Source organism: Skermanella aerolata KACC 11604 (assembly GCF_000936425.1).
Classification (GTDB): Bacteria; Pseudomonadota; Alphaproteobacteria; order Azospirillales; family Azospirillaceae; genus Skermanella; species Skermanella aerolata.
Genome location: NZ_AVFK01000002.1, coordinates 54,691 through 112,361, shown reverse-complemented (window position 1 = coordinate 112,361; position 57,671 = coordinate 54,691). Strand labels below are relative to the sequence as shown.

The following is a 57,671-nucleotide window of genomic DNA, read 5'->3' as shown; positions in this document are numbered from 1 at the left end:
TACCGCCTTCCATCTGTGCCCGTATGACGTCCGGGTTGATGGCGCGTCCGCAATCGACTGCGCAGACCACCCTGTCCACCTTGACCGATCCGTCCGGCTGCATCGTGATCTCGGCCACCTGCGCTACGAAGGTCGAGAAGGATTCATGCACCGCGACGCCGCGCGCCTTGCCCTCCGGAAGCTTGGTTCCCCATCCCGCTTTTTCGGCGGCCAACTCCAGTACGGCCTTGTGACGCGGATGATGGGACAGCAGGGCGCGTCGGAACTCCACCGGGTCCTTGCCGGCCGCATGGGCCACTTCGTCGATGAAGACTTCGGTGGAATAGGCGGTATGGGTGCTGCCGACCGCCCTCCACCACAGCACCGGCACGCCGACCTTGGTGGTGTGGAGGTCTACCGCAAGGTTCGGAATGTCGTAGGGCAGGTTCGCGGCGCCTTCGACCGATGTCCCGTCTACCCCGTCCTTGACCATGACGGACTCGAACGGTGTTCCGCCGATGATGGATTGTCCGACGATGCGGTGCTGCCACGCCACCGGCCTGCCTTGCACATCCAGACCGGCGGTGAGGGTGTGATAGTACATCGGCCGGTAACGGCCACCCCGGATATCGTCTTCCCGCGTCCAGACCAGCTTGACCGGCGTCCCCCGGTCGAGCGCCTTCGCGACGTGGATCGCCTCCACGATATAGTCCGACACGGTATTGGCGCGACGGCCGAAGCTGCCGCCTGCCATCAGCGTGTGGATCCGCACCTGGTCCGGCTTCAAGCCCGACGCGGCGGCGGCATTGCCCTGATCGATGGTCTGGAACTGGTCGCCCGCCCAGATCTCGCAGCGGTCGCCGTCAAGCCGGACGACGCAGTCTAGCGGTTCCATCGGAGCATGGGCCAGATAGGGAAATTCGAAGGCAGCGGTGATGGTCTTCGCGGCCCCGGCCAGCGCTTTCGCCGTATCGCCCTGGCTGCGGACGGGCATGCCCGGCTTTTCCGCCAGCGCCTTGTATTCCGACATGATCTCGGCCGTGCCGCGGGTTTCCGCCCCGGCATCGTCCCACTGAACGTTCAGCGCTTCGCGCCCCTTGGCGGCGGCCCAGAAGTTCGTCGCGACCACCGCGACGCCGGACGGCACCTGCACGACCTCGACCACGCCCTTGACCGCCTTGGCTGGGGCAGCATCCACCGACTTGACCCTGGCGCCGAACACCGGCGGCCGGGCGACAACCGCCGTCAGCATCCCTGGCAGGCGAACGTCCAGGGCGAACTGCGCGGTGCCGTCGGTCTTGGACTTGGCATCGACGCGCGGAACCGACGTTCCGATCAGCGTGAACCGCCCCGGGTCCTTCAAGGTGACGTCCACCGGCACCGGCAGGCCGGCGGCCTTGCCCGCCAAATCCCCGAACGTGGCGCTCCGCCCGGAAGTTGCGTGGGAGACGACGCCTTTCTCGACCGTGATCCCGGCGCGGTCGACGACCCAGTCCTTCGCCGCCGCCTCGACCAGCATAGCCCTCGCCGTGGCCCCGGCCTTCCGAAGCTGATCGTAGGAATTCGCGATGGACGAACTTCCGCCGGTTCCCTGCACGGGGCCGAATTGCAGGTTGTTGTAGAGCGACGCATCGGCCGGGGCGCTTTCGACGCGGATCTGCGCCCAGTCGGCATCCAGTTCCTCGGCGACTATGGTCGCCAATCCGGTGTAGACGCCCTGCCCCATTTCCAGGTGCTTCGACAGCACGGTCACCGTGTTGTCCGTCCCAATCCGCACGAACGCATTGGCGGCAAGGGTACCGTCGGCGGCATAAGCGGCGGAAGCGAATTTGGGCATCCCGCCGTTCCAGCGGAAACCGACCGTCAGGCCGGCCGCCGCCGCCGCACTTCCCTGTAGGAACCGGCGCCGGCTCGGTCTGGGATCCTTGGCGAAGTTCTTCAGCATGGCTCAGCCCTCCATCGTGGTGGCGGCGGCATGGATGGCGGACCGGATGCGGACATAGGTCGCGCACCGGCAGATGTTTCCGCTCATGGCGGAGTTGATGTCGTCGTCAGTCGGCTTTGGCGTCTGCTCCAGCAAGGCCACCGCCGACATGATCTGCCCGGACTGACAATAACCGCACTGCGGAACTTCAATCCGCTGCCAGGCGGCCTGGACCGCGGCAGCCGCCTTGCCGGAAATTCCTTCGATGGTCGTGACCGACTGGCCCTCGACGCTGCTGACCGGCGTCGAGCACGAACGCACCGGTTGTCCTTCGAGATGCACGGTACAAGCGCCGCATTGAGCAGCGCCGCAGCCGAACTTCGTTCCGGTCAAGCCGGCGAATTCCCGAACCGCCCACAGCAGCGGCATTTCCGGGTCCACGTCCAGGCTGACCGGCTCCCCGTTCAAAACGAATGAAACCGCCATTGCTCTCTCCCTGCCTCGATTTGCAATCGTCGTGTACGAAAGCTTTCGATCGCTGGCAGTGCGCACCGTCACTGCCCGGTCCAGTCAGGGGTGATAATGGATTGCCGCTGTCGTGCCTGAATAGTCTGTTTCAACGGTCAAATTCAGGAGTTGAAAAGTTCGACCGGCGGTCGGCAAGTGTTGGGCCACGGCCCAACCTACGAAGCAGGAGTCTGTAGGTTGGGCCGTGGCCCAACAGACATTGTCCACACAGGTCAATGTCTTCGGCCCCTGGTATTATTCGGGCTGGAGCACTTATGGGGTCAGAGCAGCTTGACCATCGTCCCGACGACTCCGACCGCTATGGCGAGCATCGCGCCCAGCTTGATCGTCATACGCTGTTCAAGAAGCGTGATTTCCGATCGGACGGCTGCGAATTCGAACTTCGATTCGGCCTTCATCCCACTCAGTTCGAGGCGAAGATCGACAAACTCGGCACGCGTCGCGGCGCGAAATTCGGCAAGCTCCGACTTCCCTTCCAGACGTGACTGATTGATCTTGGCGGTCAGTTCATCTCTCACCGCACTTATCTCAGCCTTGACCGCACCGACATCGGCCTTGGTTGCCGCCTGATCGTCCAGATATTCCGCCAACGCATCCACCTGCTCATGGGTAAACCCAGCTCGTTCAAGCTTGAGAATTGCCGCCGCACCCATGATGAATTCCCGTCAACAGCAGTGTCGCAGCCTAAGCCGCGCAGCGCTCATAACACATTTTCGCTAACTGCAATCCACTGCACTCATCCGCAACCGGCCAGCCTCCTGTGGCCCCTCGTCACTCCCCGGCACGCCTCCGGCCGAAGTGGACGAAGTCGGATGCTTCGTGGGGCGGGCACAGCAGGTCCTTGATCGGGATGCACAGGAGATCGCGTTCCGCTTCGTCGGCCGCTTCCAGCAGCTTGGCGCAGCGCTCCTGCCAAGGGGCTTCCAGGGCGACCAAGCCCCGCACGGTGCCGCGCAGCCCGATGCCCAGACCCTTCAGCAGGTCGTACAACGTCGACGAACTGAGATCGCGGGTCGCGACCCAGGCGCCCTGACTGGTACGGGCGACCCAGTGGCTTCCTCTCATCTGCTCCAGCATGCCGTCGATGATGGCTCCGCCGACGGGAACGCGGCCGATCAGGGTATGCCGCCTCATTCCGACGCCGAGATGGCTGGCGCGGAGCAGTTCAGCCAGGATCGCCAAAGCGACCGCCACCCGCTGGGCCGGCAGCAGCCCTTCCGGCCCGATCCGCGAGATCTTCCCGGCCCGCCATTCCGGCAAGGCCGCCGCAACCTCGGCTCCGATCAGCACCGTGGACCATGCGATATATAGCCACAGCAGGAATATCGGGATACTCGACAGCGCGCCGTAGATGGTCCGGTAGGCCGGAAACTGGGTGATGTACCAGCCGAACCCGTACTTCGAGAACTCCAGCAGCACGCATGCGGTCAGTGCGCCGATTACGGCGTCCTGCCAGCGCACCGCGCGGTTCGGGATCAGCAGGTAGATCAGGGTGAAGGCGATCCACTCGAACACGCCGGGCAGCATCAGCCGCCATGCGCGGAACGTGTCGGCTTCCGGGTTGAGCTGGAAGACGGCCAGCAGATAGCTGGAAAACGACAGGCTGGCGCCGAACAGCAGAGGCGTCAGGGTCAGGATCGCCCAGAAGGCCAGCAGGCGCGTAACGAGCGGACGCGGCTCGGAAACGCGCCAGATCGCGCTGAACGAGCCTTCGATCGTCCAGAACAGCATGACGGACGTGATCGCCAGACCGACGATGCCGAAGGCGGTGAGCTGGCCGGCGTTTCCGGCGAACTGGATGATCGTGTCCTGGATGGCGTCGCCGACTTCCGGCACCAGGTTGCGCAGGATCAGCGTCTGGGCCTGTTGCTGAAGCATCTCATAGGCCGGGAAGGCCCGGAAGATCGCGAAGCCGATGGTCATCAGCGGTACCACCGCCAGTAGCGAGGTATAGGTCAAGGCCGCCGAGGTGGTCAGGCAGTCGTCGGCGAAATAGCGCTTGAACAGGTATTCCATGAAGCTTGCGAAATCGCGCAGCCGCTTCGGGACCGATTGAAGCTGGTCCGGCAGATGGGAGATTCGGAAATCCATCAAGGACGCTCCCGGAGTTGACGCGGCCCGCACGGGGTTGTAGCTGGGAAAAAGCAATCCGGGTTACCGCTCATCCCGCCGTCACCCATCCCGCCTTTGATCCATTTTTTCTTTCGTGTACGATGCCGGCCGATTCCAAGCGCCGACAGCACATCAACGAGGCCTCGATGTCTACATCCTCTCAACTCATGGCCGGCAAGCGTGGTCTGGTCATGGGCGTGGCCAACGACCGGTCGATCGCCTGGGGTATCGCCAGCGCGCTCGCGGCGCACGGCGCCGAACTGGCCTTCACCTACCAGGGCGACGCCCTCGCGAAGAGGGTCAAGCCGCTGGCGGAGTCGGTCAAGTCCCAGATCGTCGTCCCCTGCGACGTAACCGACGAAGCGAGCCTCGACGCCACCTTCAAGGCCATCGAAGACCAGTGGGGAAAACTCGACTTTCTGGTTCATGCAATCGCCTTCTCGGACAAGAACGAACTGGATGGCATGTATCTCAACACTTCGCGCGCCAACTTCGCGCGGACGATGGATATTTCATGCTACTCGTTCACCGCCTGCTGTCAGCGGGCCGTCCCGTTGATGAAGGACGGCGGCAGCATGATCACCCTGTCATACTACGGGGCCGAACGCGTTATGCCTCATTACAACGTGATGGGTGTAGCAAAAGCGGCGCTGGAGGCAAGCGTGCGCTACCTCGCGACCGACCTTGGCCCCCAGAATATCCGGGTCAACGCTATTTCGGCCGGTCCGATCAAGACGCTGGCGGCCAGCGGCATCGGCGACTTCCGCTATATCCTGAAGTGGAACGAGTATAACGCGCCGCTCCGGCGCAACGTCACGATCGGCGAGGTCGGCGGTTCCGCCCTCTACCTGCTGAGCGAGCTGGGCAGCGGAGTCACCGGCGAAGTCCACCACGTCGACGCCGGCTACCATACCGTCGGCATGGTCGCGGTCGACTCGGCGGCGGAGACGGCGCAGCTTCTCCAGGGTCTCACCGGCAGCGCGGCCAAGGGCTGATATCATGGCGGGCAACAGCTTCGGCACGGCGTTCCGGTTCACCACCTGGGGCGAAAGCCATGGTCCCGCGATCGGCGCCGTCGTCGATGGTGTCCCACCGCGTCTGCCCCTGACCGAGGCGGACATTCAGCACTTCCTGGACAAGCGCAAACCCGGCCAATCGCGCTTCACCACCCAGCGGCGCGAACCGGATATCGTCAAGATCCAGTCCGGCGTGTTCGAGGGACTGACCACGGGCACTCCCATCTCGCTCGTGATCGAGAACCAGGACCAGCGCTCGAAGGACTACGGCGACATCGCGGCCAAGTTCCGGCCCGGCCACGCCGATTTCACCTATCAGGCCAAATACGGCATCCGAGATTATCGCGGCGGCGGCCGGTCCTCGGCGCGCGAAACCGCCAGCCGCGTCGCGGCGGGCGCCGTCGCCCGCAAGGTGCTGGGATCAGGCGTCACGATCCGGGGGGCGCTCGTCCAGATCGGGCCTCACCGGATCGACCGGTCACGCTGGGACTGGGACCAGATCGACGCCAATCCGTTCTTCTGCCCAGACGCAGGGACGGCGTCGCAGTGGGAGAGCTATCTGGACGAGGTCCGCAAGTCCGGCTCCAGCATCGGCGCCGTGATCGAAGTGGTGGCGTCGGGCGTACCTGCCGGCTGGGGCGATCCCCTGTACGACAAGCTGGACAGCGATCTTGCCCGCGCCATGATGACGATCAACGCCGTCAAGGGCGTGGAAATCGGCGACGGTTTCGCGGCCGCAGAGCTGTCGGGCGAGGACAACGCCGACGAGATGCGCGCCGATCCGGCAGGGGGCGTACGTTTCTTGTCCAACCACGCCGGCGGGATACTGGGCGGCATCTCCACCGGTCAGGACATCGTCGTACGCTTCGCCGTCAAGCCGACCAGCTCTATCCTGTCGACCCGGCAGACCGTCGACATGAACGGCAACGAGACCGAGATCGTCACCAAGGGCCGGCACGACCCTTGCGTCGGCATCCGCGCCGTTCCCGTCGGGGAAGCGATGATAGCCTGCGTCCTGGCCGATCACCTGATGCGTCATCGCGCGCAATGCGGTGGCTGAAGGTGCGGCGGCAAAAAGCACTTGGCGGATAGAATCGCCCAAAGAGAGCGATCGGTCGTATTTCCATCACGATTCCCATGTGGCCGAATTACCGTGTCGGATGTTCATGAACGATGAGCGATCGCACGGTATAGGGCGGAAATGCGCAATATCCCTGCCGAAATTGTTAACTATATGAAATCATCCGGCGATGCCGAGGTAGCGAAATCCGAGGCGACGGAGGGTGTCAATCTGGAACGCTTCCTCAAAGCTTTCTTCGATCAGGTGCCGGCGATCCTGTATATCAAGGACGATGCCGGCCGCTATGTGAAGATCAATCCGCATTGCGAGGCGACGTTCCAGGTAACGGACAGCCAGGCACGCGGCACGACCGACCATGATCATTTTCCAGCGGAATTCGCTGAAGTCTTCCGCCGGAACGATCAGCTCGTCCTGGAGACCGGTGGCTTCCACACGTTCGAGGAAATAGCCGTCGTCGACGGCGTGGAGCATGCCTTTCTCGCACGCAAGTTCCGTGTCAGCGACGACCGCAACGGCAAGCACTACGTCTGCGGCATCTCGACCGACATATCGTCGTTCAAGCGCTCCGAACAGGAACTGGCGGCCGCCAAGTTCGAGGCGGAACGGGCAAGCCGGGCGAAGTCCCAGTTCCTCGCCGCCATCAGCCACGACATGCGTCAGCCGATCCAGGCGGCCAGCCTGTTCCTGGGCGTCCTCGACGGCAGGATCGGCGACCCCAAGGCACGCGAGGTCCTGGAGCGCGTCAAGACCTCGATCGACAGCGTCCATGGCATGCTGGGCGACCTGCTCGACCTGTCCCGGCTGGATGCGGCACTGATCAAGCCGGCTCCCAAGCCGATCCAGCTGAAGCCGATGCTGGAGCGCCTCCACGCCGAGTTCGCCCCCCAGGCGGAGTTGAAGCGGCTGTCGCTCCGGACCGTGCCGACGAACGCCACCGTCGCCACAGATCCCGAACTGCTCGACCGCATCCTCCGCAACCTTCTCGCCAACGCGGTGTCCTACACCGCCAGGGGCGGTATCCTGCTGGGATGCCGGCGAGCCGGCGACAGCGTCAGGATCGTCGTCGCCGACACCGGTCCGGGCATCCCCGACTCGCACCAGCAGCATATCTTCGAGGAATTCTATCAGGTCGGCAACGCGGAGCGAGACCGCAGCCGGGGCTTCGGGCTCGGGCTCGCGATCGTCCGACGGATCGCCGACATGCTGGAACACCCGGTAGCGGTACGTTCCCAGCTTGGCAGAGGGTCGGCGTTCTCGGTCAGGGTGCCGCTGGCCGCCACCGCTCCGCGCGTATCCGATAGCGGCACCGAGGCGCCCTCCTCCTCCCGGAACGACCGCACGAACAGCCGGCCCGTCCTCCTGGTCGAGGACGACCCGGCTGTGCTGAGCGCCATGGTGATGCTGCTGGAGGAATGGGGACTGTCGGTCGTGACGGCGGGCTCGATCGAGGAGCTGGAGACCTGCATCCGCGAACAGACCGTTCCGCCGTCGCTGATCATCGCCGATTACCGGCTGCCGGGCGAGACCACTGGCACCGATGCGGTCGCCCTCGCGCGCTCCATGGTCACCGCCGACCTGCCCGGCATCATCCTGACCGGAGACACCGATCCCGCCCGCCTGAGGGAAGCACACGCCAACCACACCCGCCTGCTTCACAAGCCGATCCAGGCCCATCAGCTACAGCAGGTCATCGCGAAAATCCTGGACGGCGCCGTCGAAGAAGCGATGACGAAGCAGCAGGACGGCGCTAAAACGTGAAGTTGGGGAAAAGCGCCTGACCGGCTTCCGCGACACCCGCCAGAATCGCCGCAGAAACGAAAACCGTAGCGATGCTGATGCCGAACCCTGCCATCAGCATGACGCCGTCCCGCTCCGCCAGCCCCAGCGAAATCACGCAGAGCGCTATCGCAGGAAACCATCCCAGCAGGGGAATCGGCGTCATCAGGACGATGCACAACGCGACGCACAGCGTGCCGATCAGCCGCTCTCCCAGCGGACTTGTCATCCAAAGCATGCGCGGACGCAGCACGCCTTCCAGCCGGCGCAGACGCGGAATCAGCTTGTCCAGCATCCGTGCAGCCTGTTCCCGGCTGACGCTGCCCCGCAGCAGTTTCCTCGGCAGCCAGACCGTCTGCCTGCCCAGCATCAGCTGGATGGATAGCAGCACGAGCGGAATATCGAAGACGATCGCCATGCCGATCGGCAGCGGAAGCAGCGTCGGCAGCGACATCGCCAGCATGAAGCCGCCGAACGCGCGGTGCCTGAACACGTCGACCAGATCGGCGAGACTGACCCTGTCCTGCGGAAGATTGTCGCGAAGTTCAGTCAGAAGATCGGTGATCCGGCGACCGTCCTCGACTTCATGGGAGTCGACGACGGCGGTCATGAAAGCACAACCATGAAAAACGGTTTATCCGCGATCGTTTCAGGAAAGACGATTTCGTACACTACGGTACGGCCGTACATTTGGGCCGGAAGGCGAAATCCGCAACGGTACATACATGTCCGTCGTACCGCCGCACAATAGACCGATCCAAACTTCGCCGCTACCCCTTCAGGAGGAGATGACCTTGCCGCAGCCAGATTACGCGATGGCGCTTCCCGTGCCCGATCCGGAAACGCTCGACGAAGATCTCAAGGCGTACTTCGCAAAATGCCAGGAAAAGCTGGGACTGGTCCCGAACGTACTCCGGTCGTACAGCGCACGCCCCGAAAAGCTTCGAACTTTCATCAAGCTTTACAACGAGTTGATGCTGGGCGACAGCGGCCTCGACAAGCTCGAACGCGAGATGATCGCCGTCGTCGTATCTTCCGCCAACCGCTGCTACTACTGCCTGGTCGCACACGGACAGGCCGTACGCCGACTATCGGGCGACCCTCAGCTGGGCGAGATTCTGGTCATGAACTACCGCGTTGCCCATCTCTTGTCACGGCACCGGGCCATGCTGGACTTCGCCTGGAAGCTGACGGTGACGCCTAACCTCATCGGCGAGGAAGACCGCCAGGCCTTGCGGGCGGAGGGTTTTTCCGACGCCGACATCTTCGACATCGCCGATGTGGCGGGCTTCTACAACATGTCCAACCGCGTGGCATCGGCAGTTGATATGATTCCAAACCCCGAGTACCACCAGATGGACAGATAGCCCCCTGCGCCTCGTCAGGGGAAATTTCGGTCGGCATCTGGTCCAAGGTCGGATTTTTCGGGAGAAACCATGTTCCGCTTCTTCGTGCGCCTCTTCGCGCTGGTCGGATTTGTCGTCGTGCTGGTGGCGGCCGGCGGCGGCTACTATGCGTGGAGGCTTTGGGAACAGCGGGAGCCGATGCCCGAATCCATCGTCCTGGACCTCAACCTGGATCAGCCCCTGGAGGAACACGGAGCCGGCGGCAAGCTGTCCGACACCCTGTTCAGTCGGGGCGACACCCTGCGCGACATCGTCGATGCGCTGGACCGCGGCCGCACCGACCCGCGCGTCAAGGGCGTCGTCGCCCGGATCGGCGGCGACCGGTTCGGCACCGGGAAGTCGCAGGAGCTTCGGGCGGCCATCCAGCGTTTCCGCGCCAGCGGCCGCTTTGCCTTCGCCTTTTCCGAAAGCTTCGGCGAACTGGGACCGGGCGACCGTTCCTACTACGTCGCCAGCGCCTTCGACCGCATCTGGCTTCAGCCGGTCGGCCTCGTCGGTTTGACGGGCCTCGGCGCCTCGGTGCCCTTCGCGCGCGGCGCTCTCGACGAGCTCGGCGTCCAGCCGGAACTGCGCCACCGCGAGGAATACAAGAGCTTCATGAACACCTTCACGGAACGCGGCTTCACCGAGCCGCACCGGGAGATGATGGAAGCGCTGCTCGGCGACCTTCAGGAACAGCTCGTCTCGGGCATCGCGCAGGGCCGCAGCATCGATCCGGCGGCACTCCGCCAGCTGATCGACCGCGGCCCTTTCCTGGACCGCGAAGCGCTGGACGCTAAGCTGATCGATCGGATCGGATACTACGACGAGGTCACCGATGCTGCGCGGGAACGCGGCGGCGCCAATTCCGAACTGCTGGAGACCGCCGATTACCTGGATGCCGCCGGACCGCCTCACCGCACGGGACCGACCATCGCCGTGATCTACGGCACCGGATCGATCCAGCGCGGGTCCAACGGCGTCGATCCGCTGATGGGCGGCACCTCGATGGGATCGGACGACATCGCCGACGCCTTCGCCGAAGCCGCCGAGGATCCAGACGTCCGCGCCATCCTGTTCCGCATCGACAGCGGCGGCGGCTCCGCCGTCGCGTCGGAATCGATCCGGCGCGCGCTCGTCAAGGCGAAGCTGTCAGGCAAGCCGGTCGTCGTCTCTATGGGCGAGGCGGCAGCGTCCGGCGGCTACTGGATCGCGATGAACGCCGACAAGATCGTAGCGCATCCCGGAACCCTGACCGGGTCCGTCGGTGTCGTGGCCGGCAAGATGGTGACGGCGGACTTGTGGAACCGCTTCGGCATCGAATGGGGTCAGATCACCCGGGGACAGAACGCCGGCATGTGGTCGTCGCTCAGCCCCTACAGCGAAAGCGAATCGAAGCGCCTGGACACCATCCTGGACGACATCTACGGCGCCTTCGTCCGCAACATCGCCGAAGCCCGCAAGCTGCCGGCGGCAAGCGTCCGCGACATCGCCAAGGGCCGCGTCTGGACCGGCTCGCAGGCCAAGGCACTGGGCTTGGTCGACGAGTTGGGCGACATGGATACCGCCCTCGGCTTCGCGCGCGAGGCCGCCGGCCTGCCCCGCGACGCCGACGTCACCCTGGAACCCTTCCCCAAGCCCGAGCCGCAGTGGTTGCAGGCGCTCGACCTGATCACTGGACGGTCGGAAGCGCGGAGCGTTTCCGCCGTATTGACGGAGATCCACCCGTTGCTGCGCGACCTCGGCGCACTGGTCCGCGATCCCTCGCGGGACACCCTGAAGATGCCGCCGACTGGGCTGGTCCGCTAACCGGCCGAGACCGGCCGGAGCCGGCACAGGAACGTCGGCTCGGGCGGTCGGACGCTGGACTCGACGGTCGCGCACGACCCGTCGTCGATCGCGAACCCGAAGGCGCGGAAAGCGTCCTCGGCCCCCTGCCCGCGCCGGTCGCGGCGGAACATCGCCAGCACCGGCCCGTGATGTCCCGCCACGACTGCGGCGGCCTGCCGGGTGAACGGATCGTCGGCGCGATAGACATAATCGAAGCCGTCGAGGCGGAGAAAGCGGTTGCTCGGGTCGAATGCCGGGATGAAATGGGCATCGGCGCTGCGCCCCGCCATCAGGATCACGCCGTTCCGCAAGTCCCGGTAGGCAGCCGGCACCTCCGCCCCGACGAACGGATCGTCGCCCCAGTCCTTGCGGGCGAAGTCCGCCTTCTGCGTCGTCGCCACCAGCAGCAGGCAGCACGCGGCGGTCGCGACCGTGCCGAAACGCACGCCGGCCAGGGCCACCAGCATGATGCAGAGCAGCAGCGGGACCAGCATTTCCAACGATACGGCGTAGCGGTAGATCGAAAACAGCACCAGCCAGCCGGCATAGCCGGCTAAGGCGGCCCACAGCACCATCCGGGCATCGCCACAGCCGGCAAGCCGGCGCTCCGCCCTGCTCCGCCTGCCCATCAGGCGCGCGCCGGCGATGACGGCCGCCAGACACACCGCCATGGCGAAAGCCGCCAGCAGGCGGAAATCCCGCCACGGCGCTTCCGAGATCCGGTCGACGTCGAAGCTGAACACCGCCGGGTAGACCAGATACTCCCACAGGCCGACCGGCAGGTAGCGCAGGTCGCGGCCGTCGCCCGCCCCGGCGAAGGGCGATGCGAACAGCCGGTTGAAGAATGGGAAGAACGGGTTGCCGTACTCGGCGTACATCCGCGCCATCCAGAAGCCTGCCGTGGTCAACAGCCCCGCCCCCGCCCCCGCTCCCGCGAAGACGCAGGCCAGCACCCGGTCACGCACGGGTCCCGGCAGTGCCAGCGGAGCCGCCACGATGGCGGCGACGAACGGCGCCAGGGTCAGTTTCAGCCCCAGTCCCAGCCCCACGCACAAGCCGGCCGCCGCCGCCCGCCACGGCGTAACGCCGTCCCCGCGCCGCAGCAGGACCAGCAGCGCTCCCAGGAAGAACAGGCTGGCGATCAGGTCATGGTGCCACGATCCCAGCGTCCCCATGGCCGCGGCGGAGCCGAACCCGCTGACCGCCAGAAACGCCGGCAGCAGGTTGGACGCCGGGGCTGTTCCGCCGCCGCTCCCGTCCCTGCCCCAGCGATCCAGCACGCGGCGGGCGCACAGGAACAGCAGGATGACGTTGACGCCATGGATTGCCCCCAGACCGAAACCCACCACCCTCGCGGGAAGCGCCTCCACCGCCGCATAGAAGGCGACATCCAGGACGGGGTTCAGGAAGGTGTGGAAGACAGCCGGCAGGATGTCGAAACCCAGCCTGTCGTTCAGGAAAGCGTAGCCGTTGTAATAGTGGTAGTGCAGCAGGTCCCAGGCCATGCTCTTGCCCATATGGAGCGACAGGAGCCCGGCCAGCACGGGGCTGATCCAGATGAAGACGGGGATGGCGCGGTTGATCTGGCGAATAAGCTCGCCACCTCGGGCGGCTTCACCCGTAGTTGTCTCAGCGGTCATCGTTCACACTTCTCTTCAGCGGGCCATTACCTTTAGCGAGATTGCCCGCTTCCCTCGGAAAGTGCGGCATCGGGCATCGGTTCGCCTTCCTTCAGGTCGATGATCCGGTAGTACTGCCCGGCAGGTGTCGTTCCTTCTTCGACGACCTCGATCGCCTCGGACAGCGGCTTGCCATGGTATTCGCCCGACCCGAGCGAGAATGTCAGCCACTGCAGGCACACCTGCATGTCCCTGTCGGTACAAAGCAGACGCTCGTCCGCATTGCCGTCGAGACGAGACAGGATCTGCGGCCGCATTTCCTCCGCCCGCAGCGTCATGCCGTAGATGTCTTCCCGTCCCGAAAGCCTGATCGCCTCGAAGACGGCGGGCCAGACCTTCCAGTAGTCGCCGAGGATCAGGTGGATGTCCCGGTCCAGGGCGACCCGCGCGTAGTATTCGGAACTCTGCGCCGCACCCCCCGGCTCCGTCGCGATGAAACTGCATTGATCCGATGGCGGAAACGCTATCGGCCAGCTCGTCCGGAACAGGACCAGGGCCGCCATCAGCAGGACCGGAGGCGCCAGCGCCATGCCGATACGGCGCTCGCCGTCGACCAGGGTCTCGACGATGACGACGGCAAACAGGCAGGTGACAAGGACCAGGATAAGGCCGAAGTACCGGACATGGCTGATGTTCAGGATCACCCACTCGATGTTCGGCACCAGCATCATGTAGATCAGGCAGGCGACCGACAAGGCGATGGACCGCACCGCGATCGGGGCGACCACGGGATCGCCGCCGCTCCGCGCCGCGCGATGACGCATCTGCGTGACGATCAGTCCACCGACGAACAGAAAAGCCAGCAGCCCCAGCGCCGTGCCGTCGACCTCGGCCATGATCCGGTTCCAGGCCGTGGACAGGTTGGCCGGATCGAAGATTATGTTGTCGTACTCACGTCCGCCGATCCAGTTGGACAGTTTTTTGGAAACCATGTAACCGCCCAGGCTCATGGCAAGCAGCAGGACGTTCTGGATCGACGGGGCGAACAGGATCAGCAGCCCGAACAGCGGCGCCGCGACGATGATCAGCGATGCGTTGACCAGCATCGCCAGAACCACCAGCACCGACCCCAGGACCACGCAGGCCAGCGGCCATGCGATCCCTCGGCCACCGAGGCGCGACGTCAGCAGCATGGCCCCGGTCATCAGGGCCAGCGACAGGCCATAGGGCTGTCCGTCGGTCCAGAGGATGCGGATCAGGTCGAACTGGAAGATCGTCAGCAGAGCCGCCAGGGCGGCGGCGAAGCACAGCAGCAATGACGCCTTCGGCCGCAACAGAACGATGACGAACAGCGGGTAGGCCGCCGCCAACGAAGCCCGCAGCCAGACCTGGACCTGCTGGTTGGTGCTGATATCGTCGATCCAGGCGGTCACCACCGGCAGCAGGTTCATGTACCTGTTCTGGCCCCAGTAGAACAGTGTCAGCTTCTGCTGGGCCATGATCGACAAGATGACGGAATCCGCGTCATGGGCATTGCAGAACCGCAGCGACCATGTCAGCACCGTACCCGTCAACAGGCACAAGGCGATGACCGTCAGCCAATGCTGATAACTCTTGTCGGCCAACCATTGGGCGCCACCTGGGTCCTCCGCCAGATTGGGGGAGATTAAATGAGCCCAGAATTGTCGCATACAAAGAACTCCGCGGCACCAAACATCAAAGTTGTCGCAAATCAATTCAATGTCGCTTGCCAGAATGCGCCAATGAAACATTGCGATGTATTACTTCAACCCAATGTTTACTGCCCCGGAACAGCTGCGTCGCTATGACCTTTAGCGTGCGTTCCGGCTTTTTGTCTCTAACCCTGTCGGGCACCGCCGATCACAAATTCCCGATTGCCTTCCGGACCCAGAATAGGGCTTTCGACGATTCCGATGACGCTCCAGTCCGGCAGGCTGCCGAGCCAGCCCGAGACGGTTTCGCAGACTTCCCGGTGCAGTTCCGGGTCGCGAACCACGCCTCCCTTGCCCACCCGGCCCTTGCCGACCTCGAACTGCGGCTTGATGAGGGCGACCAGATGGCCCCCCGGCCGCGTCAGCATCAGGGGAGCGGGCAGAACGGTCATCAGGCTGATGAAGCTGGCGTCGCAAACCACCAGATCGACCGGTTCGGGGATTTCCGCAGCGGTCAGATGGCGCGCATTGGTTCTTTCCAGAACAACGACGCGCGGGTCCTGCCGCAGTTTCCACGCCAGCTGCCCATGTCCGACATCGACCGCGTAGACCTTGGCGGCGCCCCTCGACAGCAAAACGTCGGTGAAGCCGCCGGTCGAAGCCCCGACGTCCAGGCAGACTAGCCCCTCCGGATCTATCCCGAAGCGGTCCAGGCCCTCCGCCAGCTTCAGCCCGCCGCGCGATACCCACGGATGGTCCTGTCCCTTCAGGGCCAGCGGCGCATCCTCGGCCAGCAGCTGGCCGGCCTTGTCGATCCTCAGCGTGTCCGAATAGACCAGCCCCGCCATGATGAGCGCCTGCGCCTTGGCTCGGCTTTCGACGAGGCCTCGCTCGACAAGGAGCGTATCGGCACGGGAACGGCTCATGACAGGTGGTTTCCTTGAGCGGCCATTACCTGCCGCCGGCAGCTCAGGCCACCAGCGTCTTGAAGTAGTCTATCGTCCGCTCGAGACCCTGGCGCAACGGAATGGTCGGCTGCCAGTCCAGCAGCTCGCGCGCCTTCGTGATATCCGGACGCCGTTGCAAGGGATCGTCCTGCGGCAAGGGCATCTGCACGATCTCCGACCGCGACCCGGTCATCTCGATCACGATCTCGGCCAGCTGACGGATCGTGAACTCTCCCGGGTTGCCGATGTTGACCGGTCCGGTCACCGTATCCGGCGCATCCATCAGCTTGATGAAGCCTTCGATCAGGTCGTCCACGTAGCAGAACGACCGAGTCTGGCTGCCGTCTCCATAGATCGTGATCGGCTTGTCCTGGAGCGCCTGGACGATGAAGTTGGAGACGACGCGGCCATCCTGCGGATTCATCCGGGGACCGTAGGTGTTGAAGATTCGCACCACGCGGATGTTGACGCCGTATTGCCGGTGATAATCGAAGAAAAGCGTTTCGGCACAACGCTTGCCCTCGTCGTAGCAGGCGCGCGGACCGATCGGGTTGACGTTGCCCCAGTAGCTTTCCTGCTGCGGGTGGACCGCCGGATCGCCGTAGACTTCCGATGTCGAGGCCTGGAAGATCTTGGCTTTCACCCGCTTCGCCAGCCCCAGCACGTTGATAGCACCATGGACGCTGGTCTTGACCGTCTGCACCGGATCGAACTGATAGTGGATCGGAGAAGCGGGACAGGCCAGATTGAATATCTCATCCACTTCCAGGTAAAGCGGGAAGCAGATATCGTGCCGAATGACCTCGAAACGAGGATTGGCCAGCAGATGAAGGATGTTGTCGCGGGCGCCGGTGAAATAATTGTCTACGCAAATGACTTCGTCACCTCGCGAAAGCAGCCTCTCGCACAGGTGCGATCCCAGAAACCCAGCCCCACCTGTTACCAGAACGCGCTTGCGTGTGCTCATGTTTGTCATAATTCAAATTTTCTCTTGGCGAGGGGTTTCTTGGCGAAAGGTTTCTGGACGAAAGGCCGGAGCGCTCAAGGCACATACATCATAAAGATGCGGCGTGTCCACTCAAGGACATCGGGGCGGCCGGAGATACTGGTGCTCCTCCGGAACCCGCCCCGCCCGTCTCAGCGGCCGCGCACTGTGAGCCGGGGATTGCGGTCGAACACGAAGAACTGCCGGGCCGCATAATTCCACACGAAGGCCGATCCGGTACCGCAGATCTTGGCGATCATCAGCCCCATGCCCAGCGCTTCGATGCTGGCCGACGTGACGATGAAATTGATCAGCAAGCCGAAGCCGCTGACCAGATAGACCAGCATGAACTCCTCGCCCGTGGACCTCCCGGAAGACCGGAAGATCAGCTTGGACGACAAATACCAGTTGTTGAAGGTCGCCACGATAAAAGCGATGAAGATGGCGACGGCATAATGGAGGTCGAGGAACGTCACCGCCCCAAAGAATACCGCCCACTCGATCAGCGCGCTCAGTCCGCCGACGAACAGGTACCCGACCGCACCCGGAAGGTAACGGAGGATCTGCGAGACGCCATTCGTCATCTTATGATCCGCACTTACGCTGTTTTGAAAACGGAATATTTGATGATCGCGTAGATCGCCCTGAATCCATCCTTCAGGCCGATCTTCTTACCCTCGTCGTAAGTCCGCCCGTAATATGAAATGCCGACCTCGTAGAAAACGGCATGCTTCCTAGCCAGCTTCGCCGTGATTTCCGGCTCGAAGCCGAAGCGGTCCTCTTCGATCGTCACCGACTTTATGATCTCGCGCCGGAACACCTTGTAGCAGGTCTCCATATCCGTGAGATTGATGTTGGTGAAACAGTTCGAGGCGAATGTCAGGAAACGGTTCGCCAGCATGTGCCAGAAATAGACGACGCGATGGGCGCCGCCGCCGACGAAGCGCGACCCATAGACGACATCGGCGCCACGGTTGAGGATCGGATCGATCAGTGCCGGGTATTCCTGCGGATCGTATTCAAGGTCGGCGTCCTGGATCAGGACGATGTCGCCGGTCGCATGAGCGAACCCGGTGCGCAACGCAGCGCCTTTGCCCTGATTCTTTTCGTGATAGACGATCTTCTCGACCAGCGGTGCGATTTCCGACTTCAGCAGTTCGCGGGTGCCGTCGCGCGAGCAGTCATCGACGATGATGATTTCGATCTGACGGACATCCGCGGCGCGGACACGATCGACAATGGTCCGGATGGTATGCAATTCGTTGTAGCAAGGAATCACGACAGAAAGCGTGAAATTATCTTTATCGATCATGAGGTCTGCACACCACTTATCGGGATCGTCATTTTGATCTTTACCGGAATGGTTAGATTCTGCTTGCCTGACAGGCCCGCAACTCAGCAAACCAATCCTTCGCGAAGCGCGTCTGGAGCGTAGATCTCGGAGTTATGGTGCGGCATGAGTTGGACGTTGGTTAAGGGCCGGTTAAACAGGGCCTCTTTACTCGGGAATGCTGTTCCTGTCAGCCGAATTATGTGTGGCATAGGCCATTAAATCAAAGTGAGGCGATCATGACACGTTCAGCAACATAGGGTTTCAAACATCCACGACTTTCAAGCAATTTTGTTGCTTCGCCTGCTTAGTGCCCAACCGGCCGCAACACGCCTCGAAGTTCTCTCGAGCCATGCTGCGCCTACCGGAAAACCTGTCCTCAAGCCCGCGCGACGCCTTGACCGATGGCGTCGACACCCAGCGCCTTCAGCGCTGTCCCCACGATGTGCCGTGCGGCGAGACCCGCCTCGTCGTACTGCTTCGCTGGGCTGTCATGGTCCAGAAAACGGTCCGGCAACACCATCGGCCGGATCTTCAGTCCCTGGTCGAGCAGGCCGGCGCTCGCCAGGAAGTGCAGGACGAAGCTGCCGAAACCGCCGACCGAGCCTTCCTCGATCGTGATGACCACCTCATGGCTGGTGGCGACGCGTCGGATAAGGTCCTCATCCAGCGGTTTGGCGAACCGGGCATCGACTACGGTGGTTGACAGCCCGTGCGCCGCAAGGTCCTGGGCGGCGGTGATGCACTCCTGAAGGCGGGCGCCGAAGTTCAGCAAGGCGACCTTGGTGCCTTCCTGGACGATCCTGCCCTTGCCGATCTCCAGCACCCGGCCCCGCTCCGGCATGTCGCGGCCGACGCCTTCGCCGCGCGGATAGCGGAACGCGCTGGGACGGTCGTCGATCGCCGCCGCCGTCGCCACCATGTCCATCAGCTCGACCTCGTCGGAGGCCGCCATCAGGACCATGTTGGGCAGGCAGCCCAGATAGGCCACGTCGAAGGAGCCGGCATGGGTGGCGCCGTCGGCGCCGACCAGACCCGCCCGGTCGATCGCGAAGCGGACGGGCAGCGACTGGAGCGCCACGTCGTGGACGACCTGATCGTAGCCGCGCTGAAGGAAGGTCGAGTAGATCGCGGCGAACGGCTTGAAGCCCTCCGTCGCCAGACCGGCGCAGAAGGTCACCGCGTGCTGCTCCGCGATCCCGACGTCGAAGATCCGGCGCGGGAAGCGCTTGGCGAAGACGTCCAGACCGGTACCCGACGGCATCGCCGCCGTAACAGCGATGATCTTGTCGTCGGCCTCGGCCTCCTTGACCAGGGCTTCGGCGAAGACCCGCGTATAGGTCGGCGCGTTCGACTTGGCCTTGGCCTGGGCGCCCGTCACCACGTCGAACTTGGATACGGCGTGCAGCTTGTCGGCGGAAGCCTCCGCCGGGGCGAAGCCCTTGCCCTTCTGGGTCACGACATGGACCAGCACCGGTCCGCTGTCCTCGCTGTCGCGCAGGTTCTGCAAGACCGGCAGCAGGTGGTCCAGGTTGTGGCCGTCGATCGGGCCGACGTAGTAGAAGCCCATTTCCTCGAACAGAGTGCCGCCCGTCACCATGCCGCGGGCGTATTCCTCCGCCCGCCGGGCCGCCTGCTTCAGCGGACGCGGGAACTTGTCGGCGATGTCCTTCGCCAGATGGCGCAGGCTCAGATAAGGCTTGGACGAGATCAGCCGCGACAGGTAGGCGCTCATGGCACCGACCGGCGGAGCGATCGACATGTCGTTGTCGTTCAGGATGACGATCAGCCGGCTGTCGTCGTCGCTGCCGGCGTTGTTCATGGCCTCATAAGCCATGCCGGCGCTCATGGCGCCGTCGCCGATCACGCAGATCGTATGGTTGCTCCTGCCGGCCAGCTTGTGCGCCACGGCCATGCCGTAGCCCGCCGAGATCGAGGTCGAGCTGTGGGCGGTGCCGAACGGATCGTATTCGCTCTCCGACCGCTTGGTGAAGCCGGACAAACCGGCGCCCTGGCGGAGCGTGCGGATGCGGTCGCGGCGTCCGGTCAGGATCTTGTGGGGGTATGCCTGATGGCCGACATCCCAGATCAGGCGGTCGGCCGGGGTATCGAAGACATAGTGAAGCGCCACCGTCAACTCGACCACGCCCAACCCGGCGCCCAGATGACCGCCGGTCACGGAGACCGCGTCGATCGTCTCGATGCGCAATTCATCCGCCAACTGCCGGAGCTGGTCGGGTTTCAGCTTCCGGACCTGGGCCGGAACCATGCAGCGGTCGAGCAACGGAGTTTTACTGGTAGCGGTCAATACGACCTCCTCTGGTCAGACGCGCCGCTCAAGTTGACGCCTGTCAATGACGCCGCTCAACGACATAGGTTGCCACGGACTTCAGCAAATCCGCGCGTTCATCGAAGATATCCAGATGATGGGCGGCCTGATCGGCGAGCAGGCGCGCCTGCTCGCGCGCTCGTTCGACACCCAGGATGGACACGAAGGTCGCTTTGCCCGCCGCCGCGTCCTGCTGCACCGGCTTGCCGGTAACGGCTGGGTCGCCGTCGATGTCGAGCAGATCGTCGGCGATCTGGAACGCCAGTCCCAGGTCATGGGCATAGTTGTGCAGCGCCTGGGCCTGGGGCTGCGACGCCTTGCCCAGGACGGCGCCGGCGCAGCACGAGAACGCGATCATCTCGCCCGTCTTCAGCCGCTGGAGCCGGGTCGTCGATCCCATGTCGAACTGCTCGTGTTCGGCGATCAGGTCGAGCATCTGTCCGCCGACCATGCCGTGCATGCCGGCGGCCTTCGCCAGCGCCGCCACCAGCGAACAGCGCACCTTGGGATCTTCGTGGGTTGCGGGATCGGCCAGCACCTCGAACGCCAGCGTCAGCAGCGCGTCGCCGGCCAGGATCGCCGTCGCCTCGTCGAACTGGCGGTGGACCGTCGGGCGGCCCCGGCGCAGGTCCGAATTGTCCATGGCCGGCAGGTCGTCATGGACCAGCGAGTAGCAGTGGACGAACTCGACGGCGGCGGCCACGCGTACGGCGCAGTCCCTGGCCACGCCGAAAAGACCGGCGCTGTTGAGGACCAGAAAGGGCCGCAGGCGCTTGCCGCCGCCCAGGCATGCATAGCGCATCGCCTCGAACAGCTTGGCTTCGGTGATATTGGACATGGGCAGCAGATGGTCGATTTCCTGTTCGACCAGCTCCGCCGCCGCGCCCATCGCGGAGGACAGTTCGTTCGCCACTATTCGATCCGTACGGGTTCGGCGCCGATGGAACCGTCGGCGGCTACGGTAATGCGGTCGACCTTGGCCTGCGCTTCGCGCAGCTTGGTCTCGCAGTGGCGACGCAGCGACGTGCCGCGCTCATAGGACGTAATCGCATCGTCTAGCTTCGCGCGCCCCTCCTCAAGCTGGCGCACGATGCGCTCCAGCTCTGCAAGGGCGTCCTCGAAACTCAATGCTGCGACATCCGGGGGAATTGCGGGTTCAGCCATCATCCTACCGTCACCAGGGTACCCGGTGACTTTAGGGCGGTCACCGGCCTATCCGCAAGTCCGGGTTGGCTCCCCGGAAGGGCGGGTGGTTCTCCCACCCGACTGCGGAGGCCGGCCGGATCACGCCGCCATCAATTCCTGTACGTGTGCCGCGCAACTCGAGGCAAGGGCGCGAATGTCGTACCCCCCTTCCAAAGTGGATACGATCCGGGCACCGCAATATTCCCGCGCGAACTCTCCCAGCTTGCGGGTGACCCATACGTAGTCGTCGTCGACCAGATGCAGGCTCGCCAGCGGATCGCGGGTATGAGCGTCGAAACCGGCTGAAATCATGATCAGTTCGGGCAGGAAGTGCTCCAGCGCCGGGAATATCCGCGACGACATCGCGTGGCGGAATTCGGGGCTGCCAGACATCGCCGGCAAGGGTACGTTGACGATGTTGTCGGCGACACCCCGTTCTTCCACGAACCCGGTGCCGGGGTAGAGCGGCGCCTGATGGATCGAGGCGTAGAACAGGCCGGGATCGTTCTGGAAGATGTCCTGCGTGCCGTTGCCGTGATGGACGTCGAAATCGATCACCGCGACGCGAGAGATTCCATGGACCTTGCGCGCCTGTTCGGCGCCGACGGCGACGTTGTTGAACAGGCAGAAGCCCATCGCCTTGGCGATTTCGGCATGATGGCCGGGCGGACGCGTGGCGCAGAAGGCATTGCGCGCCTCTCCCGTCATGACGGCGTCGACGGCGGCGCACACGGCCCCGGCGGCACGAAGCGCCGCCTCGCCGGAACTGGGCGACAGGATCGTGTCGTTGTCCAGTTCGACATGGCCCTCGGCCGGGATCGACGCCAGCACCCGCTCGATATACGCGACGGGATGGACGCGGGCCAGTTGCTCGACTTCGGCACGCGGCGCTTCGCGCCGGTCGAGGAAATGGAAGGCCTCACCCTCGAGTGCCGCCAGCACGGCCTTCAGCCGTTCCGGGCATTCCGGATGCCCAATGCCGGTGTCGTGCTCGATACAGGAGGGATGGCTGAAAAGGGACGTATACATGCGGCTTCTTCTTTTTCTGAGCGTTTCCCCGCGCAACGGATGGATCGCACCACCGTCACGGCTTACCCCGCCCGGCATCCCGGGAAACCAGTCCTGGGAACGCGCCGCGTGGCTGAAGGGATTATCGGCTATTGCCGTATGCCGCGCCGCAACTATTCCAGAGGGTCGACAGCGCCATCTTGCCGCGCCCCGTCCGACCGCGACCTACGCCAGGAGCCGATGAGTTTGACCAGCGGTCGGCAAGTGTTGGGCCACGGACCAACCTACGAAGCAGAGGCCTGTAGGTTGGGCCGTGGCCCAACAAACACTGTCCCCGCAAGTCGATGTCTTCAGCCCTCAGCCCGCCGCGTCCGGCCGGCCGGCCTTGCGGATGCGGAAGGTATAGACGCCACCCGTCTGCTCCGCGCTGACAAGCTCGTTTCCCGTCGCTTCGCAGAAGGCCGGGAAGTCGCGGACCGCCGCCGGATCGGTCGCGGCGATCTCCAGGATGTCGCCCGGCGCCAGGTGTTTCATCGCCTTCCGCGCCCGCAGGACAGGCAAGGGACAGGTCAGGTCCCGGGCATCGAGCGTATGGGTCGTCATTATCCGCTTTTCTCCGGTCATGAAGTTTCGGCTCCGGACGGTGCTTCGGAACAATCTATGCGCCTTGACGCAAGAATGCCTGTGTACCGACATGTGGGTAGCCGCTATACTAAAGGTCGACGGACGGCTTGGGAACCTGGAGAACTAGATCCCCACCATGGACACCGGCAATCTCCAGGCGAAAGCGCGAGAGGCAGGCACGTTGCTGAAGGCCATGGGCAACGAACGCCGCCTGCTGATCCTCTGCCATCTCGCGGCTGGGGAAAAGTCGGTCGGCGATCTGGAAATCGCCATCGATCTCAGCCAGTCGGCGCTGTCCCAGCATCTGGCACGCTTGCGCCGGGACGGGCTGGTCACGACCCGACGGCAGAAACAGACCATCTTCTATTCGATCGACAGTACCGCCGCCGCCATGGTCATGAAGGCGTTGGAGGATCACTGGTCCTTCAGGCGGGAGCAGGCTTCCTGCTTCACTCAGCCTTCCGACGAGACGGGGACGGTCAGCGCCTGTCCGTGAGCGTCCAGCGCACGCCGACCGCCACCAGCGCCGCCCACCCCGCCATGAAGGACAGTCCGCCGACCGGCGCCACCGCACCCAGCGGGCTCGGTCCCTGCAGGGCCAGCAGGTAGAGCGCCCCGCAGAACAGCACGATGCCCGCCAGGAAAGCCCAGCCGGCGAAAGCGAGAAGCCGCGGCGAGCCAAGGCGGCCACCGCCCAGCCTTGTCAGCGATGCCACCCCGGCCAGCGCCAGCGCGTGCCACATCTGGTACTGCCCGGCGATCCTGAACAACTCGATCATCCGCTGATCGGTAAGTCCGTGGGAGGCGTAGGCACCGGTCGCCACCGCGATCCCGCCGTTGAGTGCCGCCAGGACCAGCCAAATCCCGGCTATCCGCCCGATAGCGCGTTCCGTCATCCAACAAACTCCTGAAGGTCGGCTTGAACACCACGCAGGCGGTGGCTGTTCACCCTGTGTGGATTATCCGGATCTGGCCCGATCCTTGCTGAGTAGGATCGGGAAACCGGTCGCATAAGGTTCTACACATTGGCTTATGCAGGCTGCGTCGCATTTTGCAACTAAGGTCGGCGAAAGCAGGAAGATGCCTCGCACATCGCGTATCCAATTTCCGGCCGGCCAACCCGGCAGCATCCGGATCAAGACTTCCCGCACCGGCCAGCGACCGGAGGCGACACCCGATATCTCGCTGGAGATCACGCTCTCCGGAATCATGAACTCCTCGCAGGACGGTGTAGCGCTGCTGAGCGCCCTGCGCAACGCCGCCGGCCGGGTCGTGGATTTCGTCTGGGTCAGGATCAACCCGGCGGGCGAGCGCATCCTCGGCCTCAAGGCCGATCTCCTGATCGGCCAGAGCCTGCTGGCGACTTTCGCGGATATGGGGCGAAAAGGCGTGATCGAGTCCCTCTCGGCGGCGATGGAAGCCTGCGAAGCGCCAGGGGCCGTGCGTAGATGCGCCATCGCCGCCATGGATGCCTGGATCGAGTATTCCGCCGCCCCGATCGACGACGGCGTTGCGGTCACTTTCCGCGACGTGACCGCCCGGTATCGCGACGAAGCGATCCTCCAGGCGGCCTTGACGGAAGCAGCCAGGGTCGAGCAGGCCAAGAGCTCGTTTCTGGCGCTGGTGAACCATGAATTGCGAACCCCCTTGAACGGGGTCCTGTGTGCGCTCGACCTGCTGGCCGGCTGCGACGATGCGGACCGAGAGCTTTTCGTGAATACGGCTCTCAACTCGGCTCGCGATCTGAACAGGGTCGTAGGAGCCATCCTTCACCTCGCCAGTCTCGAAGCCGGTACAGCGGACATCGAGCCCGTCGCCTTCGACCTGCATGACCTGGTCGAGCGGGAAGCCGCCGTCATCGCTCCGGCGGCTGCCGCGAAGAACCTGTCGGTCGAATGCCGGATCGATCCGGCAGTGCCGCGCGGCCTGACCGGCTCTCCCGACAATATCCGGCAGATCCTCCGCACATTGCTGGAGAACGCGGTCAAGTTCACGCCCGCCGGTTCGGTGGAGGTGTCGCTCACCGCCTGCCCCAGGTACTCGCCCGGTAGCTCGACCTGCTCTTGCCCGGACATGCGCCACAGCGGCGCCATGGCGTGCTTCTCGCTGGCGGTCCGCGATACCGGGATCGGGATCGCCCCGGAGTTCCAATCGAGCCTGTTCGAGGCGTTTACCCAGTGCGATTCGTCGCTGAACCGGCTTCATGAAGGGTGCGGGCTGGGTCTCGCCATCTGCAACCGGCTCAGCCAGCGGCTCGGGGGTACCCTCACGGTCGACAGCCAGTTGGACAAGGGCAGCCTCTTCAGGCTGGACCTGTCGCTTCCCCTGGCGCCGCCCGCCGTTGCCCGGCGCGCGGCGCAGTCTTCCGCCGTCAAGAAGCGCATCCTGCTGGCCGATCCCGGCAAAGCCAGCGGAATGGTGACCGCCCTGATGCTGTCACGCGCCGGGTTCGAGGTCGAAACGGTAAACGAAGGTCTGGAAGCCCTGAGACTGGCGAAGCTTCAGCGGTTCGACGCCATGGTGATCGACATGCAGATGCCGGACATCAACGGCGTCCTGATCGTCAAGGCACTGCGCCACCTCGCCGGCTTCACCGGCCCGGTTCCCATCGTCGCGATCACAAGCGCTCCGAACGCCTGCGACGACCAGCGATGCCTCGCCGCCGGCGTGACCGAACTTCTGGTCAAGCCATTCCGCAAGAACAACCTGCTGGACCGTCTGGAACGGCTTGTCCATGCAGAAGGCGGGCGATAAGCAAGTGTTGGGCCACGGCCCAACCTACAGGCTTCTGCTGCGTAGGTTGGGCCGTGGCCCAACACTTACCGACCGCCGGTCGAGCTCTTCGACCCCTGGCGTCAGTCGAACAGCGCGTCGATCTCGGCCTGACTGATCGCCTTGCCCTGCAACTGCGGCCCGTTCAGCAGCTTCGCCTCCTCCGCCACCGGCACTTCCACGCTATGGGGCAGATGGGCGAAGGCTTCGGCTCCCCAGGTCTGGATCATGGCGACCACCCGCTCCTCGATGAAGTCGAGCGTCCGCACGACCTTGCCGATCCGCTGGCCGGTAATGTCCTGGAAGTTGCACGCTTCGAAGATGCTGACGACGGCGTCCATCATCAGGTCGAGGTCACGCTTGTCCGCCACGTCGGACAGCCGGGCCTTCATCGCAACAGCCGTCTTCTCGATCAGTTCGGCGGCGCTCAGCACGCCGTTGGTGGCGGTCTCGGTGGCGCTGACGATGGCGGCCAGTTCCTCCCCCGCCACTACCAGCCGGTCCTGCTCGGCCTTGGGATGGCGAAGCGCCGCGATCTCGACCTGGGTGTCCTGGATGCGCCGCTGGAGATCGGCCACGTCGGGGCCGACCTCCGCCGGGGCGGCAGGGGCCGGCTGGAGCGCCGCCAGTTCGTCCAGCCGCCGTTCGATCCTGTCGATCGCCGCCATGAACTCGGCGGGTGAGGCGTCGGCGATCGCCGGCGATGGCAAGGCTGCCGGCGCGGACTGCGGCGCCTCCGGTTCGGCATGGGCAGCATGCCGCAGCGGCAGGCCCAGGCGTTGCAGTTCAGCGGTGAATGGCTTTGCCGACATTGCGGAACTTTACCTGCGAATCTAGTGCGCTTGGATGCCCGAGTATGGCTGTATCAAATTTATTGAAAGTTAACATGCTGCACCGCACTCACCGCCGAGAACCTCGGCTTTAGGGCAGATCCGCTATAAGCAATTCGGCCTCCCCGACCGCCTCGATGGCGATGGCGCTCTCACCGGACACCACCGCTCCGTCGCGCTCGCCGACTTGCGTTCCGTTGACCCGGACCGTGCCGCGCGCGACCACCAGATAGGCCTGCCGCCCCTGCCCGATCGCGTGGGTGACCGTCGTTCCCGCCGGTAGCGTCGCTCCCAGCAGCGCCGCGTCCTGGTTGATCGCCAGGGCGCCCTTGTCACCGTCGCCCTCGCGTCCCGACGCCAGGACGACCAGCCGTCCTGCCGCCTCGCCCTTGGGGAACGCCTTGGTTTCCCAGCGGGGCTTGTGCCCCTCGGCGTCCGGCATGATCCAGATCTGGAAGATCCGGGCCGGCTCCGCCTCCTTGTTGAACTCAGCGTGCAGGATGCCCTTGCCGGCGCTCATCACCTGAACGTCGCCGGCCTCTGTCCGGCCGACATTGCCAAGATGGTCCTCATGGGTGATCGCACCCTCGCGGACATAGGTGATGATCTCCATGTCGCGGTGGCCATGGCGCGGAAAGCCGGTGCCCGGCTGGATCGTGTCGTCGTTCCATACCAGAAGCGGGCCAAGGCCGTCGCGCTCGCGATGGCGGTAGTTGGCGAAGCTGAAATGATAGCGGGCGGCCAGCCACTCGTTGTCGAACCGCCCCAGGGAAGCGAAGGGAATAACCTCGATCATCGTCGTCAGTCCTGAGTATCGAACCGGCCCCTGTCATGGGGAGCGTCGTAATCGAGCGCCGGTCCCTTGGGAACGATGCCGGTCGGGTTGATGGTCTTGTGGCTGCCGTAGTAATGCCGCTTGATGTGGTCGAAGCTGACCGTCTCCGCGACGCCGCCGGTCTGATAAAGATCCCGCAGGTAGTTGGACAGGTTCGGGTAGTCCTGGATGCGCCGCAGGTTGCATTTGAAGTGCCCGACATAGACCGGGTCGAACCGGACTAGCGTCGTGAACAGGCGCCAATCGGCCTCCGTCTGCCGGTTCCCGGCCAGCCAGCGCTGCCGCCCCAGCCGTTCCTCCAGACTATCCAGCGCCTCGAACAGCCGGTCGAAGGCTTCTTCGTAGACCGCCTGATCCGTGGCGAAGCCGGCCTTGTAGACGCCGTTGTTGACCCGGTCGTAGACATAGGCGTTGATCTCGTCGATCTCGCCCCGCAGGTCCTCGGGGTAGAAGTCCAGCGAGGCGTCGCCGAAGGCATCGAACTCCGAGTTCAGCATCCGGATGATCTCGGCCGACTCGTTGCTGACGATGGTCCGCTTCTGCTTGTCCCACAGCACCGGCACCGTGACCCGGCCCGACATGTCGGGCTTCACTTCCGTATAGACCTGGTACAGGAAGCTCTTGCCGTTGACGGAGTCGGCGTCCGGCGCCAGCTCCCAGCCGTTCTCCAGCATCAGCGGCTCGACCACCGAGACGGTGATCGCGTCTGCAAGCTTCTTCAGCTTGCGGAAGATCAGGGTGCGGTGCGCCCACGGGCAGGCCAGCGACACATAAAGGTGATAGCGTCCCGGTTCCGCCTTGAACCCCGACGAGCCGTCGGCGGTGATCCAGTTCCGGAACGCGCTCTCCTGCCGCTTGAACGCGCCGCCGGTCGATTTCGTGTCGTACCACTGGTCCTGCCAGCGTCCGTCGATCAGCAAACCCATCGTCGTCGTCCTTTCCTGCCGCGTGGTGCCCCGATTTCAGCCGTGAAGTATCAGCCGTGCAGCTTCGCGGCGATCTCTGCGACGTGGCGGCCCTGGAAGCGGGCGCCGTCCAGCTCGTTGGCGCTGGGCTGGCGCGAACCGTCGCCCTTGGCCAGCGTGGTGGCGCCATAGGGCGAGCCGCCGGTGATCTCGTCCATGTTCATCTGGCCTGCGAAGCTGTACGGCAGCCCGACGATCACCATGCCCTGGTGCAGCAGCGTCGTGTGGAACGACAGGATGGTGCTTTCCTGGCCGCCGTGCTGGGTGGCGCTGGAAGCGAACACGCTGCCGACCTTGCCGATCAGCTTGCCCTGCGCCCACAGACCGCCGGTCTGGTCGAGGAAGTTGCGCATCTGCGCCGCCATGTTGCCGAAACGGGTCGGCGTGCCGAAGATGATGGCGTCGTAGTCGGCCAGTTCGGCCGGATTGGCGACCGGAGCGGCCTGATCCAGCTTGACGCCGGCCTTGGCGGCGACATCCGGCGGCATCAGCTCGGGCACCCGCTTGATCGTGACTTCGGTACCGGGAACCGACCGCGCGCCCTCGGCGACGGCGCCGGCCATCGTCTCGATGTGACCATAGGTGCTGTAATAGAGTACCAGGACCTTCGCCATGTCTCGTCTCCCAAATTTGAATTCCGTCGGCGGCGATCCGCCGCCCTGACCCGACTGAAGATAGGGCGTTGCGCCGGAACCGATAATAGCCCAATCTCGAACTTGATTGTTTTGTCCAACGCAACAATCCAGGCGCAACAATCAGGAACCCGCTGCCATGGACCGGCTCGACGACATGCTGGCTTTCCTGCGCGTGGTCGACACCCGCAGCTTCACCGCCGCCGCCGACAAGCTGGGCGTCTCCAAGTCGGCGGTCAGCCGGCGCATGACCGAGCTGGAAAACCGCCTCGGTGCCCGTTTGCTCAACCGGACGACCCGAAGCCTCAGCGTCACCGAGGTAGGACAGGCCTTCTACGAGCGCTGCGCCCGGATCGTCGCCGATGTCGAGGAAGCGGAACGCGCCGTCGCCGACCTCCATGCCGAGCCGCGCGGCACGCTCAAGATCAACGCGCCGATGTCGTTCGGCATGATCCACCTCGCCCCCGCCATCGCCGAGTTCCTGCGCCGACACCCCGGCCTGGAAATCGACATGGACCTGAACGACCGCTTCGTCGACCTGATCGAGGACGGCTACGACGTCGCGGTCCGCATCGGGCGGCTGCGCGACAGCAGCCTCGTGGCCCGCCGGCTGGCGGTCAACCGCAACGTCGTCGTCGGAACGCCGGCCTATTTCAGGAAACACGGCCGTCCGGCGCACCCGGACGACCTCGCCCATCACAACTGCTTGCTCTACACCAACGCCTCGCCGTCCGACCAATGGCACTTCACGGTCGCCGGCAAGCCCTGCGCGGTCAAGGTGTCCGGCACGCTCCGGGTCAACAACGGAGACGTCCTGCGCGAAGCCGCCCTCGCCGGCCAAGGCCTCGCCATGCTGCCGACGTTCCTGCTCGGCGAGCAGATCGCGCGCGGCCAGCTCGACATGGCGCTGACGGAGTTCGCCGCCAACGACAGCGGCGCCGTCCACGCCGTCTACCCGCACAGCCGCCACCTGTCGCCCAAAGTTCGGGTCTTCGTCGACTTTCTCGCCGGACGGTTCGGTCCGGTGCCGTACTGGGACGCGTCCCTGCACGTCCTCTCCGGCGGATAAGTTGCGTTATCAGACGGAACTACAAGCTTAGTTCCGTTGTTGTCTCATCCAGAGCACCTTGATGCTTGTCAAGAATCAAAATTGCGAAGGATGAGGATATGAACAGGTTGATGCTCGGCGCAGCCGCCATCGCGCTCGGTGTGGGGACCATGGGGACCGTCCAGGCCCAGACCTCCACCAACACACAGCAGAACCTCCAGCCCGCCTCCTGCACCCAGCTTGACGTCGGCGAGGTCGCCAACCGCGTGGATAAGCTCCAGGCCGGCACGCAGAAGGAACAGCTCGAGCAGCTCATCCTGCGTGCCCGCGACGCCGCCACCGGCGGCAACGTGATGCAGTGCCGCCAGCTCCTGGTGGAAGCCGAAGCCAAGCTCCCCGGCGGCGCTCAGACCACCAAGGAAACGCCCGCCCCCGCCTTCCTCGGCGGCCCGGACAACCAGAACAGCAGCACCGCGCGCAGCGCCAATCCGGAACAGGCGCCGATCCAGGCCGACAACCTCGTGGCCGCCCTGCGCAACAACCCGCAGTTCAGCACGCTGGCGAAGCTGATCGAAACAGCCGGCCTCGCCGACACCCTCAGCCGCTCCGGCCAGCACACCCTGTTCGCGCCGACCAACGCCGCGTTCGAGAAGCTGCCGCAGGCGACGCTCGACCAGCTCGGTCAGGAGCAGCACCGCGACCAGCTACGCGCGATCCTCGCCCAGCACGTGGTCGAAGGCCACAGCTACGCCTCGACCCAGTTCCCGTCCGACATCAAGGCGATGGGCGGCGATCCGATCGACGTGTCGCTGACCAACGGCCGTCCGCGCCTCAGCATCGGCGAGCCGCAGCCGCAAGCGACGCCGCAGTCCCGCACTGCTACCGCGACCTCGACCGAATCCGCCCCGGCCCCCGCACCCACGCCATCAGCCGCCAACCAGGACCTGACCGACGCGCTCAGCGCCCTGGAGAACGCCAATCAGGCGCTCACCGGCGAGTCCCAGGACAACCAGCCGGCCCGCGACCAACTCGCCCGCGCCCGTCAGGCCATCGACCGCGGCCAGCTCCAGACCACTGACCGCCAGCCGCTCCAGCAGGCCGGCAGCGCCATCGACCGCGCGACCCAGGCGCTTCAGAACAACGACCGCGCCGCCGCCCGCACCGCCGTCAGCGAGGCCCTGCCGCCGCTGCGTCAGGCCGAATCGGCAACTCCGTCCAGCGCCAACCAGACCAATACACAGACCGCCGGCACCACCACGGGCAACTCCCAGCGCCCAGCCGACGCCTCCCCCGCAGCGATCACCGTCGGCGACATCCGCACCGGCAACGGCTTCGTCCACGGCATCGACACCGTGCTGATCCCGGAAGGCGTCCAGGAAGCCCTGGTCCGCTAACGCCCCGGCAACGCCAACCCTCCCCAGGCCGGCGCAGCGATGCGCCGGCCTTTTTTCATGGCGCCCCGCTGCCGTCCCCCTTGACGCCATTTAGCGGACATTGTAAGTGAATGAACGTTCACTCTCATCTGGCAGGACGGCATTCAGGGCATGGGACAGGGCGGCAAGGACGACGCTCCGGCATCTACGGCATCGGCAACAGCGATCGACGCCCGCGAGGCGCAGCAGCAGCGGATTCTCGCCGCCGCAATGGCGTGCTTCGCGCGCTCCGGTTTCCACAAGGCCAGCATGCAGGACATCTGCGCCGAAGCCGGCATGAGCGCCGGCAACCTCTACCGCTATTTCCGCAGCAAGGAAGCCATCATCGCCGCGATAGCGGAGGCCGAGCGCGTCCGCAACGCGGCCTTGTTCGACCTGCTCCAGCGCGCCGAAGACCCGGTGCGCGGCCTGATTGAGCTGGCCCGCTGCTACCTTCGCGACATGCAAGGCCGCGACGCGCCGATGCTCTGCACCGAGATCATTGCCGAAGCTCTGCGCAATCCGGAAATCCGGACCATGTTCGAACGCAACATCAACGAGGCCCACGCCGCATGCGCCCACGCGCTGCGCCAGGGCATCGCCCAGGGTTATGTCGATCCCGGCCTTGACGTCGACGTCGCCGTCCGCATGCTGATGGCGCTGGGCGACGGCATCGTCGCCCACCGTGTGATCGCCGATTTCATGACCGACGACAGGACCGAAGCCGTTCTTGAAGTCATGCTCGAACGCTTCCTGCGTCCCCACGCCGCATCCACAGTCGTACTCGCCGATACACTATCTTCACAACCGGCCGCCGCTCCGCTGCCGACCTCCGCATAAGGCCAAAACTCAATGCTGCGCACACAAGACCGCTTCTCGTTCTTCGGCAAGCTGCTGCTGTGCGCGGCATTGCTCGGCGTTCCCGCCACGGCGCCCCGTCCCGCCCACGCCGCCGACTCAGCCCCCGTCGCGACGCCCAAGCCGCCCAGCGTCAGCGTCGCTACAGCCGCGTCCGGCACGCTGGCGGAAACGATCCTCCTGACCGGCACGCTGGTCGCCCGTGACGAAGTCATGGTCGGGGCCGAGATCGACGGCCTCGCGATCACCGAACTCCTCGCCGAGGAAGGCGATCACGTCGAGCGCGGCCAGGTGCTCGCCCGGCTGTCGCGCGACATGCTGGACGCCCAGTTCGCCCAGAACGCCGCGTCCCTATCCCGAGCGCTGGCCGCCATCGCCCAGGCCAGGAACCAGATCGTCGAGGCGGAGGCCAACTCCCGCCAGGCCGACGCCGCCTATGCCCGGTCCCAGGCGCTGAACGAGCGCGGCAACACCACCGCCGAAAACCTGGAACAGCGCGAAGCGGCATCCCAGGTCGCCCGCGCCCGCGTCCTGGTCGCCCAGGACGCCCTCCGCCTCGCCGAAGCCGATAGGGCGCTGGCCGAAGCCCAGAAGCGCGAGATCCAGGTCCGCCTCGCCCGGACCGAGATCAAGGCCCCCGCCGCCGGCATCATCAGCCGGCGCGAAGCCCGGCTCGGCGCGCTGGTATCCTCCGCCGCCGACCCGCTGTTCCGAATTATCGGCGGCGGCACCATCGAAGTTCAGGCCGACGTGCCGGAAACCTCTCTGGCCCGCCTCCGCCCCGGCCAGACCGCTCTGGTCCGCCCGGCCGGCATGGAAGAACCGGTCCCCGCCAAGGTCCGCCTCGTCTCCCCCGAGGTAAACCGAACCTCCCGCCTCGGCAGCGTGCGCCTGACGGTAACCCCCGTTCCCGGCCTCGCCATCGGCGCCTTCGCGCGCGGCACGGTGGAAGTCGACCGCCGAGACGGCACGCTGGTCCCGCTCTCATCCGTGCTCTACCGCCCGGAAGGCTCCATCGTGCAGGTCGTCCGCGACGGCGTGGTGGAGACCCGCTCCGTCACCGTCGGCCTCAAGGCGGACGGCAAGGCCGAGATCCGCCAGGGCATCGAGCCGGGCGAGCAGGTCATCGCGATCTCCGGCACCTTCGTCCGCGACGGCGACAAGGTGACGCCGGTCCCGCTGGCAGCCATCCCGCTCTCCGCGATCCCCGGACAGCCCGTCGTCCAGACCAGCAGCAATCCCTGATCAGGAGCTTCGACAGCCATGGCGCTCAACGTTTCCGCATGGTCGATCCGAAGCCCGGTCCCGGCGCTGGTCTTCTTCACCGTCACCATGCTGCTGGGCATCGTCTCGTTCCAGGCGCTGCCGATCACCCGCTTTCCCAACATCGACGTGCCGGTGGTGTCCGTCACGGTGACCCAGTCCGGCGCCGCCCCGGCGGAGCTTGAGTCCCAGGTCACGCGGGAGGTCGAGGACGCCGTCGCCAACATCACCGGCGTCAAGCACGTCACCTCGACCATCACCGACGGCTCGTCGCTGACCGCGATCGAGTTCCGCCTGGAAACCGACACCGACCGCGCCGTCAACGACGTCAAGGACGCCATCGCCAAGATCCGGATGGACCTGCCGCGCACCATCGACGAGCCCATCGTCGAGCGGATCGACGTCGAGGGCCAATCGATCCAGAGCTACGCCGCCTCCGCCCCCGGCATGACGCTGGAACAGCTCTCGTGGTTCGTGGACGACGTCGTCAAGCGCCGGCTCCAGGGCTTGAAGAACGTCGGCCGGATCGACCGCATCGGCGGCGTCAGCCGCGAGATCCAGGTTCGCCTGGACCCCGACCGCCTCATGTCGCTCGGCATTACGGCGGCTGACGTCAACAAGCAGCTCCGCGCCACCAACATCGACCTCGGCGGCGGAAGGAGCGAGTTCGGCGGCCAGGAACAGGCGATCCGCACCCTTGCCGGCGCCCGCACCGTGGAAAGCCTGCAAGACACCCGGATCGTCCTGCCGGGAGGCCGCGAGGTCCGCTTGAGCGACCTCGGCGAAGTGACCGACGCGTTCGAGGAGCCGCGCTCCTTCGCCAAGCTGAACGGCAACCAGCAGGTCGTCTCCTTCAGCGTCTTCCGCTCCAAGGGCGCCAGCAACGTCGATGTCGCCCGCGTCGTGGAAGCCGAGCTGGCGACGCTGTCGCAACAGCACCCGGACGTCAGCTACACCCTGATCGACGACACCGTCAGCTATATCGAGGGCAACTACGAAGCCGCGATGGGCACCCTGCTGGAAGGTGCGGCCCTTGCCATCGTCGTCGTCTTCATCTTTCTGCGCGACTGGCGCGCCACGCTGATCTCCGCTGTCGCCATGCCCTTGTCGATCATCCCGGCGTTCTGGGTGATCCACATGATGGGCTTCTCGCTCAACCTCGTCAGCCTGCTCGCCATCACCCTGGTCACCGGCATTCTGGTCGACGACGCCATCGTCGAGATCGAGAACATCGTCCGCCACATGCGGATGGGCAAATCGCCCTACCGCGCCGCGATGGAAGCCGCCGACGAGATCGGCCTTGCCGTCATCGCGATCACCCTGACCATCGTCGCGATCTTCGCGCCCGTCAGCTTCATGGGCGGCATCCCCGGCCAGTACTTCAAGCAGTTCGGCCTGACCGTCGCGATCGCCGTCCTGTTCTCTCTATTAGTCGCCCGCCTGATAACGCCCATGATGGCGGCCTACCTGATGCGCCCGCACCCGGCGCGACCGGAAAGGGACGGCTGGCTGATGCGGGCCTATACCGGCTTCCTCCGCGTCACCCTGCGCTTCCGCTTCCTGACGCTGCTGGTCGGCATCGGCCTGTTCGCCGTGTCGCTCTGGAGCACGTCGCTGCTGCCGACCGGCTTCATCCCGTCGGAAGACGCCGCCCGCACCGTGATCTCGGTGGAACTGCCGCCGGGAGCGACCCTGGCCGACACCATGCGGACCACCGACAAGGTCGCCGGCATCCTGAAGAGCATGCCGGAAGTCCGTTCCGTCTTCACGATGGGCGGAACCTCGCCCACCGGCGCCAGCCGGGAAATCCGCCGCGCCACCGTCCTGATCATGCTGACGCCCAAGGGTACGCGCGAACTGACGCAGAAGCAGGTGGAAGGCGAAATCTCCAGCCGTCTGGCCGAAGTCCCCGACATCCGCGCCTGGTACGTCAACGAGCGCGGCGAGCGCGAGCTGTCGATCACCGTCATGGGCAACGACGGCCGCGCCCTGAGCGACGCCGTCGCCTCCCTGGAAGCGGCGATGCGGCGCGAACCCGGCTTCGCCAACGCCGCGGCCAGCGCCGGCCTCGACCGCCCCGAGATCCGCGTCGTCCCCCGGCTGGACGAAGCCGCCCGCTACGGCGTCTCCCCCGAAACCATTTCGGAGACGGTGCGGGTCGCCACCATCGGCGACGCCGACGCCAACCTCGCCAAGTTCAACGCCGGAGACCGCCAGATCCCGATCCGCGTCCAGCTTGAGGAATCCGCCCGCAACGACCTGCGCCTGATCGAGACCCTCGCCGTGCCCACCGCATCCGGCGCCGCCGTCCCCCTGACCTCCCTTGCCGATATCGGCTTCGGCCAGGGTCCGTCCTCGATCGAGCGCTACGACAGGGAACGCCGGGTCCTGATCGGCGCCGACCTCGTCGGCAGCCTGACGCTGGGCGACGCGCTGGAGAAGGTCAAGGCGCTGCCCGAAGCCGGCAACCTGCCCGCCGGCATCCGCATCCAGGAAAGCGGCGACGCCGAGATCATGGGCGAAGTCTTCTCCGGCTTCGCCGCCGCCATGGGCGCCGGCCTGCTGATGGTGCTGGGCGTGCTGGTGCTGCTGTTCCACAACGTCTTCCAGCCGATCACGATCCTGCTGTCGCTGCCGCTCTCCATCGGCGGCGTGATCGCCGGCCTGCTGCTGACCGGCAACGCGATCAGCATGCCCGTCGTGATCGGCATCCTGATGCTGATGGGCATCGTCACCAAGAACGCGATCATGCTGGTCGATTTCGCGGTGGAGCAGGAACGCAAGGGCATGCCCCGGATCGAGGCGATCATCGACGCCGGTCGCAAGCGCGCCCAGCCCATCATCATGACGACCATCGCGATGGCGGCCGGCATGCTCCCCAGCGCGATGGGAGCCGGCGACGGCGGCGAGTTCCGCGCCCCCATGGCGATCGCCGTGATCGGCGGGTTGCTGGTCTCGACCCTGCTGTCCCTGATCTTCGTCCCCAGCTTCTACACGATCATGGAAGGCCTCTCCGACTTCTGCGGCCGCATCTTCGGCCGCTTCATCGGCCCCAAGGAAGAAGACGACCCGCACATGCCCCCGCAGCACGCCAACCCCAACGTGAGGATGCGGGAGGCGGCGGAGTAATCCGGCACCGCCACCCAGTCCAACACATCGAAGATGTTGGGCCACGGCCCAACCTACGAGTACCGTCGCCCGTAGGTTGGGCCGTGGCCCAACAAGCAGGCCCCATCCCGTCACCCCGCCCCCATCCCCGCGAATACCAGCACACCCAATCCCGCCGGTTCCCCGCCCCTGCCCCCCGCCCTATACTCCCCGGCAGCACCCGCAGCACCGGCTCAGCACTTTGATTTATTTAAAATTCATCGCCACCCACGGGCGAATGCTCGCCTTCGGCTTCCTGCTGACCCTGTTCTCCAGCTTCGGCCAGACCTTCTTCATTTCCCTGTCCGGCGGCCATATCCGTGAGGAATTCGGCCTCTCCAACGCCAGTTTCGGTCTGCTCTATTCGGTAGCGACCCTGGGAAGCGCCACCGCCCTGATCTGGGCCGGGCGCTGGCTGGACACCGCCAACCTCCGCCACTACGTCGCCGCCGTCTGCCTCGCCCTAACCGCCGCCTGCATCGGCATGGCGACCGCCGGCCATGTCGCAATCCTGGGATTGTCTCTCTTCGGCCTCCGGCTGGCCGGACAGGGATTGATGCCGCACACCGCCATGACGACGATGGCCCGCCGCTTCGACACCGGCCGAGGCACTGCCCTGAGCATCGCAGCATTGGGACACCCGACCGGAGAGGCGCTGCTTCCCACCCTCATGGTCGCGGCCCTGGCCCTGCTCGGCTGGCGCACCGCCTGGAGCGTCTGCGCCGCCGTGCTGATCCTGGCCGTCCTGCCGGCATTGCTCCTGCTGCTCCGCCGCGATCCGGGCGAAGCCGCCGCCCCGGCCCCCGCCGCCCCGCTGAAGACCGGAGACCGCCCCATCGCCGCCAGGGACTGGACGCGGGCGGAAGTGCTGCGCGATCCCCGTTTCTACCTGCTGTTGCCGGCCCTGCTGGCCCCCGGCTTCATCAACACCGGAGTCTTCTTCCACCAGATCGCCCTGGTCGAAGGCAAAGGCTGGCCGCTGACGGTCTTCGCCGCCTCCTTCGCCTTCTACGCCGCGACCACCATCGCCACGTCGCTGTCCGTCGGCCCGGTCATCGACCGGATCGGAGCCGTCCGCCTGCTGCCCTTCTACCTGCTGCCGCTGGCGGCAGCCCTCACCGTCCTGTCCCTGAGCGACGCCCCGCTGGGAGCGGCAGCCTTCATGGCCCTGGCCGGCATCACCGCCGGCATGAGCGCCGTCATGGTCGCCGCCGTCTGGGCCGAACTCTACGGCACCCGCCACCTGGGAGCGATCCGCTCCATGTCCGTCTCCATCGTCGTCCTCGCCACCGCTCTCTCCCCCGGCCTGTTCGGCTGGCTGCTCGACCGGGGCGGCAGCTTCGACGGCATCGCCATGGGGAGCGCCGTGGGAGTGCTGGCGGCAGGGTTGCTGACGGTGCCGGCGATGCGGCATCGGGACCGTCACGCGTCCTGATTTTTCCTGTAACGGTCCGCCCGGTTGCCGTAAGAATGCTCCCCGACAGCCGCCACCCGCACGAGGGAACCCGTTCAGTATGACAGCCCTTCAGCTTCTGCTCGGTTTGGTGCTCCTCGTAGCGGGCGGCGAAGCCCTGGTGAGGGGCAGCGTGGCGGTGGCCCAGCGCATGGGCGTATCCCCCATGCTGATCGGCCTGACGCTCGTCGGCTTCGGCACGTCTACGCCCGAACTCGTCACCAGCCTTCAGGCCGCCCTGATCGGCGCGCCGGGAGTGGCGGTCGGCAATGTCGTGGGCAGCAACATCGCCAATATCCTGCTCATCCTGGGGGTTGCCGCCGTGATCCTGCCGATGGCGACGACCAAGGAGGCATTTCGGCGTGACGGAACGGTCCTGGTCGGCGTCAGCATCCTGCTCCTGGGCATCGCCCTGACCGGAACCCTCTCGCGCTGGGTGGGCATCCTCTTTCTGGGGCTGCTCGTGGCCTATACCATCTACACCTACTTTACGGAACGGCAGACCGAGAGCGCTTCGGCCGTCGTCCATGCCGCCGAGGCCAACGACGTCGCCGACTTGCCGCCTCGCGACATGGGGTACGGCCTTGGCTTCGTGTTCATCGTCGGCGGCATCGCCGCCGTCGTATACGGGGCGAGCCTCCTCGTCGAGGCGGCCCTGGTGATCGCCCGTGCCGCCGGCCTGTCCGAGGCGGTCATCGGCCTGACGCTGGTGGCGCTAGGCACATCGCTGCCGGAACTGGTGACCTCGGTCATGGCGGCGATCCGGAAGCATACCGATGTCGCGTTCGGCAACATCATCGGCAGCAACATCTTCAACATCCTGGGCATCGCCGGCATCACCGCCGTCGTCAGTCCGATCTCCATCCCGCCCGAGATCGTCCACTTCGACATCTGGATAATGGTCGCCACCGCCCTGCTCCTGGCGGTGTTCGCCACCACCGGCTGGCGCGTCAACCGCTGGGAAGGTGCGGCACTTCTGGCATGCTATGCGGGATACATCGCGGTCCAGCTCTCCCCAAGCGCCCGCGCGCTTCTCGGGATCGCCTGATAAGAGTCCGGCGGAGATGCCGGACTAAAGAGGTGACGCCAGCGAGAAACACCAATGCCAACACCGGATCAACTCGTAGGTCGGGCCTCTTCAGCCCGACAAGCACGCTCCCGACAAGCCGGAACTTGTCCAACTCAGGTACATTTCACTCTGACCACTTTATCCCGAAATCTTATTTCCAGAGGCCATATACGATTACTTAACGCCAATTAAGGTCGCTACCGCAACCCTCCAGAACACATCCTATGCGAGCACAATACCACATAATGCTACTTTTGAAAATTCTAAGCAGAATATGAGTTTTTTCATATATTTATAACGATGTTAATGGATCTTGCCTGCTGCGGCTCGCGATAGAGCAGCAACAGGGAGGGGATCTGACCGATGACACGCAATTTAAACTACAGTCGCGATATCCTCGCCATGGGAGACAAAGAGCTTGAGGTCTTTGTACACCTTTGGGTGGCACGACAGACTAAAACCTACGTAGACCACGAGGAGTTTGGTAACGCTAACGATCTTGGACGTGACATCGTGGGATTTGTTACAAACAGTCGTCACGAGGGGCCTTGGGACAACTATCAATGTAAAATGCTCGGTAGGACGCTTGATGATGCCGCCATGCACCAAGAATTGGCCAAGATCTTGTATTTCGCATCCGAGGGCCACTTTACGCCTCCACGGAAATACATCTTTGTCGCGCCTAAAGGATTTAGTCGAAAGGCCGAAAATCTCCTCAACAATCCGGAGTCATTTCGTCAAGAAATGTTAGACGAGTGGGATAAGCGCTGTGCTCGTAAGATCAAAGACAAACAAATTATCACTCTAACCCCAAATCTAAAAGATATTATCGAGAATTTTGAATTTAAGAACGTCAGCGGCCTTGATGTTACCAAGATTTTGACGCTTGACGGTATCAAGTTCGTATTAGCCGACACGTTCGGCGACGACCCTGGCGAAGCCCCGGCGGGAGTCGTTCCAAGCATGGTCGGTACGGAAGAAATCGAATACATCAGGCAATTGGTGGGTGTTTACTCAGATTATGAAGGGTGCATCTTTAACGGCGCGGACGACGTTATGAAGCACCCCCAATACGGCGTAAGCCTTAACTTGCAACGCCGCCGCTACTTCGACGCCGCCGCGTTTCAGCGCCACTTTAGAGATAATATTGCTCCGTCCCATGTAAATGCATTTAACGACGAAGTTTTTGCGGGTGTGTACGAAACTCACTGTTCCACGGTGGGGATGGACCGCCTAAACAAGGTGATGACCCTAGCTGCATCACTGCCTGTAAGTGGGATCTTCGGACGGCATAACAGAGCCTCCATCCAAGTAAAACAAGGCACTTGCCACCATTTTGCGAACGAGAGGGTATTATCTTGGAGGAAATGATTTTCACAAATACAGCACTATTTAATGGAACCATCGAAACCGGGCTTCGGTCATTAATGATTTTGGAAGCATTTTACCCGAAAAATCTGGATCTAGACTCTATTTCACTACTCGATTACTTCGTCGTTCACACCGCCGACCTCTGCGGGCCTGAGAGTCTGCATCCAACCGTTAGTGCTCGCGTAGGAGAATACCGGGTACGGCGAAAGCTCATCCAAGAAGGCCTGCAAATGTTAATTCGCATAAGTCTCGTCTCTGTAATAGAAGCCACAGATGGCATCCGATTTGTTTCAGCCGACGATGCCCCCGCCTTCGTGAAGTTGCTAGCCACGGATTATAATCGCAACCTGTCCGACCGGGCTATTTGGTTGGCCCAGCGCGCGCAACGGCAAGGTGATAGCTTCTTCGCTGAGATGCGTGCCTACATTGATCGATGGACCTTGGAGTTCCAAGCTGACGAGGGCTATGCCAGTGCCTGACACGACGTCCCCTCGGTGGATGCGCCTCCGCCACCTGACCTTTGTCGGTCCCAATCTCGCGCCTGTCGGCATTGAACTCGATGCGGGTTTGAACATCATCTACGGCGGTTCAAATGCCGGAAAATCCCATATCCTTGCCGTGATCAATTTCATGCTCGGGGGCAACACACCGCCCATCCTTGAAGAGGGCAAAGACTACGAAAGCATCTTGTTGGGGTTGGAGTTTTCTGACGGCACCGAATTGACGCTCCGCCGTGCCAGAAAGGGCGGCGACATTGAGGTATTCAATGGATTAGCAGGGGACGGCAATCTTGCTAACCGTACCGGCTCGGCAGTTTCCATTAAGCACGGCAAAGGAAAAAACGGCGGCATTTCTGAACTCCTATTGCGCAAGGTCGGCATAACATATCCAAAGGTAGCAGCGACCGAGGCGGCCCAACTCCAACCTTTTTCGCTCCGCCATTTAATACCGTACCTTTTGGTGGACGAGGATCGGATGTTCTCGGCAAACACGCCGACCCAGATCAGCCCTCGGAACTCTCCAACACTCGACAAGAACGTGTTCCGCGTACTGCTTACCGGTAAGGACGACTCTGCTATAGTGACGGTACCCAATCAGGCTGCTCTGAAGGCGGAAAACACTGGCAAGATCGAGCTACTTGATGAAATGATTGCCGAACTCGATAGTCAATTGACCGATTCGAGCGTAGAGGAGCTAAGGGAAAGTCGGGAACGTCTTTCCACCCGACTAGATGCTTTAGGAGAGGAACTCGCCGAAGTACAAGAACGTCTCGACAACTATATTCGTGAGCGGCGTGAGGCTTTAGACCAATAGGCTAACACCGACGCGCAAGTTACCCAATTGCTTGCCATGGAACAACGTTTTATCGATCTTCGTCAGACTTACTTGACCGATATCACGCGCCTTGAGGCCATTGAAGAGGGCGGCTTTTTGATGCGCAGGTTCGAGGACAAACCATGTCCGACATGCGGAGCTTTACCCGGCCATCAGCATAAGCCGCACCCGCTTGGAGCGGTAGAGCAGCAGCAGGTTGCAGCCCAAGCAGAAATTGTCAAGATCAAGCGCGATCTCACTGAATTGGAGTTGACCCTCAGAAATTTGCGAGTTGAACTTGTAGGTATGCAGGCGCGCAGCGAGAACTTTGCTGCTGTGGCAGCGACACATAACCGCGAAATTGACTGGTTGCGGCCTATGGAGGCCAGTACCAGGGCTTCGTACCGAAAGGTTCTGCAGAGGCTTGAGGACGCCGACCGAATAATCGACATTTCAGCACGCCGTCTCGACTTTTTGGCACGCCGTCAGGCGATCGAGGCTATCAAGGTGGGGCGACAGCGTGCAGAAGGCCTTAGCATTGGCATTGATGGACCCACGGGGCACAGGTTTGCCCAGACTGTACAGCGGGTCCTCGAAGCTTGGCAATATCCTGGCCTGGAGGCGGTCACGTGGGAGCAGCCGTTGTATGATTTTGCCGTCAACGGCACTCCACGTGGCCATAATGGCAAAGGTGTAAAAGCCATATTCCATTCAGCGTTCGTCGTTGCTGTCCTGATCTACTGCCGCGAGAATAAGCTTCCGCATCCGGGTTTCGTCGTCCTGGATTCGCCTCTCGTTACTTATCGCAAGCCTATATTGTACAAGCGGTATGGTGAACTGGACGCCGATGAAGCCGTCGTCGCGCAGACTGGGCTCGACCTCAAGTTCTACGAACACTTGGCTTCCTTGTCAGACCTTGGTCAATTCTTTGTCGTCGAGAACAACGATCCCCCAGCCGCCATAAGCGGCAGGGCCAGGATCGAAACTTTTTCTGGGAAAAATGGCTCCGGCAGACAAGGGCTTTTTCCGCCACAGCAATGATACTGGCCCCTCACCAACCCGCAAGGAAGGTTACTCTGATCATTCACTCCGCAGGCCCATGGCGCTTGTCGGTTGGATCGCCCTTGGTCGCTAGCCGGGATATCGTATAGCCGAATGCGAGGACGGCGAGCGGCATCACTACGTAGGCCAGAAACCATGTTTCGTTCATTTCAGACCTCCTGAAGTTTTCCGCGCCCTCAAATGATGGCCGATCGCGACACCAAACCAAGTAAGGCTGCCAACTCCAAGTGCTAACCCGGCTCCGTTTGCCGGACCAACACCATACAGGAAACTGACGGCCGGACCTAGGACACCGATAGCCAGACATGCCGTCGAAGCCCTGTCGAGCGCGTTGGCAGCCAGTTTGATCCGCTCATTGTAAATTATGGTCACGGTTGCCGATCTTTACACCCGGCGCCCGGCTCAAACCCGATGATATAAGTGCGGCTGGTCATTGGTATCTCCTTTGATTGGGCAAACGCGCCCAACATCAGTAAAACGAGGGTGCGCGTTCAGCGCGTCTTCGACGGCCTTGAAATTCTGCGTCGATGCCATCGGAACCGGGAGTTGTTGCCGATCTTCTTGTACGGAGGATTGAGGATGGCGTGAGTAAATCCGCCGCCCGACTTCATGCCCGCCCTACGCGATCGTCCTTCGATAGCCGTCCCTCAGCCGCGACGCCGACACTGGTTACCCCTCAAGTCAACGCCCCAGCCAAGTACAAACTAACCCGCATCCCCCCATGCGACACCGACACCGCCGGCTCTCCGAACGGCAGCCCCGTCGCCCTGGCAAGCGTCGCCTCGCTCGTCACCAGCCCAACCCTCCAGCCGACGAAGCAGCTCGTCAGCGTCTGCCCCAGCGCCGCGTATAGGGAGTAAAGCTGCTTCTTGTCCCCGATCCGGTTGCCGTAAGGCGGGTTGACGATGACCAACCCCGGCGGGCCGCTCGGCGCTACGAGGTCGGTGACCGCGTGCTGCCGGAACTCCGTCATCCCGGCGACGCCCGCAAGCGCCGCGTTGGTCCGGCTCATGGCGATGGCCCCCGCGTCGCGGTCGCTGCCATGGAACCGGACAGCCGGCTTGATATCGCCATCTCCCCCGACTTCACCCCCGGCCTCATCCCCGCCCCCGGCTCCGTCCCCTGCCCCGCGCATCCGGCTCCAGGTCGCCTCGTCGAAACCCGCCAGTTGCTCGAAGGCGAAGCGCCGCGACCGGCCCGGCTTCAGGCCGGCCGCGATCTCCGCCGCCTCGATGACGAAGGTGCCCGATCCGCACATCGGATCGACCACGGGTTCGGTCCCGTCATAGCCGCATTGGCGCAGGAACAGCGACGCCAGGGTTTCCCGCATCGGCGCCTTGTGGACTGCTTCCTTGTGGTTGCGCTTGTGCAGTGATTCGCCGGAAGTATCGATGCTGATGGTACACAGGTCGTCATCGATCCGCGCCTTGATGACCACTTCGGCCTCGGCGGAAATCGGTGCGCCCAGTTCTTCCCGGATCGCCTTTTCGATCCGCTGCGTCGCCGCCCCCGCGTGATAGATGCGGGAGCCCTTGCACGCCGCCTCGACGCGGACAGGCACGTCCGGACGCAGGAATTCGCTCCACGCGACCCGGCGGGCGCGCTTGTCGAGCTGGGCCAGATGTAAAGCGCGGAAGGCTGCCACGCGCGCCAGCACGCGGCTGGCACCTCGCAGTTCCAGGTTCGCCCGCCAGACCTCGGGCCAGCCGCCCCTGACGGTCACGCCGCCCTTGATCGGCGTGGGGTCGATGAAGCCCTTCTCGCGCGCCTCCGCACACAGCAAGGCTTCAGCCCCCGGAAAGGTCACAAGGAAGATCTCGATATCGCCGACTGTATCCATGCCGGCTACATAGCGCGTGGGCGCGTAATCATCGACACCTTTCTGGCGGCGGCTCTACGTGGCCGGGATGCCGCTGGCGGATAGCGTATCCGACACGGTGTCCTACCGGCTGGAACGGGTGCTGTTCGCCATAGTGGACGCGGACGCGAAGGAAAAGGGGTCGGAATGAATCACTTATACTGCTTATCTCGCGCCAAAATCCAAATTCTTATCTATACAACCAACCGCCCTTCCCTTCATTCAAGCCCCCAGCCGGGCCTTGTTCATCCGCAGCGTGACGACAACCCCTTCGGGCGGCCAATCGAAAGCGATGGTACCGCCGAGTTGGCTGGAAACGCTTCTCGTGACCAACTGGCTCCCGAAGCCCGACGGCTTGTTCAAGGCTTCGACCGGCGGCCCCCCGGTCTCGGTCCAGGTAATCACGACCTCGCTATCCTGCACGGTGCATGACACGGCGACCGTGCCGCTTTCCGTCGAAAGCGATCCGTACTTGATCGAGTTCGTCGCCAGTTCATGGACGACAAGGGCCAATGTCGTGGCCGACGCCTCTCCGACAAGCAACTCCGGCACGCAAACCCTGACACGAGCGCCGATCGCTCCCTCATCGTCGTAGGGTCCCAGAAGAACGGCGAGCAGGTTGGCGAGGACGGCAGCCTCCTTCGGCTGGCTGAGAACCGGGCGGACAAGGTCGTGCGCTCGGCTCAGCGCGGTAAGCCGCTGGGTCAGATCACGGTGCATCTCCGTCGTCGTCGCCGTCGATCGCGCCGAAATTCCGGTAAGTGCGGAGGCGATGGCGAACAGGTTCTTGACCCGGTGCGCCATTTCGTTCGCCATCATCTCGCGGCCTTCCTCGGCCAGTTTGCGCCCGGTCACGTCAAGGAAGACCCCGAACATCATCCGGCCAACAATGCCCTGGTCGTCGCCCCTGCCACGAGCCGATATCCACCGGACCTCAGCGCCGTGCAGGATGCGGAAGTCGATTTCATAAGCGCCGAAGATCTCCCGCGTCGACGCGAAAGCGGCCCTCACCCTGTCCAGGTCCTCCGGATGGATGCGGGCGGAAAGGTCCTCGAACGTTATGGCTCCTACGTCCACCCCCCACAAGCCATAGGCGCGCTCGTCCAGAGCGATCTCGTCGGTATCGACATTCCACGACCACAGCGCGATGCCGGCCGCGTCGGTGGCGATCCGCAGTCGATGGGCGTCCCACACCGGGGGGCTCACTGTTTTCCCTGACATCGCCATACTTCCAGTGCTGGATGGTTTCGCGAGCGCATTGGCCATCCTCCAACTTACATTTCAATAGGTCTACACATTGATGGCTCGATATGTTCAGCAGTTTTCTCGTCTCTGGCTGGTAGTATAGCCGATAGGATGCTTCCCGTAACGTGGCTTCTCTTAACAAAGATGTGGTTCAAACCGAACTGCTCGACTATAAAATTCAACAGGCTTGCCAACCTTTCCTATCCTTCACTCCCATAGCCACGACAGACCGGCTTCGTTATTCCCTCACGTCAGCGCCCAGCCAAGTACAAGCTCACCCGTATCCCTCCATGCGACACCGACACCGCCGGTTCCGGGTGTGTACACATGCCCTCGCCCACCCCCTCGCTGCCTCTGCAACAGTCCGGCCGGCGTGAAGCCCAGCAACTTCGATCAAAGTACGGGACGAGCAACACATCTCCCAATGCGCCCTGCCTCAATGCCACGCACCTACTTTATAATGCCTTCGACTCAATACCCACCGACCGGCAACACACCCGTCCATGTCGAACCATCGTACCTGAAAATCATAAGCTTTAAGCCGGCGCGGCACCATGCAACCTCGAAGGCGTAAGCTGGCCCATGGGGAGAAACGAGCATGACGAAGGTCTCCACCGTCCAGCAGTTGCCGGTGACGCCGGCGGATTCCTCTTCGCCCGAAGCGGCGCCTGAACCGCCCGTGCCGAAGGAGCCGGCGGCTCAGGCCAATCCCCTGCGCCGCACGGCGATGATCGTGATCGGGTCGGCGCTTCTGCTCTTCGGAGTGTCGGTCTTCATGGAACGGCGGACGCCCTCCACCTCCCAGTCGGTCGTCCAGGCTTATATCGTCCGCATGGCCCCCGAAGTTTCCGGGCGGGTGATCGAGGTTGGGGTGGTGGACAATGCGGTCGTCGCGGCGGGCGACGTGCTGTTCCGTATCGAACCTGATCCCTACATCATCGCGGTCCGGGAGGCCGAGGCGCGTCTGGCACGGATCGGCCAGACCATCGGCGCCTCGACGGCGGCGGTCGATTCGGCCCAGGCGCGGCTTGTCGAGGTCACGGCGAACCGCAACAACGTCCGCGATCAGGCGCAGCGGGCCGTCGAACTGGTCAAGCGGGGCGTCTATGCCCGCGCCAGGGAAGACGAGGCGATAGCCTCGCTGCAAGCTGCCGACGCCACGGTGGTCCGGGCGGAAGCCGATCTCGCCAAGGCGAAGCAGGAACTCGGTCCCGCCGGCGAGAACAATCCCGACCTCCAGGAAGCCTTGGCCGCCCTCGAGCGCGCCCGGCTCAACCTCGCGCGCACGACGGTTTCGGCTCCCAGCGCCGGTGTCGTCACCAACCTCCAGGTTGCCGTCGGCGAGGCCGTCGCCGCCGGCGAAGCCGTCATGACATTCATCGACTCCGGCACGGTCTGGATCGCGGCGGCGTTCAAGGAGAACAGCCTCCAGTTCGTCAGCCCCGGAGATCAGGCGCAGGTCGTCCTGGACTCCCTGCCCGGCCAAGTGTTTCCGGCACATGTCGAAAGCGTCGGATGGGGCGTATCGGGAGAAAGCGTCGATCCGACAACCGGACTTCCGACCATTCGTAATCAAAGCGGCTGGGTCCGGGAAGCGCAACGCTTCCCCGTCCGCCTGATCTTCGAAGGCGGATATCCGGCCGGCGTCCGCTACGGTTCGCAGGCGAATGTCGTGATCTACACGGGCGAGAGCAACCCTGTTATGAATGCGCTCGGCGCTTTCTGGATCAGGATCGTTTCGATGCTGACCTATGTCAACTGACACAGGAGGGCGGCGCCAGGGGTTGCGGATCGCCTTCGCGGTCGCGGCCAGCTTCACCACCGCCGTTGCCCAGGGCGAAGTCATTCCGTTCCTCGGAGCTGTTTTCGCCACCCAATTCCTGATGGCGAGCCGGCGGCCCATGGGGGTCCCGCAGGGTATCGGCTTCGTTGCGGTGATCGTGCTGGCGGGCTACGGCTTCATGCTTCTCACCAGCATCCTGGGAAATCGCCCAACCCCCTACCTGCTGATGCTCGGCCTGATCTACTTCGCCTGCTTCCTGGCGCAACTCAACCGCCGGGGTGGTCCGGCGCCGGGGTTGATCCTCATCATCGGGGTGGCAGCACCGCTGCTCGGCGTCCTCGATCGGGATCTCGGTGCATCCGTCGTCGTCATTCTGGGCAAGGCCGCCGCCAACGGCGTCCTGTTCGCATGGCTCGCGCATGTGGCGTTTCCCGACCAGGAAAGCGCCGACTCCCGCCCGCTCCCGCCACAGCATATCCACCGCCAAGCGACGCGCATCGCCTTTGCCAATACGGTCATCCTGCTCGTCATCTTCGCGTTCTGCGTCGCCGACGACGATCTCTCGACGGCCGTGGTCCTGCCGCTGACCGTCGTATCCCTGCTGGGCCAGATCGACCTTGTGACCAGTCCGCGCGCGGCGGCCGGTCTGGTGATCGTCAATCTGCTGGGAGGGATCGTCGCCTCGATAAGCTTCACGATCCTCCGACTGTGGCCGGAGCTTTTCTGGCTGTTCCTGATCGTCCTGACCGTCGGCCTTATCTTCGGAGGACTCGCCGCCGCCAATGTCACGACCGGGAAACTGTATGCCGGCGCGTTGATCACCTTCCTGATCCTGTTCGGACTCGGCGTCTCGCCGCTGCCCGGAAGCAGTGCCGAAGCATTCTCAACCCGGATCGCCTATGTCCTCGCCGCTGTCGTCTACACGATCCTCATGGCCGCGGTGCTCTGGCCGGCTCGCCCGGATTTGGGCAGCGCCGAGGTCAGGCACCCGGTATCCACATGAGTCGGAACGAAGCCGGCCGATCAGTGCGCCGCCGCCCCCGGTTCGATGATCCCCAGGAGCCGGAGCCCGAAGACGAAGAGTTGCACCGCCACCGCCGTCAGGAGGACGCCGAAGACGATCTCCGATACGATCAGCGACGTCGGATTGATCCGCTTGGCGATCTTGTCGATGTTGCTGAAGATCAGGTAGTCGAACGCGCCGACCGCGAGCACCAGGACCAGCACGAGCACCGCCGACCCGACGGTATGGACGCTTTCGGACGCGATGATCAGAACCGTGATGCCGACCGGATTGAACAGGTACGGGACCGCCAGCGGATAGACCGCAAGCTTGTCCGGATCGGCCGGCGCGTCCAGGTGTTCCACCACCTCCTCGCTGCCCAGCGCCATCTTCACGGCGATCAGCGCCAGGATGATGCCGCCGGCTACCGCGACAGCGCCGGTCGTGATGTGCAGCAGACTCAGCAACAGCCCGCCGGTGACGAATACCGCCAGGGCGGCGACCACGGCGGTAATCACCATGCGGCGGCCAATGGCGATCTGCTGCTCCGGCGGAAACTTCTTCGTCTTCTCCAGGAACGGCACCAGCGCGATCTTCGGCCCCATGCCGATCAGGAGCAGCAAAAGGAGCGTGGCGACGGTTTCCAAATTAATGACCGATAAATCCATGATGTCTCCATCGTCAGGTCTCACGGTCCCTGGTCGGATTTGACCGGCTCCGCCTGCCTAAAATTTACATTAAAGCAAATAAGAAAGGAAGCAGGCAAGGCGAACCGAAGAGTACAGCCTCTTGATTCATGCCGAACTTCTCGACGATCCAAATCCGGAGAATAGATAAGGGAGTAAGTAAAGTGAAATTATGAGTAATACCAGCAGCCGAAGACCTTGACCGACGCTCCTGCCGCCATGTCGGGCTGAAGAGGCCCGACCTACAGGAGCGCGCAATCCTTCGGACCGACGCTCCGGCCATTTTATACGAGCACGCTGACGTAGGTCGGGCCTCTTCAGCCCGACATCTAACGCTCCTGACCGGTCGATGTTAAATTCCGTTGGCACACCGCCGTCGAAATTCCCCGATGATTACAAGTGCTTCAATGGTCCCAGTATGGTAGGATTACTTTCCGATAATCGGCCACGCTGAACCCGCGTGCATCATAGCAAGGCTAACAGGAACAAGGCTAACAGGAAAGAGTGACACTCGATGACGAACAGTGACGTTTTTCCTATTTTCCTTCCGTGCCGCCGCCCGCTCCATGCCGCCCGAAGCGTCTGAATGATGACATTTGCGGCCTGGAGGGGGTGTGTACACATGCCCTCCGCCACCCCCTCCCCGCCCCTACAGCAGCCGAGGTTGCCGGGATTTTTCCTCCGCCGCAGCAGCCGGCGCCGCCGGCTCCACTTCCACCGGCTCGACCAGGGAGGCGTCCTCGTTCCGCACGTTGTTGACACGGGTGCTGACCGGGTAGGCTTCAAGCCAGTCCTCCGGACAGGGGCGCAGCAGCGCTTCGGCGGTGTCCTTCGGCGTCTCGGGGTTCATCCACGCGTCGTAGTCCTCGGGGGCCAGGATCACCGGCATCCGGTGGTGCAGCGGCTTCAGCACTTCGTTGGCGTCCGTCGTCACGATCGTCGCGGTTTCCAGCGGCTGGTCCAGTTCGGGGCCACCCTTCGGGCCTTTCCAGCTTTCCCACAGCCCGGCGAAGGCGAAGGGCTGGCCGTCGCGCCGGCGGATGCGGTAGGGCTGCTTCTTGCCGCCCTTCGGCACGCCATGCTGCTGCCATTCATAAAAGCCGTCGACCAGCACCAGGCAGCGCCGCCGGGCGAAGGCGCTGCGGAAGGCCGGCTTGTCCGCGACCGACTCCGACCGCGCGTTGATCATCCGGCTGCCGATCGACGGATCGTCGGCCCAGTACGGCACCAGCCCCCAGCGCATCAGCACCAGCTCGCGCCGTTCCTCGTCACGCAGCAGGCGGACGGCGGCGATCTCCTGGGTCGGGGCGATGTTGTAGCGGGGCGCCAGGTTGGGCAGTTCGGAAAAGCCGAAGATCCGGCTCAATTCCGCGACGGGGGTGGCAAGGGTGTAGCGTCCGCACATGTTATTTCCAGTTCGTGGCCCTACCGGCAACATAACCGTCTTCAGGGCAGTTCCAGCCATGCGCAACGTTACATGACAGCCTTGAGCGATTGCGGGGTTTGTCATCCGGCATATGTCGCTTAAACTCTATACCGCCTGCCTTCCGTGGCAACGCGCCGCGATGGCAGGCCAAACAAAGAGTTCACCGAATCGGGTTCCATCTGGGGGGTTGAAGAGCACATGACCAAGTTCGGCATTGGCCAAGCGGTTCCGCGTACCGAAGATGCCCGCCTGTTGACTGGACGCGGGCGCTACACCGACGACATCTCCCTACCGGGTCAGACATACGCCTATGTCCTGCGGTCACCGCAGGCCCACGCCGAGATCGTCTCCATCGACCTGGAAGAAGCCCGCAACGCCCCCGGCGTCGTGGCGATCTACACGGTCGAGGACCTGGAGGCGGCCGGCATCCAGAACATTCCCTGCAACGTCCCGCTGGTCCAGAAGGACGGTTCGCCGCTGGTGACGCCGCCGCGCCCGGCCCTCGCCAAGGGCCGCGTCCGCCATGTCGGCGATCCCGTCGCCTTCGTCGTCGCGGAAACGCTGGATGCGGCGCGTGACGCCAGCGAGCTGATCTTCGTCGATTACAGCCAGCTTCCCGCCATCATAGACACCGCCGGCTCGCTCGCCGCCAACGCCCCGCAGGTGTGGGAACAGGCGCCCGGCAACCTCAGCTTCCTCTGGGAAAAGGGTGACGAGGCCGCGACCGAGGCCGGCTTCGCCAAGGCCGCCAAGGTGGTCAGCATCGACCTGATCAATAACCGCGTCGCCCCGACGCCGATGGAAGGCCGGGCCTGCCTCGCCACCATCGACGACCAGGACCGCTACGTCCTCTACGTGTCGAGCCAGGGCGTCCACGGCATGCGGACCCAGCTCGCCACCCAGATCTTCAACGAGCCGGAAGAGAAGTTCCACGTGCTGACGACCGATGTCGGCGGCGGCTTCGGCATGAAGATCTTCATGTATCCGGAATACGTCCTGTCGGTGTTCGCCGCGCGCAAGCTGAACCGTCCGGTCAAGTGGACCTCCGACCGGAGCGAGGCCTTCCTCAGCGACGACCACGGCCGCGACAACGTTTCCCACGCCGATCTGGCGCTGGACGCGGACGGCAAGTTCCTGGCGATGCGGGTCTCCACCGTCGCGAACCTCGGGGCCTATCTCTCCAACTTCGGCCCCTACATCCCAACCGATGCCGGGACCGCGATGCTGGCGGGCGTCTACACGACTCCGGCGATCCACATCCTGGTCAAGGGCGTGTTCACCAACACCAACCCGGTTGACGCCTATCGGGGAGCCGGGCGGCCGGAAGCGGCCTATCTGCTGGAACGCCTGGTCGATGCGGCGGCGCGCGAGCTGAAGATGCACCCCGGCGAGTTGCGCCGGCGCAACTTCATCCCGCCGGAAGCGATGCCGTACAGCACTTCGCTTGGCCTCGTCTACGACACCGGCGAGTTCGCCCGCAACATGGACGACGCCCTCGCCCTGTCGGAATGGGACGGCTTCGAGCAGCGCCGGAAAGAGGCCCGCGCCAAGGGCAAGCTGCGCGGCATCGGCATGTCCACCTATATCGAAGCCTGTTCGGGCGGCGGACCGGAGCAGGCGACCATCCAGATGGACGGCGCCGGCAAGGTGACGGTCCTGATCGGCAGCCAGTCCAACGGCCAGGGCCACGAGACGGCCTATACCCAGATCGTCTCCGCCCGGCTCGGTGTTCCGATCGAGGACATCGAGATCGTCCAGGGCGACAGCGCCCGCATCAGCTTCGGCTCCGGCACCGGCGGTTCGCGCTCGATCCCGGTCGGCGGTGCCGCCCTGTCCGACACGGCGGAGCGGGTGATCGAGAAGGCCCGCGCCAAGGCGGCGGAGATGCTGGAAGCGGCCTCGGTCGATATCGAGTTCGACGACGGCACCTTCACCATCGCCGGCACCGACCGCAAGGTGACCATCCAGGACGTCGCCAAGGCCAATGCCCCGGCCGGCGGCGGCTTCGCCTTCGACGAGGAACGGCAGTGGACGCCTCCCGCCTCGACCTTCCCCAACGGCTGCCACATCTGCGAACTGGAAATCGACGAGGATACCGGCGGGATCGAGTTCGTCCGCTATACCGTGGTCGACGATTTCGGCAAGGTGCTCAACCCGATGATGCTCGCGGGTCAGGTCCATGGCGGCGTCGGCCAGGGCATCGGACAGGCGATCCACGAGGAATGCGTCTACGATCCCGACACCGGGCAGCTCCTGACCGGGTCCTTCATGGACTACGGGTTGCCGCGCGCCACCGACCTCCCCTTCGTCCAGTTCAAGCTGAACGAGGTGCCGAGCACGACCAACGCCCTTGGCATGAAGGGTGCGGGTGAAGCCGGCGCCATCGGGGCACCGCCCGCCGTCATCAACGCGGTGGTCGATGCGCTGTCGGTCTTCGGCGTCCGGCATGTGGACATGCCTGCAACACCGGAGAAAATTTGGCGTTTGATCAATGCGGAACGGCCTGCAATGGCCGCTGAATAGCGTCGCCGGGGTTTCCCAAGGCTCATGGCGAGGCGTATGCTCACCTCTCTGTGAGCTTTGGGGGACTTATGGCGGATTTCAGCCTGGATCAGGGCTTTGCTAAACTACTGCCTTCCGTAAAATCGATTGCGCGGGAGGCCGGTCAGGTCATTCTGCGCTACTACACCGATACGGTCTCCGCCCATGTGAAGCCGGACGGCAGCCCGGTGACGGCGGCGGACCACGCCGCCGAAGCCGTCATCCTGCCGGCCCTCCATCACCTGACCCCGAATATCCCAGTAATCTCCGAGGAGGAATACGCTTCCGGTAAATCTCCTCCTGGTGACCACCCGACCTTCTGGCTGGTCGATCCGCTGGACGGCACCCGCAGCTTCGTTGAGCACACCGGCGAGTTCACCGTCAACATCGGGCTGGTTAGCAACGGCATTCCGGTGCTCGGCGTGATGTACCTGCCGGTAGACGGCGACCTCTACGCCGCCGCCGGCCCGGGCACCGCCGTCCACTGCGAACAGGGCCGGCACGACGTTCCGATCTCCGCCCGGACCATTCCGGCGGACGGACTGGTCTGCCTGTCCAGCCGGCGGCATGGCGACCGCGAGAAGCTCGACGGCTTCCTTCAGGGCAAGCTGGTGAAGGAACACCGCCACTCCAGCAGCGCCCTGAAGTTCTGCGTGATCGCCAGGGGCGAAGCCGACATCTATCCCCGCTTCGGCCCGACCTGCGAGTGGGATACCGCGGCCGGTCACGCGATCCTGCTCGCCGCTGGCGGTTCGATCGAGACGCCGGACGGCAAGCCGCTGGGCTACGGCAAGCCCGACTACCTCAACGGCGAGTTCGTCGCCTACGGCCGGCGATGAACCTCAGCACCGCCGCCGTAACCGTCCTGACCACGGCGGACCCTGCCGAGAAAGTACGCCTCTCCCGCCGGTTCGCCGAAGAATGGCGCACCGGCGCTATTTCTCAACCTGTCGCTGCACCCCTTCCGGACCGGCCGGCCCGCCCGACGGAACCGCAACTCCTCCCCGTCCGCGACATGCCGCCCCGCCGGAAAGGCGGCAGCGCCGCCGGGCGGACGGCGTTGGTTCACGCCCTTGCCCACATCGAACTGAACGCCATCGACCTGTCCTGGGACATCGTCGCCCGCTTCGGCTCCGATATGCCCAAGAAGTTCAGCGACGACTGGGTGCAGGTTGCCGACGACGAGGCGCGGCATTTCGATATGCTGTCGCACCTGTTGGAAAGCCAGGGCAGCCGCTACGGCGCCCTGCCCGCCCACGACGGTCTGTGGCAGTCCAGCCAGGATACCGCGCACGATCTGGCCGCCCGGTTGGCTGTCGTTCCGCTGGTCCTGGAGGCACGCGGACTGGATGTAACGCCTGCAATGATCCTCAACCTCCGGAAATTCGGAGACGATGCGGCTGCGGATGCCTTGCAGATCATCCACGACGACGAGATCACCCACGTCGCCGCCGGCCGGCGCTGGTTCGAGTATGTCTGCGCCGAGAAGGGGCTGGAGCCGATCCCGACGTGGCAGACGTTGGTGAAGACATACTTCAAGGGCAGTTTGAAACGTCCGTTCAACGAGGTCAGCCGGTCCAAGGCCGGCTTCGCCGCCGCGTTCTATGAGCCTATCGCAGATTGAAAAACCAACCTACCTGCGCCGCGTAAGGACGAGGGCCGTCACGTCGTCGTTGAAGCTGCCGAGTGCCGCCAGCGAGTCGAGGACTCCGTCGAGAAAGTGGTTGTCGTCGGGAAGGTGCATGTGTTGCCGGGCGATCTCCAGTAGCCCTTCCTCACCCAGCACGGTGTCGTCGCTGGTCCAGAGTTCGCTGGCCCCGTCACTGTAGAGGAACAGCCGGGCACCGACCGGCAGGGGAACGTCGCGGTTCTCGTAGCGGGCCGAGGCGAGGATGCCGACCGGCAGCCCGCTGCTGTCGCCGAACTCCGGTACGTCGTCGCCCGGCTGCCAGATCATCGGGGCCGGAGCGCCGGCGGAAGCGTAGTGGAACGTGTCGGTCGCCTGATCGACCACGCCGACCAGCATGGTCGCGAACTGGCCGTTCCGCAGAAGCGGACAGACCCGTTCGTTCACTTCGCGCAGATGCTCGGCCGGATCGAAGTTGCTCAGGTCCATCTGGCGCAGGATCGCATGCAACCGGAAAGTGTTGAGTGCCGCACCGACGCCATGGCCGGAGAAGTCCACCAGCCAGACAATCAGCCGGTCCCGGTCGTCACGCCGCAAGTCCCAGAAGTCGCCGCCCAGTTCGGACGAGGGCTCGAAGTGAGCCGACAGGCTCAACCCGAGGTCCGTCCTTGCCTGGGCCAGCCGCGACGGCGGCGGCAGCAGCCGTTCCTGCATGCTCCGCGCCAGCGCCAGCTCCGTCTGCCGACGGTTGCGGTACTGTTGCAGGTCGCGCAGCAGCGCCTGGTTCTCCAGGTGGATACGAACCCGCGACAGCAATTCCGTCGCGTTGATCGGCTTGGTCACGAAGTCGGTGGCGCCGGCGGAAAACGCGTGCTTCCGGTCGTCCGAACTGGACAGGCTGCTCTGCACCAGGATGGGCAGGTCCTTCCAGGCCGGGTTGGCCCTGACCTGACGGCACACCTCGAACCCATCCATCTTCGGCATCATCAGGTCGAGCAGCATCAGGTCCGGCGGAGCTTCGCCGATCCTGGCCAGTGCATCGACGCCGTCCTCCGCCGTGCCGACATTGGAGAAGCCGCCACGCTGGAGCACGGCTACCAGAAGGTGCCGGTTGACCCGGTTGTCATCGACGACAAGGATCCGGGAGTTCCTGATGTTGACCGAAGCGGATGACGTTCCTGTCATGACGCTGCCTTGGCCCTCGGTGACTGGAATGCCTCCTTGGCAAGGAAGATCAGCGTCATGTCCTCACGCGGACGGTCGCCGACCACGCGGGCCAGCGCCGATGTCACGCGGGCACAGGCTTCGACCAGCGTCGGCGAGCCGAGCGCGGGAGCGGCCAGCTCGGCAAGGGCTTCCGGAGCGGATGAAATGCACTCCACCGGCAAGGCCGCGGCCACTGCGTTGTTGTACAGAAGCAAACGGGCGCCCGGCCCGAACGGCAGGACACGGGCGGGGAACACGCTGCCGCCACTCTCGCCGACCGACGCGCCGTCGCTGTCGCCGAGTTCCGCCACCCGGTTGCCGCACTGAAGCAGGATGGGCCGGCCGGCCGCGGCGGTGGCATAGGTGAAGGTGCCGATCATGGGATCGATCACGCCGTAGATGACGGAGACCCGCTCCCCCGATTCGAAAAGGTCCACCGCCCGCGCGTTGACCTCGCCGAGGAAGCGCGAGGGGTCGCCCGCCAGGGGCGCCAGTTCATGCAGCACCGTATGCATCCGGAACGCATTCAGTGCCGCGGATACGCCCGTGCCGGTCATGTCGAGCAGGTAGAGCCCGAAGCGGCGCTCGGACAGGGGAATGATGCCCCACAGATCGCCGCCCAATTCGCTGGATACCGCAGTGTGATGGCGGATGCGGACCCCGCTGTCGCGGCCGATCTGGTCGAACAGTGCCGGTGTCGGCAACAGGTGATTGTACATCTCCCGCGCCATGCCGAGTTCGCTTTCCAGACGTGCCCGATAAAGTTGAAGGTCCTGGATCAGGACGCGGTTTTCCAGATGGATGCGGACCCGCGCCAGCAACTCGTTGCGGTCGATCGGCTTGGTGATCAGATCGGTCGTTCCGAGCTGGAACGCCTTGTTGCGGTCCTCGGTGTTGGACAGTGCCGTCTGGACCAGCACGGGAAGGTCGGAAA

Annotated in this window: 51 protein-coding genes (2 of these 51 only partly in view); 23 read left to right on the top strand and 28 right to left on the bottom strand. The window is 64.1% G+C overall.

Annotated elements, in window-relative coordinates; genetic code table 11:
* The 4 genes from N826_RS03515 to N826_RS03500 all read right to left on the bottom strand — a co-directional run.
* On the bottom strand, window positions 1-1,924 hold the 5' portion of the coding sequence (locus tag N826_RS03515) for a xanthine dehydrogenase family protein molybdopterin-binding subunit (protein ID WP_044426016.1). Its footprint begins 266 nt before the window's first position; the window shows 1,924 of its 2,190 coding nt (coding positions 1-1,924); it begins with the start codon at window positions 1,922-1,924; its stop codon lies off the left edge, out of view.
* 3 nt (window positions 1,925-1,927) lie between these two features.
* Window positions 1,928-2,389, bottom strand: a complete 462-nt coding sequence (locus N826_RS03510) for a (2Fe-2S)-binding protein (RefSeq protein WP_044426015.1) — start codon at window positions 2,387-2,389, stop codon at window positions 1,928-1,930.
* A 302-nt stretch (window positions 2,390-2,691) separates the two neighbouring features.
* Complete coding sequence (locus tag N826_RS03505) at window positions 2,692-3,084, bottom strand: hypothetical protein (RefSeq protein WP_147040139.1); 393 nt, start codon at window positions 3,082-3,084, stop codon at window positions 2,692-2,694.
* Window positions 3,085-3,202: 118 nt separating this feature from the next.
* Window positions 3,203-4,522 carry a YihY family inner membrane protein gene (locus N826_RS03500; RefSeq protein WP_052830803.1) on the bottom strand — a complete coding sequence of 440 codons (1,320 nt, stop codon included), beginning with the start codon at window positions 4,520-4,522 and terminating at the stop codon, window positions 3,203-3,205.
* 167 nt (window positions 4,523-4,689) lie between these two features.
* Between N826_RS03500 and fabI the strand changes: the two genes are divergently transcribed.
* From fabI to N826_RS03485, 3 genes are all read left to right on the top strand, one after another.
* The gene (gene fabI, locus N826_RS03495; RefSeq protein WP_044426325.1) at window positions 4,690-5,538 is read left to right on the top strand and encodes an enoyl-ACP reductase FabI; all 849 of its coding nucleotides are present in this window, start codon (window positions 4,690-4,692) and stop codon (window positions 5,536-5,538) included.
* Window positions 5,539-5,542: 4 nt separating this feature from the next.
* On the top strand, window positions 5,543-6,619 hold the full coding sequence (gene aroC / locus N826_RS03490) for a chorismate synthase (protein ID WP_044426012.1): 1,077 nt from the start codon (window positions 5,543-5,545) through the stop codon (window positions 6,617-6,619).
* Window positions 6,620-6,793: 174 nt separating this feature from the next.
* The gene (locus tag N826_RS03485) at window positions 6,794-8,398 is read left to right on the top strand and encodes a PAS domain-containing hybrid sensor histidine kinase/response regulator (RefSeq protein WP_052830802.1); all 1,605 of its coding nucleotides are present in this window, start codon (window positions 6,794-6,796) and stop codon (window positions 8,396-8,398) included.
* Here the strand turns inward: N826_RS03485 and N826_RS03480 are convergent.
* Entirely contained in the window at window positions 8,388-9,026 is a 639-nt protein-coding gene (locus N826_RS03480; RefSeq protein ID WP_044426011.1) for an exopolysaccharide biosynthesis protein, read from the bottom strand. The genes N826_RS03485 and N826_RS03480 overlap by 11 nt on opposite strands.
* A 184-nt stretch (window positions 9,027-9,210) precedes the next feature.
* Here N826_RS03480 and N826_RS03475 point away from each other — a divergent pair, with 184 nt between their 5' ends.
* Both N826_RS03475 and sppA read left to right on the top strand, forming a co-directional pair.
* Window positions 9,211-9,783 carry a peroxidase-related enzyme gene (locus N826_RS03475; RefSeq protein WP_044426323.1) on the top strand — a complete coding sequence of 191 codons (573 nt, stop codon included), beginning with the start codon at window positions 9,211-9,213 and terminating at the stop codon, window positions 9,781-9,783.
* A 69-nt stretch (window positions 9,784-9,852) separates the two neighbouring features.
* Window positions 9,853-11,610 (top strand): signal peptide peptidase SppA, encoded by a 1,758-nt coding sequence (gene sppA, locus N826_RS03470; RefSeq protein ID WP_044426010.1) that lies wholly within the window; start codon window positions 9,853-9,855, stop codon window positions 11,608-11,610.
* Here the strand turns inward: sppA and N826_RS03465 are convergent.
* The 11 genes from N826_RS03465 to N826_RS03415 form a co-directional block, all read right to left on the bottom strand.
* The gene (locus tag N826_RS03465; RefSeq protein ID WP_052830801.1) at window positions 11,607-13,271 is read right to left on the bottom strand and encodes a hypothetical protein; all 1,665 of its coding nucleotides are present in this window, start codon (window positions 13,269-13,271) and stop codon (window positions 11,607-11,609) included. The two genes, sppA and N826_RS03465, sit on opposite strands and share 4 nt — an antisense overlap.
* Before the next feature lie 32 nt (window positions 13,272-13,303).
* Window positions 13,304-14,875: a hypothetical protein gene (locus N826_RS03460; RefSeq protein WP_044426009.1), complete on the bottom strand. Its 1,572-nt coding sequence runs from the start codon at window positions 14,873-14,875 to the stop codon at window positions 13,304-13,306.
* Window positions 14,876-15,108: 233 nt separating this feature from the next.
* Window positions 15,109-15,849 carry a TlyA family RNA methyltransferase gene (locus tag N826_RS03455; RefSeq protein WP_044426008.1) on the bottom strand — a complete coding sequence of 247 codons (741 nt, stop codon included), beginning with the start codon at window positions 15,847-15,849 and terminating at the stop codon, window positions 15,109-15,111.
* Between the two features lie 43 nt (window positions 15,850-15,892).
* Window positions 15,893-16,837, bottom strand: coding sequence for a UDP-glucuronic acid decarboxylase family protein (locus N826_RS03450; protein WP_044426007.1), 945 nt, complete (start codon window positions 16,835-16,837; stop codon window positions 15,893-15,895).
* 170 nt (window positions 16,838-17,007) lie between these two features.
* Window positions 17,008-17,439 carry a GtrA family protein gene (locus N826_RS03445; protein WP_044426006.1) on the bottom strand — a complete coding sequence of 144 codons (432 nt, stop codon included), beginning with the start codon at window positions 17,437-17,439 and terminating at the stop codon, window positions 17,008-17,010.
* A 14-nt stretch (window positions 17,440-17,453) separates the two neighbouring features.
* Window positions 17,454-18,167 (bottom strand): glycosyltransferase family 2 protein, encoded by a 714-nt coding sequence (locus N826_RS03440; protein ID WP_044426005.1) that lies wholly within the window; start codon window positions 18,165-18,167, stop codon window positions 17,454-17,456.
* Between the two features lie 397 nt (window positions 18,168-18,564).
* Window positions 18,565-20,493, bottom strand: a complete 1,929-nt coding sequence (gene dxs / locus N826_RS03435) for a 1-deoxy-D-xylulose-5-phosphate synthase (protein WP_044426004.1) — start codon at window positions 20,491-20,493, stop codon at window positions 18,565-18,567.
* A gap of 43 nt (window positions 20,494-20,536) precedes the next feature.
* Window positions 20,537-21,403: a polyprenyl synthetase family protein gene (locus N826_RS03430; RefSeq protein ID WP_044426320.1), complete on the bottom strand. Its 867-nt coding sequence runs from the start codon at window positions 21,401-21,403 to the stop codon at window positions 20,537-20,539.
* 23 nt (window positions 21,404-21,426) lie between these two features.
* Window positions 21,427-21,678 (bottom strand): exodeoxyribonuclease VII small subunit, encoded by a 252-nt coding sequence (locus N826_RS03425; protein ID WP_044426003.1) that lies wholly within the window; start codon window positions 21,676-21,678, stop codon window positions 21,427-21,429.
* Window positions 21,679-21,798: 120 nt separating this feature from the next.
* On the bottom strand, window positions 21,799-22,728 hold the full coding sequence (locus tag N826_RS03420; protein WP_044426001.1) for a histone deacetylase family protein: 930 nt from the start codon (window positions 22,726-22,728) through the stop codon (window positions 21,799-21,801).
* Between the two features lie 336 nt (window positions 22,729-23,064).
* Window positions 23,065-23,331, bottom strand: coding sequence for a sulfurtransferase TusA family protein (locus N826_RS03415; protein WP_244619434.1), 267 nt, complete (start codon window positions 23,329-23,331; stop codon window positions 23,065-23,067).
* Between the two features lie 136 nt (window positions 23,332-23,467).
* Between N826_RS03415 and N826_RS03410 the strand changes: the two genes are divergently transcribed.
* Complete coding sequence (locus N826_RS03410; RefSeq protein ID WP_044425999.1) at window positions 23,468-23,827, top strand: ArsR/SmtB family transcription factor; 360 nt, start codon at window positions 23,468-23,470, stop codon at window positions 23,825-23,827.
* Here N826_RS03410 and N826_RS03405 read toward each other — a convergent pair.
* Complete coding sequence (locus N826_RS03405) at window positions 23,811-24,227, bottom strand: DUF423 domain-containing protein (RefSeq protein WP_044425998.1); 417 nt, start codon at window positions 24,225-24,227, stop codon at window positions 23,811-23,813. The genes N826_RS03410 and N826_RS03405 overlap by 17 nt on opposite strands.
* A gap of 184 nt (window positions 24,228-24,411) precedes the next feature.
* Here N826_RS03405 and N826_RS03400 point away from each other — a divergent pair, with 184 nt between their 5' ends.
* Complete coding sequence (locus N826_RS03400; protein WP_169789282.1) at window positions 24,412-26,085, top strand: hybrid sensor histidine kinase/response regulator; 1,674 nt, start codon at window positions 24,412-24,414, stop codon at window positions 26,083-26,085.
* Window positions 26,086-26,186: 101 nt separating this feature from the next.
* Here N826_RS03400 and N826_RS03395 read toward each other — a convergent pair whose 3' ends face one another.
* From N826_RS03395 to wrbA, 4 genes are all read right to left on the bottom strand, one after another.
* Window positions 26,187-26,915, bottom strand: a complete 729-nt coding sequence (locus N826_RS03395) for a protein phosphatase CheZ (protein ID WP_052830800.1) — start codon at window positions 26,913-26,915, stop codon at window positions 26,187-26,189.
* A gap of 109 nt (window positions 26,916-27,024) precedes the next feature.
* A complete protein-coding gene (locus N826_RS03390; protein WP_044425996.1) occupies window positions 27,025-27,729 on the bottom strand; it encodes a pirin family protein in 705 nt (234 codons plus the stop codon).
* A gap of 5 nt (window positions 27,730-27,734) precedes the next feature.
* Window positions 27,735-28,694: a glutathione S-transferase family protein gene (locus N826_RS03385; RefSeq protein WP_044425994.1), complete on the bottom strand. Its 960-nt coding sequence runs from the start codon at window positions 28,692-28,694 to the stop codon at window positions 27,735-27,737.
* A gap of 50 nt (window positions 28,695-28,744) precedes the next feature.
* Entirely contained in the window at window positions 28,745-29,347 is a 603-nt protein-coding gene (gene wrbA, locus N826_RS03380; protein ID WP_044425993.1) for an NAD(P)H:quinone oxidoreductase, read from the bottom strand.
* 157 nt (window positions 29,348-29,504) lie between these two features.
* Between wrbA and N826_RS03375 the strand changes: the two genes are divergently transcribed.
* The 11 genes from N826_RS03375 (at window position 29,505) to N826_RS03325 (ending at window position 43,341) form a co-directional block, all read left to right on the top strand.
* Window positions 29,505-30,434, top strand: a complete 930-nt coding sequence (locus N826_RS03375; RefSeq protein WP_044425992.1) for a LysR family transcriptional regulator — start codon at window positions 29,505-29,507, stop codon at window positions 30,432-30,434.
* Window positions 30,435-30,532: 98 nt separating this feature from the next.
* On the top strand, window positions 30,533-31,807 hold the full coding sequence (locus tag N826_RS39640) for a fasciclin domain-containing protein (RefSeq protein ID WP_052830799.1): 1,275 nt from the start codon (window positions 30,533-30,535) through the stop codon (window positions 31,805-31,807).
* A 150-nt stretch (window positions 31,808-31,957) separates the two neighbouring features.
* On the top strand, window positions 31,958-32,665 hold the full coding sequence (locus tag N826_RS03365) for a TetR/AcrR family transcriptional regulator (RefSeq protein WP_052830798.1): 708 nt from the start codon (window positions 31,958-31,960) through the stop codon (window positions 32,663-32,665).
* A 12-nt stretch (window positions 32,666-32,677) separates the two neighbouring features.
* Window positions 32,678-33,928: an efflux RND transporter periplasmic adaptor subunit gene (locus N826_RS03360; RefSeq protein ID WP_052830797.1), complete on the top strand. Its 1,251-nt coding sequence runs from the start codon at window positions 32,678-32,680 to the stop codon at window positions 33,926-33,928.
* An 18-nt stretch (window positions 33,929-33,946) separates the two neighbouring features.
* Window positions 33,947-37,075 (top strand): efflux RND transporter permease subunit, encoded by a 3,129-nt coding sequence (locus tag N826_RS03355; RefSeq protein WP_044425991.1) that lies wholly within the window; start codon window positions 33,947-33,949, stop codon window positions 37,073-37,075.
* 220 nt (window positions 37,076-37,295) lie between these two features.
* Window positions 37,296-38,528: an MFS transporter gene (locus tag N826_RS03350; protein ID WP_044425990.1), complete on the top strand. Its 1,233-nt coding sequence runs from the start codon at window positions 37,296-37,298 to the stop codon at window positions 38,526-38,528.
* A gap of 79 nt (window positions 38,529-38,607) precedes the next feature.
* A complete protein-coding gene (locus tag N826_RS03345; RefSeq protein WP_044425989.1) occupies window positions 38,608-39,594 on the top strand; it encodes a calcium/sodium antiporter in 987 nt (328 codons plus the stop codon).
* Window positions 39,595-39,978: 384 nt separating this feature from the next.
* Window positions 39,979-40,986, top strand: coding sequence for an ABC-three component system protein (locus tag N826_RS03340; RefSeq protein WP_186818060.1), 1,008 nt, complete (start codon window positions 39,979-39,981; stop codon window positions 40,984-40,986).
* A complete protein-coding gene (locus N826_RS03335; RefSeq protein WP_044425988.1) occupies window positions 40,983-41,465 on the top strand; it encodes an ABC-three component system middle component 2 in 483 nt (160 codons plus the stop codon). Before N826_RS03340 ends, N826_RS03335 begins: the two co-directional genes overlap by 4 nt.
* Entirely contained in the window at window positions 41,458-42,300 is an 843-nt protein-coding gene (locus tag N826_RS03330) for an ATP-binding protein (RefSeq protein ID WP_169789281.1), read from the top strand. Before N826_RS03335 ends, N826_RS03330 begins: the two co-directional genes overlap by 8 nt.
* Window positions 42,301-42,327: 27 nt before the next feature.
* The gene (locus N826_RS03325; protein WP_044425986.1) at window positions 42,328-43,341 is read left to right on the top strand and encodes a hypothetical protein; all 1,014 of its coding nucleotides are present in this window, start codon (window positions 42,328-42,330) and stop codon (window positions 43,339-43,341) included.
* A gap of 43 nt (window positions 43,342-43,384) precedes the next feature.
* On the opposite strand, the gene N826_RS45655 is transcribed toward N826_RS03325, so the two are convergent.
* The 3 genes from N826_RS45655 to N826_RS03315 form a co-directional block, all read right to left on the bottom strand.
* Entirely contained in the window at window positions 43,385-43,510 is a 126-nt protein-coding gene (locus tag N826_RS45655; protein ID WP_280178422.1) for a hypothetical protein, read from the bottom strand.
* Between the two features lie 528 nt (window positions 43,511-44,038).
* Window positions 44,039-45,202, bottom strand: a complete 1,164-nt coding sequence (locus tag N826_RS03320) for a THUMP domain-containing class I SAM-dependent RNA methyltransferase (protein ID WP_044425985.1) — start codon at window positions 45,200-45,202, stop codon at window positions 44,039-44,041.
* Window positions 45,203-45,442: 240 nt separating this feature from the next.
* Entirely contained in the window at window positions 45,443-46,441 is a 999-nt protein-coding gene (locus tag N826_RS03315) for a sensor histidine kinase (RefSeq protein ID WP_044425984.1), read from the bottom strand.
* Between the two features lie 622 nt (window positions 46,442-47,063).
* On the opposite strand from N826_RS03315, the gene N826_RS03310 reads away from it, so the two are divergent.
* Entirely contained in the window at window positions 47,064-48,227 is a 1,164-nt protein-coding gene (locus N826_RS03310) for an HlyD family secretion protein (protein WP_084720452.1), read from the top strand.
* Window positions 48,217-49,251, top strand: coding sequence for an FUSC family protein (locus tag N826_RS03305; protein WP_044425983.1), 1,035 nt, complete (start codon window positions 48,217-48,219; stop codon window positions 49,249-49,251). Before N826_RS03310 ends, N826_RS03305 begins: the two co-directional genes overlap by 11 nt.
* 20 nt (window positions 49,252-49,271) lie before the next feature.
* Here the strand turns inward: N826_RS03305 and N826_RS03300 are convergent, their stop codons facing one another.
* Window positions 49,272-49,919 (bottom strand): MarC family protein, encoded by a 648-nt coding sequence (locus N826_RS03300; RefSeq protein WP_044425982.1) that lies wholly within the window; start codon window positions 49,917-49,919, stop codon window positions 49,272-49,274.
* 667 nt (window positions 49,920-50,586) lie between these two features.
* Window positions 50,587-51,342, bottom strand: a complete 756-nt coding sequence (locus N826_RS03295) for an SOS response-associated peptidase (protein ID WP_044425981.1) — start codon at window positions 51,340-51,342, stop codon at window positions 50,587-50,589.
* Between the two features lie 219 nt (window positions 51,343-51,561).
* Between N826_RS03295 and N826_RS03290 the strand changes: the two genes are divergently transcribed.
* The 3 genes from N826_RS03290 (at window position 51,562) to N826_RS03280 (ending at window position 55,528) form a co-directional block, all read left to right on the top strand.
* A complete protein-coding gene (locus N826_RS03290) occupies window positions 51,562-53,886 on the top strand; it encodes a xanthine dehydrogenase family protein molybdopterin-binding subunit (protein WP_044425979.1) in 2,325 nt (774 codons plus the stop codon).
* Between the two features lie 68 nt (window positions 53,887-53,954).
* Window positions 53,955-54,743 carry a 3'(2'),5'-bisphosphate nucleotidase CysQ gene (gene cysQ / locus N826_RS03285; RefSeq protein WP_044425976.1) on the top strand — a complete coding sequence of 263 codons (789 nt, stop codon included), beginning with the start codon at window positions 53,955-53,957 and terminating at the stop codon, window positions 54,741-54,743.
* Window positions 54,740-55,528: a ferritin-like domain-containing protein gene (locus N826_RS03280; RefSeq protein ID WP_044425975.1), complete on the top strand. Its 789-nt coding sequence runs from the start codon at window positions 54,740-54,742 to the stop codon at window positions 55,526-55,528. The genes cysQ and N826_RS03280 overlap by 4 nt, the downstream gene beginning before the upstream one ends.
* A gap of 9 nt (window positions 55,529-55,537) precedes the next feature.
* On the opposite strand, the gene N826_RS03275 is transcribed toward N826_RS03280, so the two are convergent.
* Both N826_RS03275 and N826_RS03270 read right to left on the bottom strand, forming a co-directional pair.
* A complete protein-coding gene (locus N826_RS03275; protein WP_044425974.1) occupies window positions 55,538-56,716 on the bottom strand; it encodes a PP2C family protein-serine/threonine phosphatase in 1,179 nt (392 codons plus the stop codon).
* Window positions 56,713-57,671, bottom strand: the 3' portion of a protein-coding gene (locus tag N826_RS03270) for a fused response regulator/phosphatase (RefSeq protein WP_044425973.1). Its footprint extends 268 nt past the window's final position; the window shows 959 of its 1,227 coding nt (coding positions 269-1,227); its start codon lies off the right edge, out of view — the gene reads right to left on this strand; its stop codon occupies window positions 56,713-56,715. The genes N826_RS03275 and N826_RS03270 overlap by 4 nt, the downstream gene beginning before the upstream one ends.

What these genes read in the sequence shown, in the direction of transcription:
- fabI (WP_044426325.1), top strand. Translation starts at nt 4,690, where the DNA reads ATGTCTACATCCTCTCAACTCATGGCCGGCAAGCGTGGTCTGGTCATG.
- N826_RS03390 (WP_044425996.1), bottom strand. Translation starts at nt 27,729, where the DNA reads ATGATCGAGGTTATTCCCTTCGCTTCCCTGGGGCGGTTCGACAACGAG.
- N826_RS03440 (WP_044426005.1), bottom strand. Translation starts at nt 18,167, where the DNA reads ATGATCGATAAAGATAATTTCACGCTTTCTGTCGTGATTCCTTGCTAC.
- N826_RS03465 (WP_052830801.1), bottom strand. Translation starts at nt 13,271, where the DNA reads ATGACCGCTGAGACAACTACGGGTGAAGCCGCCCGAGGTGGCGAGCTT.
- N826_RS03405 (WP_044425998.1), bottom strand. Translation starts at nt 24,227, where the DNA reads ATGACGGAACGCGCTATCGGGCGGATAGCCGGGATTTGGCTGGTCCTG.
- N826_RS03335 (WP_044425988.1), top strand. Translation starts at nt 40,983, where the DNA reads ATGATTTTCACAAATACAGCACTATTTAATGGAACCATCGAAACCGGG.
- N826_RS03295 (WP_044425981.1), bottom strand. Translation starts at nt 51,342, where the DNA reads ATGTGCGGACGCTACACCCTTGCCACCCCCGTCGCGGAATTGAGCCGG.
- N826_RS03510 (WP_044426015.1), bottom strand. Translation starts at nt 2,389, where the DNA reads ATGGCGGTTTCATTCGTTTTGAACGGGGAGCCGGTCAGCCTGGACGTG.
- N826_RS03400 (WP_169789282.1), top strand. Translation starts at nt 24,412, where the DNA reads ATGCCTCGCACATCGCGTATCCAATTTCCGGCCGGCCAACCCGGCAGC.
- N826_RS03505 (WP_147040139.1), bottom strand. Translation starts at nt 3,084, where the DNA reads ATGGGTGCGGCGGCAATTCTCAAGCTTGAACGAGCTGGGTTTACCCAT.
- N826_RS03320 (WP_044425985.1), bottom strand. Translation starts at nt 45,202, where the DNA reads ATGGATACAGTCGGCGATATCGAGATCTTCCTTGTGACCTTTCCGGGG.
- N826_RS03280 (WP_044425975.1), top strand. Translation starts at nt 54,740, where the DNA reads ATGAACCTCAGCACCGCCGCCGTAACCGTCCTGACCACGGCGGACCCT.
- N826_RS03275 (WP_044425974.1), bottom strand. Translation starts at nt 56,716, where the DNA reads ATGACAGGAACGTCATCCGCTTCGGTCAACATCAGGAACTCCCGGATC.
- N826_RS03450 (WP_044426007.1), bottom strand. Translation starts at nt 16,837, where the DNA reads ATGAGCACACGCAAGCGCGTTCTGGTAACAGGTGGGGCTGGGTTTCTG.
- N826_RS03430 (WP_044426320.1), bottom strand. Translation starts at nt 21,403, where the DNA reads ATGGGCGCGGCGGCGGAGCTGGTCGAACAGGAAATCGACCATCTGCTG.
- N826_RS03340 (WP_186818060.1), top strand. Translation starts at nt 39,979, where the DNA reads ATGACACGCAATTTAAACTACAGTCGCGATATCCTCGCCATGGGAGAC.
- N826_RS03415 (WP_244619434.1), bottom strand. Translation starts at nt 23,331, where the DNA reads ATGACCGGAGAAAAGCGGATAATGACGACCCATACGCTCGATGCCCGG.
- cysQ (WP_044425976.1), top strand. Translation starts at nt 53,955, where the DNA reads ATGGCGGATTTCAGCCTGGATCAGGGCTTTGCTAAACTACTGCCTTCC.
- wrbA (WP_044425993.1), bottom strand. Translation starts at nt 29,347, where the DNA reads ATGGCGAAGGTCCTGGTACTCTATTACAGCACCTATGGTCACATCGAG.
- N826_RS03455 (WP_044426008.1), bottom strand. Translation starts at nt 15,849, where the DNA reads ATGAGCCGTTCCCGTGCCGATACGCTCCTTGTCGAGCGAGGCCTCGTC.
- N826_RS03420 (WP_044426001.1), bottom strand. Translation starts at nt 22,728, where the DNA reads ATGTATACGTCCCTTTTCAGCCATCCCTCCTGTATCGAGCACGACACC.
- sppA (WP_044426010.1), top strand. Translation starts at nt 9,853, where the DNA reads ATGTTCCGCTTCTTCGTGCGCCTCTTCGCGCTGGTCGGATTTGTCGTC.
- N826_RS03410 (WP_044425999.1), top strand. Translation starts at nt 23,468, where the DNA reads ATGGACACCGGCAATCTCCAGGCGAAAGCGCGAGAGGCAGGCACGTTG.
- N826_RS03345 (WP_044425989.1), top strand. Translation starts at nt 38,608, where the DNA reads ATGACAGCCCTTCAGCTTCTGCTCGGTTTGGTGCTCCTCGTAGCGGGC.
- N826_RS03375 (WP_044425992.1), top strand. Translation starts at nt 29,505, where the DNA reads ATGGACCGGCTCGACGACATGCTGGCTTTCCTGCGCGTGGTCGACACC.
- N826_RS03485 (WP_052830802.1), top strand. Translation starts at nt 6,794, where the DNA reads ATGAAATCATCCGGCGATGCCGAGGTAGCGAAATCCGAGGCGACGGAG.
- N826_RS03360 (WP_052830797.1), top strand. Translation starts at nt 32,678, where the DNA reads ATGCTGCGCACACAAGACCGCTTCTCGTTCTTCGGCAAGCTGCTGCTG.
- N826_RS03445 (WP_044426006.1), bottom strand. Translation starts at nt 17,439, where the DNA reads ATGACGAATGGCGTCTCGCAGATCCTCCGTTACCTTCCGGGTGCGGTC.
- N826_RS03480 (WP_044426011.1), bottom strand. Translation starts at nt 9,026, where the DNA reads ATGACCGCCGTCGTCGACTCCCATGAAGTCGAGGACGGTCGCCGGATC.
- N826_RS03310 (WP_084720452.1), top strand. Translation starts at nt 47,064, where the DNA reads ATGACGAAGGTCTCCACCGTCCAGCAGTTGCCGGTGACGCCGGCGGAT.
- N826_RS45655 (WP_280178422.1), bottom strand. Translation starts at nt 43,510, where the DNA reads ATGAACGAAACATGGTTTCTGGCCTACGTAGTGATGCCGCTCGCCGTC.
- N826_RS03290 (WP_044425979.1), top strand. Translation starts at nt 51,562, where the DNA reads ATGACCAAGTTCGGCATTGGCCAAGCGGTTCCGCGTACCGAAGATGCC.
- N826_RS03385 (WP_044425994.1), bottom strand. Translation starts at nt 28,694, where the DNA reads ATGGGTTTGCTGATCGACGGACGCTGGCAGGACCAGTGGTACGACACG.
- N826_RS03300 (WP_044425982.1), bottom strand. Translation starts at nt 49,919, where the DNA reads ATGGATTTATCGGTCATTAATTTGGAAACCGTCGCCACGCTCCTTTTG.
- N826_RS03365 (WP_052830798.1), top strand. Translation starts at nt 31,958, where the DNA reads ATGGGACAGGGCGGCAAGGACGACGCTCCGGCATCTACGGCATCGGCA.
- aroC (WP_044426012.1), top strand. Translation starts at nt 5,543, where the DNA reads ATGGCGGGCAACAGCTTCGGCACGGCGTTCCGGTTCACCACCTGGGGC.
- N826_RS03315 (WP_044425984.1), bottom strand. Translation starts at nt 46,441, where the DNA reads ATGTCAGGGAAAACAGTGAGCCCCCCGGTGTGGGACGCCCATCGACTG.
- N826_RS03305 (WP_044425983.1), top strand. Translation starts at nt 48,217, where the DNA reads ATGTCAACTGACACAGGAGGGCGGCGCCAGGGGTTGCGGATCGCCTTC.
- N826_RS03500 (WP_052830803.1), bottom strand. Translation starts at nt 4,522, where the DNA reads ATGGATTTCCGAATCTCCCATCTGCCGGACCAGCTTCAATCGGTCCCG.
- N826_RS03395 (WP_052830800.1), bottom strand. Translation starts at nt 26,915, where the DNA reads ATGTCGGCAAAGCCATTCACCGCTGAACTGCAACGCCTGGGCCTGCCG.
- N826_RS39640 (WP_052830799.1), top strand. Translation starts at nt 30,533, where the DNA reads ATGAACAGGTTGATGCTCGGCGCAGCCGCCATCGCGCTCGGTGTGGGG.
- N826_RS03355 (WP_044425991.1), top strand. Translation starts at nt 33,947, where the DNA reads ATGGCGCTCAACGTTTCCGCATGGTCGATCCGAAGCCCGGTCCCGGCG.
- N826_RS03425 (WP_044426003.1), bottom strand. Translation starts at nt 21,678, where the DNA reads ATGGCTGAACCCGCAATTCCCCCGGATGTCGCAGCATTGAGTTTCGAG.